This window comes from Pseudomonas sediminis (assembly GCF_002741105.1).
Taxonomy (GTDB): Bacteria; Pseudomonadota; Gammaproteobacteria; order Pseudomonadales; family Pseudomonadaceae; genus Aquipseudomonas; species Aquipseudomonas sediminis.
Window position 1 is genome coordinate 56,921 of sequence record NZ_NIQU01000006.1, and the last position, 56,162, is coordinate 113,082.

The window sequence follows — 56,162 nt, forward strand, 5'->3', positions numbered from 1 at the left end:
CAACGCCTACACCTCCGAAGACGGCAGCAAGATCATGGGCACCTGGATCTGCACGCCCGGCAAATGGCGCGTGGAGTACGTGAAGTGGGAGTACTGCCACTTCCAGGAAGGCTACTGCATCATCACCCCGGACGGGATGGAGCCGATTCACCTCAAGGCTGGCGATATCTTCGTGGTCGAGCCTGGCATGAAGGGCACCTGGGAAGTGGTCGAAACCGTGCGCAAATACTTCGTCTTCGCCTGATCGCGGCGGGCCTATCGGTGTGCGCCCGGCACGGCGCCCACCGACTCGTCCACTGTTGAGTGAGTACGAGCAACGCCGCCCACCCTCGGCATTCAGTCACGCCTACTCCCTCAAACATCGTGCCCACCGAGCCAAGCACGCTCGCCATCATGCAAACGACAGATTTTCCGGGCACCTGATGGCCGATTGCAGGTCTGTAAAGATCGGGGGACGCGACGCGAGAGAGCAGGATGAGGCGATCACTATGGGGCACGGCAATTTGCATCAGCCTATTGCTGTCAGGCTTGCCGCTGGCCTACAAGCTCTGGCCGGCTGCCGTACCGGCGGCCGCGCGGATCGGGGAAGTCGCCGGGTCATTCGAGTTGGTCGACCATCAGGGTCGACGCATAGACCAAAACAGTTTTGCCGAACGCTGGGTCCTGCTGTCCTTTGGCTTCACCCATTGCCCGGATGTATGCCCGACTACCCTGGCCACGGTCGCCAAGACGCTGGACAAACTCGGCCCACGTAGCCAGCACCTGCAACCCGTGTTCATTACCCTCGACCCGGAACGCGACAGCCCACAGCTTCTGCAGCGCTACACGGGCTTCTTCGACCCGCGCATTATCGGCCTCAGCGGTAATGTCCAGCAGGTCAGGCAGGCAGCCGACGCCTATGGAGTGTATGTCGCGCGGCGCGAGGCCAACGGCACCTACCTGCTCGACCACACCACCAGCCTCTACCTGGTAGCCCCGGGCGGACGTCTGGTTGAACTGTTCGCACAGAGCGTCACCCCCGAACACCTGGCAAGCAGTATCGGTGACTACCTCGATGCAAACTGAGCGCACCGAATCATCACGTAACTGGCCTCTGCACCTGGGCTTGCTGATACTGGCAGCCCTCTGGCTTGGCCCTTTGCCGGCCATGAGCCGCACGGCGTTCTCGCTGCACATGATCCTGCACCTGGGCGTCGTGGCGCTCGCAGCCCCGCTGCTGGCCATCGGCCTGGCGCGCTCCGGGCTCCGTCTCGACCGTTACGCAAGGGCAAGCTGGCTCAGCGCCGCCTTCATCGCCGAGCTGGTGGTGGTGTGGGGCTGGCACCTGCCTGCCGCGCACGAAGCCGCCGCCTTGCACGCCCCCCTGTTCGTTGCGCAGCAGGCCAGCTTCCTGGCCGTTGGCCTGGCCATCTGGCTACTGGGTTTCGCCAGGCAGACCCAGCAGGGGCTAGTGCTGACGCTGTGCGGTTTTTTCCTGACGTTCGCCCACATGACCATGCTGGGGCTCGTTCTGATCATGGCGCCACGGCTCATCTACCCTCCCGAACTGTGCCTGGGGGCTTTCGGTCTACAAGCCCTGGACGACCAACGCCTGGGGGGCATGCTGATGGCAGGCTGGAGTGCGCTGGTCTACCTCGGCGCCACACTGGCACTGGTAGTCCGCCTGCTCGGGGATGATGAGCGTCCAGGCATCGAGGCGGGGCCGCCCCGATAGCACACGTCCCGGCATGCCGTTCACGGCAAGCGCACGGTCAGGCTCACCAGTTTGAGCACGATCGGCCGCACCAGCATCACGCATACGAACGCGACCGGCATCGCCAGGCTGTAAGCACTCAGCACTGCCTGCAGATAACCCGCGCCGCGGTCGCCGACTTGCAGGACGAGCCACGCGGGCAGTTGCGCATCGCCACCAGTGCAGCGTTCGGTCGCCATGTATTGGCTCCACTGATCCCCGGTTTCATGGCTCAGTACCCGCGCATCCGCTGCGAACTGCTGACCACCGACGGCAGCGTCGATCACGTGCAGGAAGGCGTGGACATCAGTATCCACATTGAGCAGCAACTGCAGAGCGGCCTGGTGGCCAGACGCATCGCCACTGCGCAGACGCGCTTCTGCGCTGCACCCGCCTACCTGCAGCGCGCAGGGCAGCCCAGTGAACCCGAACAATTGCGCGACCACGACTGCCTGCTGTTTCGTGTCGCCACCGATGGGCGCTTCTTGCGTTGGGGCTTCGTTCGCGAAGGCATGCACTTTGATGCCCAGGTCAGAGTGAGCATGAGCAGCAACGATATCGATGCCTTGGCACAGTGCGCTGCGTCAGGCGGCGGCATCACCCGCCTGGCGTCCTTTGTCGCGGATCCCTACCTGGCCCGTGGTGACCTGGTCGAACTGTTCTCCTCGGCAACGCCTACAGACAGCCGTGCGACCGGCGCTCCACTGGACTTTTACCTGTGTGTGCGTGGCCGCTACGAGCTGACGCCCAAAGTTCGTCTGTTCATCGATTACCTGCAACACGCCCTGCCCGCCGACTTGAAACCCTCAGCCGAGGCACGCTGAGATAGCTTGAAAAACGCAGGAACCTGGCCTATTCACAACGGTCAGTGCTGCGCCGCCGACCTGGCGGTTCCCTCATCACGGACGGCCCCAAAGGCCTTTCAGCAAGGACTCATCATGAACCGACTCAAACTGCCGCTGCTCCCCCTCCTTTGCGCCCTGCCGCTGGCCGCCTGTGCTGCCACCCCGGAAGCACTCAAGCCCTACCCCGCCGCAGCCGATGGCTACAGCCGCCATGTGATCGAGTTGCCGGCGCAAGCCAACGAAGCCGAGCACAAGGTGGAGATCATCGCCGGCAAGACCCTGGAAGTGGATTGCAACCAGCAACGCCTGGGCGGCCAGTGGCAGGAAAAGACCGTGGAAGGCTGGGGCTACAGCTACTACGAACTGGACCAGGTCGGCCCGGCCATGAGCACCCTGATGGCCTGCCCGGACAACAGCCGCAAGCAGGCCTTCGTGCGCGTTGGCGGCGAGCCTCAACTGGTGCGTTACAACAGCAAGCTGCCGCTGGTGATCTACGCGCCCAAAGATGTCGAAGTGCGCTACCGCGTGTGGTCTGCCGCGGCCGAAACCAGCGTGGCGCCGCGTCAGTAAACCATCGTCGAAAAACCGCCCCTCGGGGCGGGCATTTCTGACCGGCAACGACCATGGAAAAGGCTCTAAATAGCAACTATGGGACTGGCTGATGCGTCAGGCACAGCTATGCTCAGAGAGCTATTCCTCATCGAACGCAACTGCAGCGTTCTTCCCTAACGGAGTTGCCATGGATATAGAAAGTCTGTTCGCTCAACTGCACACCCTGCCCAGCATTCCGAAGGTCGCGCAGGAGCTGATTCAACAGTTCGACAACCCGTCTTCGAGCCTGGAAAGCGTGGCGCGCAATATCGAGCGCGACCCAGTCATCGCTGCCAAGGTCCTGCGCCTGGCCAACTCGCCGCGTTTTCGCGGGGCCCGTGAAGCGGTAAGCGTCGAAGACGCCGCCATGCGCCTGGGCTTCAATACCCTGCGCACGCTGGTGCTGGCCTCGGCAATGACGGGCGCGTTTCAGGTCGATACCGGCTTCGACCTCAAAGGTTTCTGGATTCGCAGCTTTCGCGTCGCCAGTATCGCCCGCAGCCTGGCCAAGCAGCTGAAACTGGACACCGACGCCGCCTTCACCTGCGGCATGATGCACAACATCGGCGAGCTGCTGATCCAGACCGGCGCACCGGATTTCGCCCGCCGCATGAACCGCCATCCGAAACGCGAGGCCGCGGCCCACGCCGCCGAGGAAACCCTGCAACTGGGCTTCGGCTACCCGGAAGTAGGCGCCGAACTGGCGCTTCGTTGGCAGTTGCCAGCGCTTATCCAGCACGCCATTGCCTATCAGGCACGTCCGACTCAGGCGCCCAGTGACAGCAGTTACGCGCGCCTGGTCGCGCAGTCAGTGACCGTTGCGGAAACCATCGAGCTGGACGGCGTCAGCGAGGCGGCGCGGCAGAGCCTGGAAGGCCCGTTGTTCGAGGAAGTCGACCTGAACAAGCTGTTCGAAGCCTTGCCAGCGGTGCTGGAGGCGGACAAGGCGTTTGCCGAGTTGCTCGGCTAACACCGCCGCCAGACACGCGCACAAGCTGCAGGTGCCGACGGCCTGACGCGTCAATCGTCAGCGAGACGGCACCTGCAGAGGTGATATCAGCGCATGCAGCACTGCTTGTATTTCTTGCCGCTGCCGCAGGAGCAAGGATCGTTGCGCCCGACCTTGGCGTCATCACGGCGTACCGGCAACACGGGGTCCAGATTCTGTTGCCAGTACTCGTACAGTTCGACGGCGGCCGGCTCGAGCAGTGCCGTGCTCGCGTCGTACTCGGCGTCGGTCATGGCCTTTAGCGTAGCGCTGCCGCTCTCGTCGCCGTGCAGGGTGATCAGCGCCCGCGCCGCCGCAACCGACTCGGGTAGCGCCGCCTCCAGCCAACCGGCCACCGCCGCACCACGCAGATAGCCCGCGCACCATTCGGAGACGATCAGCTTCTCGCCCTTGCCGTTGTCGTCGGCGAGGAAGATCGCCTCATAGTCATCCGGCTCTTCACTGAGCATGTAGGCCGCCTCGCTCATCAGCTCGACAGCCAGCTTCATGAAGCGCTCGCCATCCTTGTCGCTCGGCCACTGCGGCGGCTGGTCAGCCCAGATCGCCGAGTACCAGACAGCAGGCGCAACCTGGCGTGGGGCGGAGACGACGGCGGCGAAGAAGCCGTCCAGTTCGCTGGCAGAGAGGATCGAGTCATCGTTGCCGTACTTGAGCAGCCACTGATCGAGCTTCTCCAACCCTCTGTTGTCCATCGCCACGCCTCCGCCTGAAAAAGGCCGCTACTGTACCTGCATCGGCGCGTATTGCCAGCCGTCCGGCATCTGGCGAGTGCCCAGCGGGCCGCAGCCCGGTACAATGCGCGCCTTGCCCGTGTGCCAGCCTGATAAAAGAAAACACCATGTCCTTGCCCAAGAACCACCTGGAACTGCTCAGCCCTGCGCGTGACGTCGAAATCGCCCGCGAGGCCATTCTGCATGGCGCCGACGCCATCTATATCGGCGGCCCGAGCTTCGGCGCGCGGCACAATGCCTGCAACGAGGTGAGCGATATCGCCAGGCTGGTGGAGTTCGCCCGCCGCTATCACGCACGGGTGTTCACCACTATCAACACTATCTTGCATGACGACGAGCTGGAGCCGGCGCGCGCGCTGATCTACCAGCTCTACGACGCAGGCGTGGATGCACTGATCGTGCAGGACATGGGGGTGATGGAGCTGGACATTCCGCCGATCGAGCTGCACGCCAGCACCCAGACCGACATTCGTACCCTGGCACGGGCCAAGTTTCTCGACCAGGCCGGTTTCTCCCAACTGGTACTGGCACGCGAACTGAACCTGCAGGAAATCCGCGCCATCGCCGACGAGACCGATGCCGCCATCGAGTTCTTCATCCACGGTGCGCTGTGCGTGGCCTTCTCCGGCCAATGCAACATTTCCCACGCGCAGACCGGGCGCAGCGCCAACCGTGGCGACTGCTCGCAAGCCTGCCGCCTGCCCTACACCCTCAAGGATGAAAAAGGCGGCGTGATCGCCTACGAGAAGCATCTGCTGTCGATGAAGGACAACAACCAGAGCGCCAACCTGCGCGCCCTGGTCGAGGCCGGCGTGCGCTCGTTCAAGATCGAGGGCCGCTACAAGGATATGGCCTATGTGAAGAACATCACCGCCCACTACCGCCGCGAGCTCGACGCCATTCTCGAAGACCGCCCGGACCTCGCCCGCGCCTCCAGCGGCCGCACCGCGCACTTCTTCGTGCCCGATCCGGACAAGACCTTCCACCGCGGCAGCACCGACTACTTCGTCACCGAGCGCAAGGTGGACATCGGCGCCTTCGACTCGCCGACCTTCACCGGCCTCTCCGTCGGTCACGTCGAGAAGGTCAACAAGCGCGACCTGATCGCCGTCACCCATGAACCGCTGTCCAACGGCGACGGCCTCAACGTGCTGGTCAAACGCGAGGTGGTGGGTTTCCGCGCCAACATCGCCGAGCTGAAAGGTGAGTTCGAGGAAGACGGTGAGAAGCGCTACCGCTACCGCGTCGAGCCCAACGAGATGCCCGAAGGCCTGTTCCGTCTGCGCCCGAATCATCCGCTCTCGCGCAACCTCGACCATAACTGGCAGCAGGCGCTGCAACGCACCAGCGCCGAGCGCCGTATTGGCGTGAGCTGGAAGGCCGTGCTGCGTGAAGATGCGCTCAAGCTCACCGCCACCAGTGAGGAAGGCATCAGCGTCGACGTTGCCCTGCCCGGCCCGTTCGGTGTGGCCAACAAGCCGGAACAGGCACTCGATGGCCTGCGTGACCTGCTCACCCAGCTTGGCACCACCATCTACCACGCCCAGAGCGTGACGCTGGATGCACCGCAAGCGTTCTTCGTGCCCAACTCGCAGCTCAAGGCACTGCGCCGCGACGCCATCGAAGCACTCACCGAAGCGCGCATCGCTGCCCACCCACGTGGGGGCCGCAAGGCCGAGACCGACCCAGCGCCGGTGTACCCGGAATCGCACCTGTCGTTCCTGGCCAACGTTTACAACCAGAAGGCCCGCGACTTCTACCACCGCCACGGCGTGCAACTGATCGACGCCGCCTACGAGGCGCACGAAGAAGAAGGCGAAGTGCCGGTGATGATCACCAAGCACTGCCTGCGCTTCTCCTTCAACCTGTGTCCGAAACAGGCCAAGGGTGTGACCGGCGTGAAGACCAAGGTCGCACCGATGCAGCTGGTGCATGGCGATGAAGTGCTGACCCTGAAGTTCGACTGCAAGCCGTGCGAGATGCACGTGATCGGCAAGATGAAGGGTCACATTCTCGACCTGCCGCAACCGGGCAGCGCGGCGACTCAGGTGGTCGGGCACATTTCACCCGACGACCTGCTCAAGACCATTCGCCAGAAGCCGGGATACAGCCACTGAGCCCAGCCTCGACTGCTGTGGTAGCCCGGATGCAACCCGGGCTACCACAACAAACGCCAGCAAGCTGGCTCCTACGGATCGCGAACTAGGCTCGCGCTGCACTCGCCGGGCTGAGCATTGCGATCTCGCGAATGTCGAAATCACGTCTCAGGTAGTCCATGCGCGTGTCGTGAAACGCGCGCATGTGCGGCAACGCCGTGTGCTCGGCCAGCGCCTCCCGTGACGCCCACACCTCGTAGAAGATGAATAGCGTTGGGTCCTGCGCGTCGCGCAGCATGTGATATTCGATGCAGCCGGGCTCGGCACGACTGGGTTCGACGTATGCGCGAAACAGTTGCTCGAAGGCCTCGGACTGTTCGGGTCTGGTGTGGGCGTGAAGGATGAAGCCGTACATGAAGCAGGTTCCTCGATGTGGGAAGATGCCTCACCTTAACGCAGCATTCAGCGAGCCTTTCATGATTTTCAGTCAACAATGATTTGACCGTTTCGGGGTGTTTCGCACGCGCAGGGCTGGATAACCTGCAAGCACATCTTTTGGAGAACCCCCATGAAAAAGATCCTCCTGCTCAACGGCGGCAAAGCGTTCGCCCATTCCCACGGCCAGTACAACACCACCCTGCATGATGCAGCAGTGGCCTTCCTCGACCGCGCCGGATTCGACGTCAAGACCACCTTTATCGACGGCGGCTACGACGTCGAAGAAGAAGTGCAAAAATTCCTCTGGGCCGATGTGGTGATCTACCAGATGCCCGGCTGGTGGATGGGCGCGCCCTGGACGGTGAAGAAGTACCTCGATGAGGTGTTCACCGCCGGTCACGGCAGCCTCTATGCCAACGACGGGCGTACTCGCTCCGACGCCTCGCAGAAGTACGGCAGCGGCGGGCTCATCCAGGGCAAGCAGTACATGCTATCGCTGACCTGGAACGCCCCGGTGCAGGCCTTCGAAGATCCGTCTGACTTCTTCGAAGGCAAAGGCGTGGACGCGGTGTACTTCCCCTTCCACAAGGCCAACGAATTCCTCGGCATGACTGGCCTGCCCACCTTCATCTGCAACGACGTGATGAAAGTGCCGAGTATCGAGCAGGACGTGGCGCGCTACGAGCAGCACCTGGCCGAAGTTTTCCAGGCCAAGCGGTAAATCAGAAGCCGAGCATCATTGCCCGGTGTGCGGCCACACCGGCCAGAGCACCATCCCCAACCGCCAGGGCAACGTTACCAGCTGCCCTGGCGGTATCGCCGCAGGCGAAAACACCCGGCACCGTGGTTGCCTTCATCGCATCGGTGCGAATAAATGAGCCTTGCGGCCCCTCCTCCAGCTCGCAGCCCAGTTGCTGTGCCAACGGTGACGCCTGCAACTGCGTGACGACGAACACGCCATCGAACGCCAGCATGCGTCCGTCCTTCATCACCACCTCAATGGTGTCGCCAGTCAGGCGCTCAACAAGACCACGCTCTACCCTAACGTCACGCGCCTGCAACTGCGCCAGCTGATCGGCATCAGGCTCGAAGCTGCCATTGAGCAGCAGAGTGGTCGGCCCCCAATCTGGCAGCATCAAGGCGTGATGCATCGATAGCACGGAGCTGGCCAGCACACCGATTCGTCCTTGCTGCAACTCATACCCGTGACAGTAAGGGCAATGGAATACCTGTCGCCCCCAGCGCTCTGCCAACCCGGGCACCTCTGGCAATACATCCACGACACCCGTGGCAAGAATCAGCACGCGAGATTTATACGTCTTGCCCTTGTCATCGACGACAGTGAACGCCTGGTCACCACGCTGAACCCGGTCGACTCTAGCCGGCAACCAGTCTACGGTTTCGTACTCCATCAATTGCGCGCGCCCTTCGGCAGCGATGTCAGTTGGCGAAGCACCGTCCTGAGTCAGGAAGCCATGGGATGTCTCGGCAAATCTGTTACGCCGCCGCCCTGCATCGATCACCAGCACCTTGCGCCGGGCGCGTGCCAGTTGCAGACCAGCCGACAAACCGGAATAGCTACCTCCGATGATGATCACGTCGTACTGCATGGAAAACCTCTTTTCAATCAATAATGTAATTTTTGAAGTTACACTAATGATCGAAGCATTAGAAGCCTGTGTCAGCGACCGTCAGTCAGGGAGAGCGGGGGCGGGAGAAGTCGTGAGTACCGCAGAGGGCGTTGAATTCACCAGAGAGATCGGCCAGGGTCACCGAGCCAAGGCGCTCAAGCAGCAGGCGCTCGGCCTGCTGCATGGCATCGTGCAGTGCTGCGTTTACGACCCGTTCAACCGCACACTCAGGGTTGTCATGGTCAGTACCTATAGCAAAAATCCTGGGCCCACCGACAGCGTGGTGAATGTCCAGCAGGCTGACCTCGTCTAGAGCGCAGGACAGCATCCAGCCACCGTTGTATCCCTTCTCGGCCCGCACGTAGCCAGCCTTGCGCAGCCCTGCCAGGGTACGGCGCACCACTACGGCATTGGTGCCCAGCATCGCGGCGATCTGCTCGGAGGTCACGGGCCCAGTATCGCGGGCCATATGCAGCAGCACATGAAGCATGCGCGAGAGGCGGCTATCAGTTCTCAAGGGTCATCCTGCTGTCGTGTTGCCGGGGCCGCACCATACCGCGCGCGCGCCACATTCGCCATGACGTGCGCGGCTCACTCGCCGCCAAACAGCGCCGTCCAATAGATGCCGGCATCGCTCTGCGGGTCATTGGCATAGGCGGCGCCTAGCTCGCTGAACTCCGGGTTCATGATGTTGGCGCAATGCCCGGAGCTGGCCAGCCAGCCCTCGACCACCTTGGCGGTGGTATCCAGCGCTGCGGCGATGTTCTCGCCGACCTTGGTACCGCTGTAACCCGCCAGCTCCGCGCGGTCACCCGGCGTGAGGCCGTCACGCCCCTGATGAGCGAAGAAATTGCCATTGGCCATGGCCCGGCTATGGCTCTCGGCGGCGCTGCCCAGTTCGGCGCTCCATACCAGCGGCGTAGTAGCGGCAAAGGCCTGGTCACCGCACTGGCGCGCCTCGGCGCGAGCGGAGTTGATCAGCAGGAGCAGACTTTCCCCCTCGGTCTGCCAGGTTTGCAGCCGGCCACTGAGCAGCGGCCGGGCCAGCACGATGCGCCAGTCGCGATCCTGCTGACTGACGCCGATATCGATGAACTGAGGGTCGAGCATCACGCGACAGAAGCTCTCGCTCAAGGCCTGCATGGCAGCCTGCGCATTGCGCGGGCCGGAGAGCGTGATGGCCTGTACGTTGACCAACGGGTAACCGGCCGCGCTCAGCGCATCCTGCAGGTCCGCAGTGCCGTTGGCAGGCAGGATCAGGCGTGGATCGTTGGTCAACGGTGGCAATGGCTCGGAGGCCTGCACGCCGCAGCGTTGCACCTCGCTGCGATAGCTGTTGATCGTCTCGATCAGCTCAAGGTCTTCAGCCGCCTGAGCCGTGCCCGCAATCCCCATCAACAGCAGTGCCAGCAGGCAGCCTTGCCTTGCCCATTTGCTCATTGTTGTTGTCATACAGCCTTCTCCCAACTAACGTCGTGATTCTGACGCAATTCCCGGCGCAGGGTCATGGCCGGTTTCCTGATCCCATCGAACGCCCGCGTACATTGGCATCGCGGCCGAACGGCAGGGTTCCTGCATGACGCCATCTATCGTCATCACACAACTTATGCACTCGCCTCTCCCGCCTGAGAACACTAATGCCCGGTTACTTCGCCAAGAACGAACAACATCGCCGCCTGGTCCTTAAAGCCTTGCTATGGATCACCTTGAGCGGCGGTTTGTTCTTCTCGGTCGTCAATCTGTTGCACGACAACTGGCTGCTGGCCGGTCTGGAGATCGGCTATGCCGCTGTGTCGCTGTATCTGCTGACCATCATCGATAAAACACGCAACCTGCAGCTATTGACCGCAATTTACCTGTTGCCGTTCTTCAGCATCATGATTGTGGCGCTGGCTCAGACCACCACGACCTTCGCGGTGTTCGCCTGGATACAGACAATTCCGATCATCTGCTATCTATTGCTGGGGTTGCGCCTGGGGATGTACGGCTCGATCGTGTTCGTCGGTGTCGGCCTGTTCGTCTTCAGTCAGCGGTTTTCGTCCGATGAATTGCTGCAAAACGTCGAGATCATCGCCAATCTCGGTCTCGCCAGTCTGGCGGTGATGATTTTCGCGCACATTTACGAGCGCAGCCGCCTGCTCAATGAGCAGCGCCTGACCGATCAGGCGACCACCGATTCTCTGACCGGCCTGCCAAACCGCCTGAAGCTGGCCGAGGTATTCGAGCGTGAGCGTGCCCATGCGCTGCGCAATGGCACACCGCTTTCGCTGGTATTCGTCGATATCGACCACTTCAAGCAGATCAACGACCGCTTTGGCCACGAGGTCGGTGACCGTGCCCTGGTTCACTTCGCCAAGGTTCTGGCGCAGCGTTTACGGGTCACTGATCTGTTCTGTCGCCTGGGCGGAGAGGAATTTGCCGTGCTGCTGCCCGGCAGCAAGGCAGCGCAAGCTCGGGAAATCGCCGAAAGCCTGCGCGAACGCCTGGTTGCGCAATCGCTGACGGTGGATGAAACCACGCTGCACATGACGCTGAGCGCCGGCGTAGCCTGTTTCGGGGTAGATGGGCAATCACTGGACGAACTGATGCTGGCGGCAGACAGGCGCACCTACGCGGCCAAGCGCGCCGGGCGCAATCGGGTGATCACCCGAGAGGACGCAGAGCCCATTCTGAGCTGAGCGAGTGCGGATCAGACGTAGATACTGACCCCGCCCTTTTCCTGCAGCCACTGGCGGTAGGTTTCCAGCGAGTCGGTCTGCTTGTCGCCGTTGTGCCCGGCGATGCGCACGCTGCCGTCCATGCCGGCATCCACCATCTTCTGCACCTGTGCCAGCAGCTTGGCGGCATCGTCGCGATCGAGTTGCATCACGTCCGGCAATTGAATCACCGACGGCACCGCAGGCTGACTGTCGCCACTGCGCTGAACGGTATTGCTGGGCTGCGCCGCGCCGCCATTCATCGCGCGCAGCAGTCCGCCCTCGCTGCGCGCCACCACCTGTTTGGCAAAACGCCGCAAGTCGGCAACTGGATCCTGACTGGCCTGACCGTCGGCTTCGCCGCTGGTCGCAGACGAACGATTATTGAGCTGGCTACCGTAGTAGCTGAGCATGGCAGGCGTGCTGTTGTTGATACTGGTCATGAGGCCTCCGCGAAATCCGTTCGCCTCATGCAAAGCAGATTCCGGGCCAGCCGCTACAGCCCAGTAAATACGGGGTATTCATACGACGTCGCGGCATGGACTTGCCACCCCGGGGCAAGGGTTTGCCCGTAGCGGTCAACCCAATAGATCGACCATTACCGCGTTGCTGTAGATCAGGCAGCCATCTTCGGCGCTGTAGCCGACCAGATGAAACTGGCCACGCCCTTCTTCGCCGCCGATGTAGACGCGCCATTTGCATTCGCTCAGCGGGCCGAAGCCGTCCGGCATGACCAGTTCCAGCGTCTGCATGTCTGCGTCGATCATCGCGTCCCTGACGCCGCTGCGCTGCAGTTGCTCCTCAGCCTGCTCCAGGCGCAAGTGCTCCGCCTCGCTGACATAGAACTGCAGCGTGCCGATAGGGATGGATTTGCTGTCATTGTCGGCCTTGCGCCAACCGTCGATGCTCAGGGTGTTCATCCGCAAGTCTCCTCAGTGAAGCCTGAGTTCAGGGCAAATGCCCACTTACAGAGGATGGGACAAGCCAGACGCCGAAACGGCTCCTCACAGATGGACGAACGGCCGACCGTTTGCTTGTCGAGGCGATTGCGCTAGGCTCTGCACCTTCATTGATAGGAGGTACTCCCATGGCCCGCGCCACTGCCCGCCACATCCTGGTTGCCAGCGAAGACAAGTGCAACGAACTGAAAGCCGCCATCGAAGGTGGTGCCGACTTCGCCCAACTGGCCAAAGACAACTCCTCTTGCCCGTCTGGCCGCAGCGGCGGCGATCTGGGCTCGTTCGGCCCCGGCCAGATGGTCAAGGAATTCGACACAGTGGTCTTCAGCGCACCGGTCGGCGTGGTGCAAGGCCCGGTGAAGACCCAGTTCGGCTATCACCTGCTGGAAGTCACCAGCCGCCAGGACTGACAACACGCAACGGAAGGGCCGCTACTGCGGCTCTTCTTTTTCCCAAGCCTTTTCAACACTTACGCAGTAGGGCTCTGGGTTTCGGACATGAAACGCGGTATTCGGCTCACCTCCATTCTGCTGGTATTCATTTGCCTGTCGCTGGCGTTGCTCACCGCCTGGCAGGTCTGGATTTCCCGTGAGCGCGCGCTGCATGAACTAAACGTCGCCAACCTCAACCTGGTTCAGGCGCTGGACAACTACACAGCCGGGGTCATTCGGCAGTCCGAACTGGTATTGATCGAACTCACCGATCGCCTGCAGAACGGCGCGGCCGAGCACGAACCACAGCGTCTCCAGACCTTGCTGCAAAAGCAGGCAGAAGTGCTTGGACTGGCCAATGCCATCGTCGCCTATGACTCGCGTGGCAATCGCCTGATTGCATCGGCATCATCGCCCACACCCAACCTCAATGCCGCTGATCGCGCCTTCTTCGTTCACCACCGCGACGATCCTTCCAGCGATATTTTCATCGGCCCCACCATCAAAAGCCGCATCACCGGTGACTGGGTCTTCAGCGTCAGCCGGCGGCTGAACGATGACCAGGGGCACTTCGCTGGCGTGGTCGCGGTAACCCTGGACGTTGAGCACTTTCTCAGCTTCTTCGGCAGCCTGGATCTCGGCGAGCACGGCTCGATGAGCCTCTCCACCGGCGACGCCAAGCTCCTGTTTCGCCAGCCCTTCCGTGAACAGGATGTCGGCATGGACTGGTCCGACTCGCCCATCCTGCAACTGCTGCGCGAGCACCGTGAGGGCACCATCGCACAAACCTCACGAATCGACGGTGTCGAACGTGTCTATGCCTTCCACCGCAATGATCGTCTACCACTGATTACCATCGTCGCCCTAGGCCGCGATGATGCCCTGGCCGCCTGGCGCCACAATGCCCAATTGTTCGCCAGCCTGATTCTGCTGTTGCTGGTAGCCGTCGGCGTCATCGGCCAACGCCTGATCCTCGACATCCGCCGCCGCTCACGCACCGAGCGCCAGTTGCTCAGCGCTCAGGAAGAATTGCTCGACGCCAACTCACGACTGGAAGTGCTCGCCTCACAGGACGGTTTGACCGGCCTGGCCAACCGCCGCAGTTTCGACCAGACCCTGGAAGTGGAGATTCGCCGAGCCCAGCGCCGCGGTTCTTCGCTGTCACTGCTGCTGTTCGATATCGATCTGTTCAAGCGCTACAACGATCGTTACGGCCATGTAGCCGGTGATGACTGCCTGCGTGCGGTGGCGGCGCTGCTCAAGCAGTGCATGCGTCGCCCCGGCGACCTGGCCGCACGTTACGGCGGCGAGGAGCTGGCGGTCATCCTGCCGAACACCACAAGCGAGGGTGCCGAGGCCGTGGCCCAGAGCTTCATGCAGGCTCTGCAGCAGCGCCACCTGCGTCATGAAGCCAGCCCGTTCGCGCGGGTCACCGTCAGTGCCGGCGTCGCCAACCTGACCCTGGATCAGCAGGACAGCTCGGTACTGGCGCTGGCGTTGATCCAAGCGGCTGATCAGGCGCTTTACAGAGCCAAGAGCAATGGCCGCAACCGCATGGAAAGCACCGAGGTCGATGGCGAACATCGGTGATGACAAGACGCCTGAAGCAGTTCAGCATCGCTTCGACGTCTTTGCCTCGGATGAATGGCCACGATGAGCAACAACACCCCGCACCCATTGCAACAACTCGCCCAGAATCTGCTCGGCAAGGCAATCCACGAACTCGAGCCGGAAGAAAGCCATGTGCTCGAACAGATTCGCCAGCGTCGCCCCATCAGCCGCGATGCTGCCGATGCGTCGGATGAACAATCATCTTTCGGCGAGAGGCTTTCCGACAGGGTCGCATCGGTAGGCGGCTCATGGACCTTCATCATCTGTTTTTCACTGACCATGCTCGGCTGGATGCTGCTCAACACTGACGTGCTGTCGCACTTCGGCATGGCCTTCGACCCCTACCCTTACATTTTCCTCAACCTGATGCTGTCGACCCTGGCTGCGATCCAGGCGCCGATCATCATGATGAGCCAGAACCGTCAGGCGGCTAAGGATCGTCTGGCCGCGAGCCTGGACTTCGAAGTGAACCTGCGCGCCGAACTGGAAATCATGCGCTTGCACGAGAAGATCGACCAACGCATCCAGCAACGTCTGGACCAGATACTCGAACGTCTGCCGGAGAAACGCCCGCAAGACTGAGCCGACACGGGCCGCATTTGCACCTTAGGGTGCGCCGTGCGCACCAGAGTTTCAGGCATTCCGGCCAGGTGCGCAGCGCACCCTAAGGCAGCGTCGGCTCGCGCTGCCGCCAGCTATCGAGCACGCGCCCGCCCCACACGTTGATCAGCAGCCCGGCCATCACCAGCGCCGCACCGACCATCTGCAAGCTGCCGAGGCGCTCGTCGAGCAACAACGCCGAGGAGCTGATACCCACCACCGGCACCAGCAGCGAGAACGGCGCCACCTGGCTGGCCGGATAGCGCGACAGCAGACGACTCCAAAGCCCGTAACCGAGAATGGTGGCACCGAATGCCAGGTAAGCCAGTACCAGCAGCGAGTCCAGACTGAGACTACGCAGCGAGTGGCTGACCAGCTCCGGTCCTTCCAGCCACAGCGACAACGCCAGAAACGGCAGCGGCGGGATCAGGCTACCCCAGACCACCAGGCCGACCAGATTGACCTTGCCCAGCCTGCGCGTGACCACGTTGCCCAGCGCCCACATCGAGGCAGCGGCGATGGTCAGGGCAAAGCCGGCCAGGGTCATCGCCTGCCCGCCCTGCAGACCGATCAATACCAGGCCGCTGGCCGCCACCAGCAAACCGAACAGGTTGCTGCCGCGCAGCCGCTCGCCGAGAAACAGCGCGGCGAAGAACAGGGTGAAGAACGCCTGCGACTGCAGCACCAGAGACGCCAGACCAGCCGGCATACCGACGTACATGGCATAGAAGAGAAAGGCGAACTGCCCCACGGAAATAGTCATGCCATAGGCCAGCATCCAGCGTAGCGACACCTGCGGCCGACGCACGAAGAGGATCGCCGGAAACGCCGCGAGCATGAAACGCAGGGCGCCCATCAGCATCGGCGGCATGCCGTGCAGGCCGATCTTGATGACCACGAAGTTCAGCCCCCAGACGACGATCACCAGCAGCGCCAGCAGCAGATCCTTGGGGGTCATGAGCAAAAACCTCGAGTTGAGTGAGCCGGCATTAGAACAGCCTCACCCCGCAGCAGACAGACACAGAGACCGAGGAAAAAAGCCACACAGCCACTGCCGGCTGCTAACCTGCGCGCTTCTGTAGTGGTACGCCAAACCCATGACTCTGCACGATTTCCTTCTGTTCGCCTTGCCCGCGGTGTTTCTCACCGGGCTGTCCAAGGGTGGCTTCGGTGGCGCCCTGGGCGGCATCGCCGTGCCGTTGCTGGCACTGGCCACGTCGCCGAAACAGGCGGTGGCAGTCATGCTGCCGATTCTCTGTCTGGCCGATGTAGTGGGCCTCAAGGCCTACTGGGGCAAATGGGATACGGCCAATCTCAAGGTCATGTTGCCGGGTGCGGTCATCGGCATCGCCATCGGCTCGATGACGTTCGGTTTGTTCGACGAACGCGCCATCGGCCTGCTGATCGGCGCCATCGCCATTATCTTCGTCGGGCTCGGCCTGGTAGTTGGCAACCAGGCACCCCGCCCACTGCATAAAGGGCGCGGCACACTGCTGTCGAGTCTGGCCGGCTTCACCAGCTTCGTCGCCCATGCCGGCGGCCCACCAGTGATGATGCACCTGCTGCCGCAGCAACTGGAGAAGGTCCGTTTCGTCGCCACCATCAACCTGTTCTTCCTGCTGACCAACGCGGCGAAGCTGTTTCCCTACGCAGCGCTGGGTCAGTTCACCCAGGAAAACCTGTTGCTCAGCCTGATGCTCGCCCCCATCGTGCCGTTGGGCGTATGGAGCGGCCTGTGGCTGCAGTCACGGGTCAACCACCTTTGGTTCTACCGCATCGCCCGGTTGGGCATTCTGCTGGCGGGCGTGCAGCTGATCTGGCGTTATCTCTGACACCTGCTAAGGCTGCAACCGCAGCAGCTCGCGCAGCTCACGAGCGGTAGGCATTCGCGCCGACACGCCGCTGTTGAAATCGAAGGACTTGGCGCTGGCCAGCGGCCCGACTATCACTGGGTCAAAGCCAGCATCAGTCACCAGACGTGCCGCCACTTCCAGCGCCGCCTCGTCATCCGCGGCCAGCGGGATAGCCAGTTTCTCGCCGCTGCGATGGGCCTGGCTGCGCAGGTTGTAGGCGGCGATGGCATTGAAGGCGCGTACCAGGCGCACGCCCGGCAAAAACTGCTGCGAGGCCAACCCGGCGCCCATTTCGACAGCTTCTTCGGCCATCGCCCCGTCACGCCCAGGGCGCGGATTACCGGCGTCCAGCACCACCTTGCCGGCCAGCTCCGTAGCGTAATCACGGCCGACCTGTGGCGTGGCCGCATAAGGCACCGCCAGCAGAATTACCTCACCAAAGGCCGCCGCCTCACGTGGCGTGCCCACTTTCGCCCGCTCACCCAGCTCGTCGGCCAACGGCTGCAGACGCTCTGGATGGCGCGAGGAGATCATCACCTCATGCCCCGCTTCGACCCACAGCCGTGCCAACGGACTGCCGATATTGCCGGTACCTATGATGCCGATACGCAAGGTGTCTGCCTGCACCGGGGCGCCACCCAGCAGCACAAGCAAGCCGAGCGCAGCGGCGAAACGGTGAAATAAACCAGACATGTTGAGCTCCTCGAGCGAGTGACGAAGAAGAGCAAGCATAGGAAAAACAGGCGCCCTGACGGCCAACGATTCGCAACAGGGTGTTGCCCACCAGCTATGCTTGAAAGGCAATCCCGCGTTGCAGCCGGCTACAGGAGCCGAGGAGGTGGTAGTGATTCGAAAGCATCCCCAGTCAATGACCTGCTTCCCGGAGCCACGACCATGAGCAAAAGCATGGATTCACACAAAGAAAGCAAGAAGAAGCCGCTGAAAACGGCGCACGAGAAACGCATGGCCAAGCGCGAGAAGAAACATGGCCAAACCCTGCTCGGCAGCCACTCGCCAACCACCTGAGCCCCTACTTGCCGGCGCAGCCCTGCTGCGTCGGCAATCCCCACCGCAAAAACACCATCCGGGAAATTGCGCGTGCCGCCAGCGCCGCAAGGCACTAGAATCCGCAGCCTAAGTGATCGTCCGGCCGCTCCTGCGCGCTGCGACGCCGTCTCACCTATCGGCCAGGAGACCCCAGATGGGCGCCCAGTGGAAAGCCAAACCCAAAGAAGCCGCCGCCAATGCCCGAGGCAAGATCTTCGGCAAGCTGGTGAAGGAAATCATGCTCGCCGCGCGTAACGGCGCCGACCCGGACATGAACCCCAAGCTGCGCCTGGCCGTGCACCAGGCCAAGAAAGCCTCGATGCCCAAGGACACTCTGGATCGCGCCATCAAGAAAGGCGCTGGCCTTTCCGGTGAAGTGGTCAACTACGAGCGCACCCAGTACGAGGGCTTCGCCCCCCATCAGGTGCCGGTGATCGTCGAGTGCCTGACCGACAACGTCAACCGCACCGTCGCCGAGATTCGCGTGCTGTTCCGCAAGGGCCAACTCGGTGCCTCTGGCTCGGTCAGCTGGGACTTCGACCACGTCGGCCTGATCGAAGCCAGCACTGAAGATGGCTCCGACCCGGAACTGGCGGCTATCGAAGCAGGTGCTCAGGATTTCGTGCCCGATGATGAGGGCTCGACCCTGTTCATCACCGACCCGACCGACCTCGACGCCGTGTGCAAGGCTCTGCCCGAGCAGGGCTTCACCGTCAACTCGGCCAAGCTCGGCTACCGCCCGAAAAACCCGGTCAGCAGCCTGACACCGGAGCAGATGGAAGAAGTCGAAGCCTTCCTCGAGGCCATCGACGGCCACGATGACGTGCAGAACGTTTACGTCGGCCTAGCCGGCTGAGAACCTGTTTACGATCTGCTGCGCGTCGGCCGGGCGTTGTTAATAACAGGCTCGGAATGCTCATGTACAAAAGTACATTCCGCTTCCTCGCCTGTTTTTGCCTAGCCCGGCTCTAGCTCGCTAGATCGTAAAAAGCCTCTAAGGCGCCACGGGCGCCCTGACCGGGCCTCTTTTCCATGCCAACCACCCTGCACATTGCCGCCGCCTGCCTGTTCGACGAACAAGGCCGCCTGCTGCTCGTGCGCAAGCGCAACACCCGATTCTTCATGCTGCCTGGCGGCAAACGTGAGCCGGGCGAAGATGCGCTGTCTGCGCTCCAGCGTGAGCTGCTCGAAGAGTTGGAGCTGCAACTGCAGGCCGGCGCACTGCAACCACTCGGCCAATTTCAGGCGCCCGCCGCCAACGAGGCCGATACCTGGGTGCAGGCAGACATCTTTCACGCCGCCCTCCCCCACGCCGTACAACCGGCTGCCGAGCTGGAGGAACTGCGCTGGCTCGATACTTCCCTGCCCCTTCCTGACGACCTGGCGCCACTGCTGCGCGATCAGGTGCTGCCGGCCCTGAAACGGCAGCCGTCTGTATAAGAGCGTCGCTCACGGCATCAAAACCGCTCGCGGCAATTTCTTGATCCACGACAACGCGGGTGAAAACACCAGCGATTAGGCTGCGCCGATAAACAAAACCATTCGCCTTGCCTGCAAACCCCACAGGAAACGAGGTTTGCCATGAGTATCACGTCCACCCAAATCTGCGAGGCCGCCGACCAGCTGCAGGGTTTCGTCGGCTTCAACGCCAAGACCGAGCAGTACCTGCTGCGATTCTCCGAAGACAGCTTCGGTCTCGACGTACCGGCCGAAACCATCACGCCTACCTGCGAATACGTCTGGCACGCTGACGAGGGCGAACTGATGCGCCTGGATCGCCAACGCCTAGCCTGGCTGCAGGAGCAACGCATCGATGATCGAGTGAATCTCGCTGAGCCGCTGCGCGTCTACCTGCGCCGCAGCGATTTGCCGGAAATACGCGCCGAGCGGCGGCGTCTGACACCGGCCTGAGATTCAGCGTATTTCGAAGCATTCGGTGCGCATGGCGCACCCTACGGGTGGTGCACCATCTGGCGACGCCCGGAATCGTAGAGTGTCCCGGGGCAGCCCAGGCGTGCGCACCAACCCACCGGTACCACAACGGCGGGGTACCCCCGCCCTACGACACGACCGCTACCCCGTAGGGCGGGTGCAACCCGCCATGCAGGTTCTATCGGGCGACACGCCCCGCCTCAGCCCAATAGCCGCACCGCGACGGCGCCAAGGCCCACGCCGATCAGCAGCAACACGATACCGCCCAGCCACAGTTTGCCCGCACTGGCCGCAGGTGGCGCGACAACAGGTACAGGCCGGGACTGAGCCGCACGCAGGGGGTTGGCCGCCGCCGGCGCAGCCTTGGCGCTGACGCGTGCCGCCTGTGGTACCGGGGCGATCTGCGTAGCGCCGCCAGCTGCCTTGGCAGCCAAAGCTGGCGGCAGGTCCGCCACTCGCATGAACTGGGTGGCATCCTCGTCGGGCGCATCACTCACGCTGACCTTCGGCCCGATCACCAGCAGCGTCACCGTGCCCATCTTCAACTGATCGCCCGGTTGCAGCACGGCGGTCCTGACCTTCTGCTGGTTGACCAGCACGCCGTTGGCCGAGGCGAGGTCCTTGACCTCCAGCACGTCGTCCTTGAGAAAGAACTCGCAATGCCGGCGCGACAGCTCCAGATCGCTGAAGCACAGCTCGCACTTGCTCGAACGGCCGAAGGTCATCGAGCCATGGACATGAAATTTACGCCCCTGGTGTTCGCCCTGAATCACCTGCAGAAACCAACGCGGCGCTGCGGCCTCGGGCCTGGCCGCACTTTTCGCCGGGTCGAGCAGTTGCAGCTCGACGGCGCCCAGGCGTAAACGATCACCATCGCGTAGCTGAAAGCGTGTACCGACGCGTTGATCGTTGACCCAGGTAGCGCCCTGACCCGCATCGCTCAGGTAGTAATAGCCGTGGTCCTGGCGGATCTCGGCGTGGAAACTGGCGATTCCGGCATCGCCGAGCACCAGTTGGTTGCGGCTGTCCTGGCCGATGGTCAGGCGTTCGTCGGTCAGCCAGATGGGTGCTTGGCGGTTATCCAGGAACTGCAGTCTAAGCATCGTGGTCGCCTCGGGTCAGTCGAATAGGTTGTTCAGCAGACGTTTGATCGGGTTTTGCTGGGCTGGCTGAGCGCTGCGTGGGCGGCTCGCGGCCTGACGCACGCGCTGCTCGTGGCTGTCATAAAGGGCCAGCAGCCGTTCGTTGTCAGGTTCGGCCTCGAGACCCTGCTTGATCTGCTCCAGCGCCAGGTTGTATTCGCGCCGCGCATAGGCCGCCTCACTCTGCTCGATAAAACGCTGCGCCACGCGATTGATGCCTGCCAGGGCCAGCAGGTTGTCGGGCTCCCAGCCAAGCACCTGGCGAAAGTAATACACCGCACTGTCGTCCTCGGGCAAAACCAGCAAGCCTTCGCCAAGGCGCTGCTCGGCCAGCTCGAGATACTGCTGGATACGGGCCTGCTGCACACGCTGCAGACCATCGCTGGCCTGGGCGTTGTCTTCGTCCAGGGCCAGCGCCTGACGAAAGTAATAGTCCGCGTTGTCCTGCGCCGGGGTCAGCAGACTCCCCTCGCTCAGGCGCGTTTCAGCGAGCACGAGCAACCCGGCGATGCGCTGCTGCAGTTGCCAGTAGTAGCCGCCTGCGCTACCCACTCCGAGCAGCAGAAGGCCAAGCACGGCCCAGGGCAGCCAGCGCCGCCGGGATGGACGAGGCGGCAGGCTGACGGCCGGGCTCAGACGGGTCTGGTCCTGGTCGGCATCCTGCAGTTCATTGAGGCTGGCCAGCAGCACGTGGCAGTCGGCGAAACGATCTTCCGGGTCCTTGGCCAGCATGCGGTCGAGCAGCCACTGCAGCTCGCTCAGCGACTCCGGCAGCGGCGGCGCCTCCAGCTGCAACTGGTTCATCAGGGTCTGGGTGTAGCTGCCGCCGCGAAAGGGGTTATGCCCGCTGAGCATCTCCAGCAGGATCACGCCCAGGCTGTAGATGTCGCTGCGTGCGTCCAGCGTCTGACACTGCGCCTGCTCGGGGCTGCTGTAGGCCGGGCTGCCGACGGCGATGCCCGACTGGGTCAGTTCGCTGTCGAGCTGCAGCTCCTTGGCCACGCCAAAATCGCTGAGCACCGCAGTGCCATCGTCGCGAAAGAGGATGTTGCCGGGTTTGATGTCGCGGTGCACCAGGCCCTTGTCGTGCACCAGCGCCAGGGCGCTGGCGATCTGCCGGACGATGCGCAGCGCACGCGCCGGCTCCAGAGTCTGGCCCTTGTACTGAGCCAGATCGCCGCCTGCCAGGTACTCCATGGCGAGGAAATGGCGGCCATCGTCGAGTTGGTCGATGCGGTAGATGGTAATGATCGACGGATGCTGCAGGGAGGCGACGGTATGGCCTTCCTTGATGAAGCGCTGGGTGAAGGCTGCGTCCTCGCGATGCAACAGCACCTTGAGCGCCACCTGGCGCTGCAGCGCCTGCTCGGTAGCCAGATAGACCTCGGCCATGCCGCCTTTGCCGAGGCGGTGGTGAATGCTGTAACCGGGTACGCTGATGGAGGGCTGGCTCATGCGGCTCGACTGGCGCTCAGGGTTTAAGGGATTTGAACAACTTGCGCAGCAGGCCGAGGGGCGACGCTTCACGGGGTTCGGCAGCCGGGCCAAGGCCCAGGACGATACAGCTGATATTGTCTCTGCCGCCATGGCTATTGGCCAGCCCCACCAGCTGCTCGACCATCATTTCGAGCGTGGCCGCTTCAGCGCAACAGCGCTGGATAGCGGCGTCGTCCAGCTCACCAGTCAGCCCGTCGCTGCACAACAGCAGCAGTTCGTCCGGCGCCAGTCGGACACGCAGCAGGCCAACATCAGGTGCATCTCCAACCTGCCCCAGGCACTGCACGATCACGTTACGTCGTGGGTGCTCACGCGCTTCCTCGGTGCTCATCTGGCCAGCATCGACCATGACCTGGACCCAGCTGTGGTCGTGACTGAGCTGCTCGATATGTTCGCTGCCGATGCGATAGGCGCGGCTGTCACCAACCCAGGCCAGCTCGAACTCATCCCCGTCCAGGCGCACGGCAACCAGCGTACTGCCCATGCCAGCCTCGCCCGCAACAGGTCGCGCCGCCGCGGCGATAGCCAGGTGGGCTGCATGCACCGCTGCAAATAGCTCCTCGCCCTGTTGCACGGCGCCCACCAGCTCCTCCAGCGCCAAGGCACTGGCCACCTCGCCACGCTCATGCCCACCCATGCCATCGGCCAGCGCCCACAGGCCCAGATCGGGACGGCAGACCAGAGCATCCTCGTTATGCGTGCGTACCTGGCCGGCAACGCTTTGCGCAGCGAACACCACGGATACAGGAGAGGACTGAGACACGCGGCGAATCCTTGAGCAAAATGCGATTTCCCATGATGCGGCGACGCGAACGGGCTGTCACCGCCCGCCACGCCGTAAATGCGCAACCGTTAACCAAAATGCGATGGTTAAATAAGCCGCCAGATCCGCCACCTGAGCCCATGACCTCACCGCGCTTTCGCCGCTTGCCCCTCCAGTTGCGACCTCTGGTCGACAAGTTCTACCGCGACCACCGCTCGCCGATGCGCAGCCAGGCGGGGGATGAACTGTGGGTGGCGGAAAACGCCAGCGAGATCGTCGCAACCCTGAGCCTTCGTCCTGTAGCGGGAGGACAGTGGCTGACTGGCCTGTTCGTCGCCCCCGCGCTGCGGCGCCAAGGCGTGGCAGCGGCGTTGCTCAGTCACAGCCTGGCGCTACATCCCGAGCCAGTCTGGCTGTTCTGTCACCCCGAGCTGCGCACCTTCTATCAGCGTCTGGGCTTCGAGAGCTGTCAGAGCCTGCCGACCGAGTTAGCCCAACGGCTGGCCCGCTACCAACGCGGAAAATCGCTTATCGCGCTGCGTATCCACTGAACAACCTGTCGCCAAGGGCAAAAATACTGGCACTTTGCTCAGGAATGCCCCTTGCCATTAGCGGTCAAAGCTCTGCATGCTTGTTCCATAACAACGAAAAGAAACGCTATGGCTACCCAGACCGCTCGCTTGCTGAAGCGCCTGCGCAACGATTTCCAGCTATCGATCATCACCCTGATGGGGCTGTTCGGCGTCATCGGCATCTCTCCTTACGCCGTCTACCGCTTGCTACACGGCAACTACCTGGTCGGTATCGCCGACACCGTCATCGTTTTTTCCACCTTGTTCGCCGTGCTCTACGCCTGGTTCACTCGCGACACGGTCAAACCCGGTATCTACCTGGCCGCCGTGTTCTCGGTCGGCGCCACGCTGATCGCCATCAACCTGGGCGTGAACGGCCTGTTCTGGATCTATCCGCTTATTCTCTTCAACTTCTTCATGGTCACGCCTGGCAAGGCGCTGTTGGCGACCTCCGTGGTGCTGATCAGCCTGGTCAGCCACGCCCTGCTGGTGCCCGGCAGCGTGTTCGAAAGTCATTACCAGATGGTGTCGTTCCTGGTCACCTGCATGATGGCCAGTGTGCTCAGCTTCATCTTCGCCTTCCGCACCCGCACCCAGCGCGACCAGCTGCAATCGCTGGCCATTCATGACCCGTTGACCGGGGCACGCAACCGCCGAGCGATGAACGAAGAACTGAAGATCGCCATGGCCAGCCATCGCCGCCACAGCGACAGCTACGGCCTGCTGGTGATGGACTTGGACCATTTCAAGCAGATCAACGACCGCTTCGGCCACCACGTCGGCGACCAGGTGCTGGTGGCCTTCGTCGAGCTGATCATGCGCTGCTCACGCAAGGAAGACCGGTTGTTCCGCTTCGGCGGCGAGGAGTTTCTGCTGCTGCTGCCCAATACCGAAGCCGAGGGCCTGCGCGCCGCTGCGCAAAACCTGCTGAGCCGGGTCGCCAATGAGCTGGAGAGCCCAGGCGGCGCGGTGACCGTCTCCATCGGCGGCGCCATTCTGCACAGTGGTGAACACTGGGAAGGCTGGTTGCAGCGCGCCGATGAATGCCTGTATCGAGCCAAGAGCGAGGGGCGCAATCGCGCGGTGATCGCCGATGCGCCGGGCGATCAGAACAAGGCTGCCGCCAACCCCTGATAGATCAGCGACTGCGCTGTTGCTGATAACTGCCACTGCCCGGTTGACGCTCGATGATCAGCCCGCCCGGATATTCGGTGCTCTGGCGAATACCACCACGGGTTTCGCTGGAATAGCTGCCATAGCTGCTTTCCTGACGCACGCTGCCCTGCGGCAGACGCTGCCCGCCATAGAGGTTGTGCTGCTCATAACTCGACGAGCCCGAGACGCTGCCGCTGGCACCGGGGCTGACGTAGCTCTTGGGAATGACGCGAATGGTCTGCGGCTGATCAGCAAACGCAGCACCGGCCAACATCGTAGTCAGGATCAACACAAGCGAACGAATGAACATGAGTACCTCCCATCTGAGTCGGGGCCAGGCATCGCCCGCCTGAACCCCGAAAACCATCATCACACCGGCTTTGACAACAACACGAGGGAATTTTCATACCTAAACGACAAAGGGTCAGCCGAAGCTGACCCTTTGCTGGAAATGGTGCCGGAGATAGGAATCGAACCTACGACCTTCGCGTTACGAGTGCGCTGCTCTACCGACTGAGCTACACCGGCGGGAAAACGTCGGCATTATGCGAGTTGCCACGCTCGCGCTCAAGTCGCTGGAGCATCAGCTGTCGAGTAGTTCGATGCGGTCGTCGTGGATGCGGATCAGGCCCTGCTTGTAGAGACCGCCGATGGCCTTCTTGAAGTTGCCCTTGCTGACCCGAAAATGCTCGGAGATCAGCTCTGGCGGGCTCTTGTCACCCAGCGCCAACACGCCACCCTGCGCACGCAGGCGTTCGATGATCTGCTCGGCCAGGCCGCTGGCGGCTTCATGACCGATGGGCTGCAGGCTCAGGCTGATCTTGCCGTCGGCGCGCAGCTCTTTGATGTAGCCCTTCTCGCGCATGCCGCTGCGGATGAACTTGAACAGCTCGTTCTTGTGGATCAGGCCCCAGTGCTTGCCGTCGATGATGGCCTTGAAGCCGAGATCAGTACGCTCGACCACCAGTAGGTCGACCTCCTGACCGACCTGGTAGTTGGCCGGCACCTTGTCCAGGTGGCGATCCAGGCGCGCGGTGGCGGTGAGGCGGCGGGTGCGTTTGTCCAGATAGAGGTAGATCACGCAGTAGTCGCCGATCTGCAGCGGGCGCTTCTCTTCGGAATGCGGCAGCAGCAGGTCCTTGGGCAGGCCCCAGTCGAAGAACAGGCCGACGCGGTTGATATCCACCACCTTGAGGCTGGCGAACTCACCGAGCTGGATCTTCGGTTTCAGGGTGGTGGCGATCAGCTTGTCTTCGCTGTCGAGGTAGAGGAACACGTTGAGCCAGTCCTCGACTTCGCTCGGCGTGTCCTTGGGGATGTAGCGCTTGGGCAGGAGGATTTCGCCGTCCGCACCACCGTCCAGGTACAGACCGAAGTCGGTGTGCTTGACCACCTGCAAAGAATTCATCCGCCCAATCAAGGCCATCGCGTTTCACCTCACCAAAACAGCCGGCCATTCTACCCGAGTTAATCCGCGACCGGGCTGACGGTGTGGCGAATCGACGGCCGGTCGACTGGAGGCGTAAGTAACTGGGAAACAAGCCATAAATTGTCGCGAAAAGCCGCCCATGCGCGGCGTTATGGTATTCATCATGGCGATTAACCAAGCAGAAATAGGCTGCTTGAGGCATAATGGCCGGCCGCCCATCTGAAAGAGATCAAGGTCATGGCCACCCTGCGCGTGAAGTCCTCCTCCAGCAAAGTCAGCAAGCCCGCCCCTGCCGTGGAAACCCGCGAGTCCATCGAGGCGCAGATTGCTGCCTTCCTGCAGGGCGGCGGCGAGATCCAGCAGATCGCCAAGGGCGTCAGCGGCCAGACTTACGGCGGCACTCGCCAGATCACCATCAGCAAGAAGTGATCGCCTCGGGTGCGCGATGCGCACCCAGCCTCTCCCCCTCCTGCTTTACTCGCTCGCCAGCCCCAGGCGCAGCAACTGCCCTTTCGGCGCATCCGTCAGCACATAGATATAGCCGTCCGGCCCCTGCCGTACGTCGCGTACCCGTGCGTTCAGCGATTCCAGCAACCGCTCCTCATGGGTGATCTTGTCGCCGTCGAGTTGCAGGCGAATCAGCGCCTGACCGGAGAGCGCACCAATGAACAGGTTGTGCTGCCAGGCCGGGAAACGCTCGGCATCGTAGAAGGCCATGCCGCTGATGGCCGGTGACTTTTCCCAGACATGATGCGGCGGTTCGGTGCCCTCAACGGTTTTACCCTTGGCCTCGGGAATCGCCAGCATCGAATAGTTGATGCCATGGGTCGCCAGCGGCCAGCCGTAGTTCTTGCCGGCCTCGGGAATGTTGATTTCGTCGCCACCACGCGGGCCGTGTTCATGCGTCCACAAGCGGCCACTCCAGGGATTGAGCGCTGCGCCCTGCTGATTACGATGGCCGTAAGACCAGATTTCCTCGCGCGCGCCGTCACGGCTGGTGAAGGGGTTGTCCTCAGGAATGCGCCCGTCCGGGAAGATCCGCACCAGCTTGCCCTGCAGCTTGTCGAGGTCCTGCGCGGTGGGGCGATTGTTGTTGTCGCCCAGAGCGATGAACAGATGGCCGTCACGGTCGAACACCAGGCGCGAGCCGAAGTGCGTGCCACTGGACAGCTTGGGTTGCTGGCGGAAGATCACCTCGAAGCCTTCCAGCGCCGAGGCATCGGCCGACAGCTTGCCGCGCCCTACGGCCGTACCTGCAGCGCCGTCGCCCTCCTCGGCGTAGGACAGATAGACCTGGCGATCCTTGGCGAAGTCCGGCGACAACACCACGTCGAGCAAGCCACCCTGGCCAACGGCGAACACCTTGGGCACGCCGCGCAGTGGTTCGGACACTTCGCCCTCGGCGCTTACCCGGCGCAAAGCACCTGGCCGCTCGCTCACCAGATAACCCTGTCCCTCCGGTAGAAAGGCGACGGCCCAGGGGTTGGCCAGACCTTCAGCGACGGTGTGAACGTTCAGTGGCCCAAGCTCAGTGCTCAGTTGGCGATCTTCGGCGAAGCTGTACTGGTAACCGAACAGGGCGACCAAACCGAGGGCTGCGAGGGGTTTCAGGCGCGGCATCATGGCGTCTCCAGGCGTCAGACAAGCGGCCATAGTGCAACAGCCCCCGAGCCGTGGCAGCCCCGTAAAAGTTTCCTCAGGTTTCAGTCCGTCAGGTAACGCTGCTCGATACGCTGGTATTCGCCGGACTCACGCAGCAGGCGTAGCCCCTCGTCGAAGCGCCGACGTTGTTCGTCCCGGCGAAAGCCGACGCGGTATGGCGTGGGCGGGAATATCTCGAACCAGGCCAGTGGCTGGGTGACGTCGACCTGGTCATTCACCTCGCGATCCAGGTAGCGGATGATGCGCTTGTCGCCCACCACCACATCGGTGCGGCCGCTATAGAGCAGGCGGTTGCGATTGATCTGCAGCGCCTCTTCGCGGTAGCGCGGGTTGTTCATGGCCATGCGCTCGAACTCGGGGCCCATCAGCAGTCGCGCACGCTGGAAGGCGCTGACCGCGTACTGGCTGAGGTCGGAGATATGCTCGATGTGATAACCGCGCTTGGCCAGCGCCACTGCCACGTTCTGGTAATGGATGTAGACGTCCGAATAGAAGGCCTGCACGCCACTGCGCTCGTGGGTAGTGGTGATGGCATCGATCTCACCGCGGCGCAGCATCAGGTGCAGGCGCTCTATCGGCGCGTAATAGGCGGTCACTTCAAAACCGGCGTTACGCGCGGCACGCTCCACCAATTCATACTCCAGGCCACGCGGCTCGCCTTCGTAGACATAAGGCGGCTTGTGCGTACCAAAGCCGACATGCAGCACCTCGGCCGCAACCGTCGCGCTCAGGCACGCCAGCATCAATCCCAGCCACCATCTGACCATCGTCTACCTCGTTATCGGACCCGCCAGAGCATAGACGCCTGACCATCGTCATAACCAGAGTGGATGCCGGCTGATTCATTCCGCTTTGCCCTATCGCGGCTAGACTGGCTGCACGCATTTTGCGCCTGCCTTCAGGAGACCAAGACCATGCTCAAAGCCGAATACCAACAGCGCGGCCCGGTACCGCAAGACGTGATCAGCGCAGTGCCACTGCAACTGCCGGAGCCCGCTGCCGGGCAGGTGCGGGTCAAGGTATTGGCTGCACCGATCAACCCGTCCGACGTACTGACCCTGACCGGCGCCTACGGCATGCTGCCGCCACTGCCGGCCGTGGGCGGTAACGAAGGCGTCGGCAAGGTCGAGGCGCTCGGTGAAGGCGTCAGCAACTTCAAGGTCGGCCAGACCGTGCTGCTGCCGGTCGGCTGCGGTACCTGGGTCACGGCCCTGAACGCCCCGGCAGAGAAACTCATTCCGCTGCCGGATGCCGACCCGCTGCAACTGGCCATGCTTACCGTCAACCCGCCAACCGCCTCGCTGCTGCTCAGCGAGTTCGTCGACCTCAAGCCGGGCGATTGGGTGATCCAGAACGCCGCCAACTCGGGCGTCGGCAGCTACCTGATTCAGTTGGCCAAGCTGCGCGGTTTCAAGACCATCAACGTGGTGCGCCGTGATTCGGCCATTGCCGGTGTCGAGGCCGAGGGCGGTGACCTGGTGCTGGTCGATGGCCCGGACCTGGCCAAGCGCGTGCGCGCAGCCACTGGCGGCGCTGAAGTCCGCCTGGGTATCGACGCGGTCGGCGGCGTCAGCACCGACAACCTGGCAGCGGCCCTGGCCAACGGCGGCGTGCTGGTGAACTACGGCATGATGAGTGGCCAGGCCTGCCAGGTATCGCCGGCCTCGTTCGTGTTCCGCGACGTGACCCTGCGCGGTTTCTGGCTGGCCAAGTGGTTCCAGCAGGCCAGCCCGGCGCAACAGATGAAGGTGTTCGGCGAGCTGGTGCAACTGATCGCTAGCGGCAAACTGAAGACCCGCGTCGCGGCGACTTATGACCTGGAGCACATCAAGGACGCCGTAGCCGCTGCCGCCAGCGGCGAGCGTGATGGCAAGATTCTGCTGGTGCCCTGAAGTCTGCAGCAATTGGTGCGCATGGCGCACCCTACCTCCGCAGCACCGTTGGGTGGATCACGCCTTACCGATCCACCGCTCTGGCGGAGGTAAAAAGCGACATCCACCCTATGGGCTCACGCCGAAACCGTAGGGTGTGCCTTGCGCACCGCCTAACCATCACGCCACAGCAGCAGCCAGTCCCTCCCGCATGCGCAGAGCATCACGCTGGAAGCAACGCGCCGCCTGCAGCAACGCCAGCAGTGTCAGAAACAGCGCCACCGGAATCAGGATCATGGCGTCATGAAGCCCGACGGCCTTGAACGCCTCGCTCATCTCGCTGGCACCCGCCGCCTGCATCGCCGCTTGCGCGTAATGGTCCGACAGCCAACCCACTGCCAGTGGGCCAAGGCCGCCACCCAGCAGATACAAACCGGCGAAGAACAACGCCATGGCAGTCGCCCGCAGGCGCGGCTCGATCACGTCCTGAATCGCCGTATAGACGCAGGTATAGAAGTTGTAGGAGAACAGCCAGCCCAGGCTGAACACCCCGACGAACACAGCCGACTCGATTCGCCCGGCGCTTAGTGCCCAACCGGTGCACAGGCAGGCCACCAGCATGCTGAAAGCAGCGAACAGCAGTCGGCCATTACCCCAGCGTTGATGCACCTTGTCGGCGATCCAGCCCCCAGCCGTCAGGCCGACCAGGCCGGTAAGCCCGACGATCACCCCGGTGGCCATGGCTGCATTCTGCAGGCCCAGGCCGAAATAGCGCTGCAACATCGGCACCATGAAGGAGTTGCAGGCATAAGAGGCAAAATTGAACGCCAACCCCGCCAGCACCAGCCACCAGAAGGTGCGGATCGCCAGCACCTTGCGCAGTGGCTTGTCCACCGGTGCGCTGCTGACGCGTACGGCCTCCGCAGCACCACGCGCCGGCTCACGGATGAAGAACAGGAACAGCGCCAGAATCAACCCCGGCAACGCGGCGATCAGAAACGGCGCACGCCAGCTGCCGAAGGCCTGAACCATGGCGCCGATGGTGAAGAATGCCAGCAGCAGGCCCAGCGGCAGGCCAAGCATGAAGATACCCATGGCCCGTGAGCGCTTGTGTGCCGGGAACAGGTCGCCGATCAACGAATTGGCCGCTGGTGCGTAGCTGGCCTCGCCGATACCGACGCCCATGCGAATCAGCAGGAAGCTCCAGAAATTCCAGGCCATGCCGTTGAGCGCGGTCAGGCCGCTCCAGGCCGCCAGGCCCCAACCCATGATCTTGTGCCGCGCTCCGGTGTCGGCCATGCGCCCGAGCGGAATGCCGGCCAGGGCATAAACGATGGTGAAGGCGGTGCCGATCAGGCCGAGCTGCAGGTCGCTCAGGCTCCACTCCAGGCGGATCGGCTCGATGATGATGGCAGGGATGGTGCGATCGAAGAAGTTGAACAGGTTGGCCAGGAAAAGCAGGAAAAGAATGCGCCAGGCATTCGAGGCTTGCTGATGGGGCTGCACGACAAGGTTTCCTTTTTGTTGTCCGCGTGCGGCCTACTGCGGTGGCACCTACCTTGGCACCACCCACCGAACGCTGGGTGATGCGCAATCTAGAGGCTCTGCCCGGTTTTGTCTGCGACCATTTGCTTGGTTTATGCAAATCGATGGCATTGGATGCCAATCTGCCTAATATCCGGCGGTAATAAGGCAAAGTGCTTTTTTCCGTGCTAGAACCAATGGGGTTGGTCATTTTATAGCCAATAGCCAACACCCCACTGACTCGCCCGGACTGTCACTGATGAAAACAAAAAAAGACGCCGTAGCCCCCGCCAAGGAAGCCACCCTGGCCGATATCGCCGATAACCTGCTGGCGCCGCCCGCGCTGCCGGTATTGAGCGAAACCGGCGAGCAGTATCTGTATTTCACCGAACGCGATATCGAGCGCATCCTCGATAACCTCGACGGCCTGCGCAACATGGTCTTCCCGCTGGCTGAACCCCTCGACGAGGGCGAGTCGAGCCGTATCCAGCAATTTCCTTCGGTGTGCCTGATCGGCCTTGGCCGCTGCGGCTCGAACATCGCCCTGGACGTCGCCTCGCTGGTCTACAACGCCCGGCAGTTCTACCTGGAAGAGTTTCACAGCGAAGCCACCGCCGCCATCGAGCAGGCCTCACGCCCCAGTCGCTGGATTCGCAGCAACCTGCTGCGCACCCCGAGCAAGCGCAGCAAGCCGGTATTCCTGATCGAGCCGCTGGTGATGCTCGGCGACCTGGACAAGGACATCGCCGGGCGCATCCGCTTCTCGCGCAAGGGCGAGATGAGCGGTTTTCTCGACGACTACAGCAAGATGAAGATCATGGACCTGTCCGAGGTGCATGCCGGTGGCGCCGGCAACGCACCGATCCTCGGCCAGTACCTGGCCAAGATCATCCTCAACAAGGACACCCAGCGCTTCTCCAACGAAGACTGGAAGTTCATCCACAGCTACCTGATCGACTCCTGCGGTATCAAGGCCAACCAGTCGCGACTGTACTTCTACATTTTCAGTGCTGGCGGCGGCACCGGCTCGGGCATGGCCTCGGAGTTCGGCCTGGCGCAGCAGTTCGCCTACATGAGCAAGACCTTCGACAGCAAGACACCGGACGATGGCGAAGCTGAACGCGGAGGCTTCGTCTTCGAACCGATCTTCACCAGCGGCATCTGCATCCTGCCGAATATCTCCGACCAGCGCAGCGAGATGTCAGAGGCGCTGCACATCAACGCCGGGCGCCTGCTGTGCAAGTACCTGGCCGAGGAATGGGACTTTTCCTACAACTTCGACAACGAGCAGAGCAGCGCCGAAAGCGTGATGCGCCGCATCCGCCCGTGGAACGCCATGATGCTGATCTCCAACGACATCATGCGCTACGCCGAAGAAAGCGGTGACGGCAGCATCCACAACATCGACGTGACCGCCATGGAGCGCCACGCCAACCAGTACATCTCGCAGCAGATCTTCAACATTCTCACCGCCCAGGCAGTGACCAGCGACTACGACCAGAATTACTTCCGCCGCGCCGGCATCGACATCGGCGAGACCATCCGCCTCGACGCCAACGACCTGTTCATGAGCCTGGCCGGTCCGGTTGCCGTCGCCTATGCCGAATCCGTGGTGCCCGAACAGCATGTCCAGCTCTCGGAAAAATTCCGCGTACTGGACAAGGAACAAAGCCCGCCACGGCTGAACATCGACGACCTGTTCTTCCGCTCCATCGACCTGCCGCATTTCAACAAGGTCACCCAGGCCATCGAGGGCATCAGCCTGCTGCCGATCGAATCCAAGCGCTATCGCCAGGCGCTGGAGCAATACAAGTCCAGCGGCTACGACGCCACCCAACTGAGCGACCTGCACTTCTTCAAGAATTGCTCCTCGGTGGTGTCGATCGTCTCGTTGCCCAAGGACTACAAGCTGTCCTACATGGACCTGAACCGCCTCAAGACCCACCTCAACAACCTCTTCCCCAACACCACGCTCAAGCGCTATGCGCTGGTGATCGGCGCCTCGGCGAACCTCTCGCTGACCACCCTGATCGTCAAGAGCCCGTGCCTGTCGGACGACTTTTTGACCCTGATCGTCGCCTACATCAAGCGCTGCTTCGCCCGCGACCAGTACCGCTTCGACGACAGCCTGGACGATGCCATGCTCGATTTCATCGTCTCCGAGCGCTTCAACGAGGCGCAGCTCGACGCCATGCTCAACGAGCACGAAGACCCGGCGAAGATCCTCGATACCAACTGGTACGCGATCAAACCGATGTACGAGAAGAAGTACCGCGAGCTGATCCACGACGCCGAGAAGTTCGTCTCGATCAACGACATCCGCCTGTCGCGCGAAAGCGTCAAACACGCGATCAAGTACCTGCGCGAGATCTACCGTCATCGCATCGGCAAGACGCGGGTGATCTCGCTCAACGACTATGGAAAATAGGCGGTACGGGCGTGCCTGTGCTTCACTGAACAGGGCACGCTAGCCGCCGCCAAGCGGGGTGACTATGGACGGACTCTCGATCCGCTTTCTTGCAGATCTACCTGAGCAGGGCCAACTCCTGCTCAATTGTGAACACGATCCCTGGCTCGTGGCACTGTCCTACGTCATCGCCAGCGTTGGCAGCCTCAGCACGCTGACCATCACCAAACACCTCGATCAGGTGCAACGGCGCAGCATGCGCCAGGTCTGGGGCCTGCTCGGCGGGCTGTGCCTGGCGGGTGCCATCTGGTCCATGCACTTCATCGGCATGCTGGCATTCCAGGCGCCTGTCGCCATTCGCTACGACCTTGCCACCACGGTGCTATCGCTGTTGGTGGCCCTGGCCGCTGCCCTTCTCGCCGTTTATTACATGGTCATGCCGCGCCCCGGCCTGAGCCGGCAGCTGCTGGCCGCCAGCATCATCGGCCTGGGTATCAGCGCCATGCACTACAGCGGTATGGCGGCGATCCGCTCGAATGCTCAGGCCTACTACCACGGCGGCCTGTTCACCCTGTCCATCGTGATCGCCATCAGCGCCAGCTTCGCCGCGCTGCTGCTCAACCGTTACGTACGCCACGGCTCGCCGCGTCGACAGCGCTGGATGAAATATTCGGCAGCGCTGGTGATGGGCGCCGCCATCGCCTCGATGCATTACACCGGCATGGCTGCGCTCAACCTGGTGGTGCCAGACGGTACTGCACTGCAATTGCGCAGCGCCGACAACAGCGTGCAACTGGTGCTGATCGTCGCCTCCATTACCCTGCTGATTCTCAGCCTGAGCCTGGCCGCAGCCTGGATCGGGCGCAAGCTCGACGACAAGGAGCGCGACCTGCAGCGGGTCAACACCTTGCTGGTGCAGCTCGATCAGGCCAAGGCCTCGCTGGAGCAGGTGGCGCATTTCGACCCACTGACCGAGCTGCTCAATCGCCGCGGCTTCAACCGGGTATTCGCTGCCACCCTGGAGGAGCACGCGGTGACCGGCCGCAGCCTGGCGGTGATGTTTCTCGACGTCGATCACTTCAAGCGCATCAACGACAGCCTTGGCCACGATGCCGGCGACGAACTGCTGCGCGTGGTGGCGCAGCGCATTCGCAGCGCGTTGCGTGAGCGCGACATCATTGCGCGCTTCGGCGGTGACGAGTTCTGCGTAGTCGCCAGCCTCGACAGTACCGCCGACCCACGCGCCCTGGCCGCGCGCATGCTGGAGCACATGAAAGAGCCAATTGGCCTGGCCGGGCGCAAGATCGTGATGACCACCAGCGTTGGCATCAGCCTGTTCCCACAGGACGGCAGCAGCGCCGACGAACTGCTCAAACATGCCGATCTGGCGCTGTATCAATCCAAAGGCAGCGGCCGCAACGTGGTGCACTTCTTCAACCCGCACCTGAAGCAGAAAGCCTCGTACGAGCTTCAGCTCGAAGAAGACCTGCGCCAGGCGTTGCAACAGGATGACGGGCTTATTCTCTACTACCAGCCGATCATCGATCTGCGCAGCGGCGAGCTGAGCAAGCTCGAAGCCCTGGTGCGCTGGCATCACCCGCAGCATGGCCTGCTCAGCCCTGAACGCTTCATTGGCATCGCCGAGGCCAACGGTTTCATCGACGTGCTCGACAACTGGGTGCTGCGCCGCGCCTGCCTGGACCTCAACAGCCTCGATCACATGGGCTATCCCGGGCTGAAGATCGCGGTCAACTGCTCGGCCCTGAACCTGGCCAACGATCAACTACCCGGGCGCATCGAGCAATTGTTGAATGCAACCCGTTGCCCCGCTCACTGCCTGGAACTGGAGGTGACCGAAAGCGCACTGCTGAGCAACATCAACCGCGCCATCGGCCTGCTGGAAAACATTCGCGCGCTGGGCGTCAGCCTGTCCATCGACGACTTCGGCACCGGCTATTCCTCGCTCGCCTACCTGCGCCGCTTACCGCTGGATACGCTGAAGGTCGACCGCTCCTTCATCCAGGACGTCGCCCACTCCAGTCAGGACCGCGAGATCGTCCACGCCATCATCGCCATGGCCCACGCCCTGCACCTGAAGGTCGTCGCCGAAGGCGTGGAAACCGCCGAACAGCTGGCGTTCCTGCAGGAGCGCGACTGCGATCAGGTGCAGGGCTATCTGTTCAGCAAACCGGTGCCGCTCGAGGAAATCGTCGCCCTTTTCCCACCGCATTACCGGCCGCTGGAGCGCGTCGGCACGCGGTTCTAGGATCTGGAGGCAAACATCTGGTGCGCGCGGCGCACCCTACCCAAACGCCGATACGTCGATACGTCGATACGCCGTAGGGTGCGCCATGCGCACCGAGCCAAACACCGATTACCGATCCAGCCGACAACCATGCGAATCGCGGTGCGCACAGCGTACACTACGTACGCTGCTGCCACTGCGCCAACCAGCCGAGGCTGGCCTGCGTGCCCACCTCACCCGGCTTGTATTCGGCGCCCAGCCAGCCGCTGTAACCGCTGTCACGCAATGCACCGAGCAGCGCTGGAAAGACCAATTCACCCGTACCCGGCGCACCGCGTCCCGGCACATCGGCGAACTGCACATGGCCGATGCGCCCAGCCAGCAGGCGCATGCCTGCCGCCACATCGATTCCCTGGCGCGCCATGTGGTAGAGGTCGTACTGCGCCGCCAGATTCGGGTGATCCACCGCGCGCAGCAGCGCATCCAGATCCTCCGGGGTATTGATCAGGAAACCCGGCATATCGATAGGGTTGATCGCCTCCACCAGCACGCGAATACCCAACGCCGCGAAGGCCTCGGCGCTCTTGCGCAGGTTGGCGGCCAGGCAATCCAGCGCCTGCTCGCGGCTAACGTCTTCAGCCAGACGGCCAGGCAGTACATTGATGCAGGCCGGGCGGGCCATGGCGGCGTAGGTCAGCGCCTCCTGCAGCGCGGTGTCGAACTCCACCTGTCGCGCCGGCACGCTGGCCAGACCGGGGCCACCGGTCATCAGATCGCCCGCTGGCACGTTGATCAGCACCAACGGCAGCGCGGTCAACTCCAGCACCTCTTTCAGAGCGACCGCTGGCAATTCGTAGGGGAACTGAATTTCCACACCCTCGAAACCCGCCGTCATCGCCGCCAGTACACGCTCGCGCAGTGGCAGCTCGGTGAACAGCATGGACAGGTTGGCAGCGATCTTCATGGGCATTGCTCCCGCAACATCTCCACCAGAGTGGCCGGGTCGCGCTCCAGATTGCCCTGGCTGCCGTGCAGGCGCATCAACTGTGCCGCCAGGCCGCTCATGGGCGTGGCGCTGCCCTGCTCGCGGGATAGTTTGACCGCCGTATCGAGGTCCTTGAGCAGCGTGCGCACGTGCCACTTGATCGGTTCGAACTGGCTGGCCGCCATCTGCGGCGCCAGAATCTGCAGCGGCTTGGAGTCGGCGAAACCACCGGCCAGTGCCGGAGCGATCAGGCTGGCATCGACGCCGGAGCGCTCGGCCAACGCCACCACTTCGGCGATCACCAGGGCGTTACAGGCGACGATCATCTGATTGCACACCTTGGTCACCTGCCCCGCGCCGACCTCGCCCATGCGCGTCAGGCGCTGGCCCAGGTGCGCGAGAATCGGGCGCACGCGCTCCACGTCCTCTTCGCGACCACCGGCCATGATCGCCAAGGTGCCGGCCTCGGCCCCTGGCGTACCGCCGGAAACCGGCGCATCCACCCAGCGCATACCGGTGCGCGCTTCCAGCTCAGCGGCCATCTCACGCGTCGCAGCCGGCTCCAGGCTGGAGAAATCCACCAGCAGCTGCCCCGGCCTTGCCCCTTCGACGATCCCACCCGGGCCGAACACCACCTCGCGTACCACCTCGGTATTGGCCAGGCAGAGCATCACCACATTGGCATCGCGGCACAGATCGGCAGGGTTCTCCACGCGGTTCGCACCCTGCTCCAGCAGCGACGTGCATTTGTCCGGCGTGCGGTTCCAGAGGGTCAGCGGGTAGCCGGCAGCGAGCAGGCGGCGGGTCATCGGCAGACCCATCAGGCCAATACCAGCGAAGGCGATGGCGGGCAGGGAGGTGCTCATCTAAAACTCCATTCTTGAAATGCGGTTAGACATATTCGGCAAGCCGCGTCAGCGATTCATTGAACGCTCGGCCAGATAATCGACGAGCGCATCGGCATCGCCACTGAATTCCACCCGCGAGGCCTTGCTGTCGCGCTGATAGGCATACATGGGGTCGTAGTACTCCCTTAACAGGCTGTCTATCCAGCCCCGATGCAGATCGACCGACCCCGTGCTGCGCTGAGCGTCCAGCGCCTCCTTCATCAGGCCGCGCAGACGTGCATGACGCTCGCCACCCAGGCGCCGCTGGATGTTATCCAGGCTCTGCAACAGGCGTTCGGCGAAGCGCTCGAAGCCCTGCTCCTGGCCATGTACGGCGAGAAACTCGGCCGCCAGATCGATCACATAATCACCAAGAATACGCTCGACACGTTTCTCGAAACTGTCCTCGAGCCAGACCATCGGGTATTGCTGCATCCCCAGATGCAGTGGCCGGGGCAACGAGCAGGTGCCAATCAGACGGCTCTCGTCCTCCAGCACGAACTGCTGCTGGCCGCGGGCACGGCGCTTGAGCAGATCTACCGCCAGGCGGTTTTCGAAATCGATCTGCGAGGGCTGACAGGTGGCGCGCTTGCCAAAGCTGGAGCCCCGATGGTTGGCGTGCCCTTCAAGATCGATACTATTGGCCAGGCGCGCCACCACTTCGGTCTTGCCGGTGCCGGTCATGCCACCGACGATGACGAAATCGCACTCGGCCACGGCCTGTTCCAGCGTTTCGATCAGGAACGTACGCATCGCCTTGTAGCCACCGATCACCCTCGGATAATCGATGCCTGCATCCTTCAGCCACTGCTGGACGATCTGCGAGCGCAAACCACCGCGAAAACAGTACAGGTAGCCATCAGGATGGGCATTCGCGAAGGCGGCCCACGCCTCGACCCGTTGCGCTTTGATCTTGCCGGAAACCAGCTGGTGGCCCAACTCGATGGCGGCCTGCTGACCCTTCTGCTTGTAGCAGGTGCCGACCTTTTGCCGCTCGATATCGGTCATCAGCGGCAGACTGATGCTATTGAGGAAGGCGCCCTTGGTGTACTCCACCGGAGCACGCATATCCATCATCGGCGCGTCATTGAGAAAAAGCTCGCGATAGTCGGCGGTGTTGTCGCGCATCAGGCCACCTCTACCGCGTAACGCTGTCGCTCGATCATCCGGCCAATGGGCGCAAGATCCAGGCCATGCTCGGCCGCCACGGACAAAAACTGCGCCTCGCCCTCAGGGGCCACTGCCACCAGCAAACCGCCACTGGTCTGTGGATCACACAGCAGGTTGCGTTGCACTTCGCTGATCGGCGCGATCTTCTCACCATAGCTGTCGAAGTTGCGCAGCGTACCGCCCGGTACGCAGCCCTCGGCCAGGTAATGCTCGACGCCTGGCAGGCATGGCACGCTCGCATAGTCCAACTGGGCAGTCAGCCCGGCGCCTTCGGCCATCTCCACCAAGTGGCCGAGCAGGCCAAAACCGGTTACGTCGGTCATCGCCTGCACCCCGGCGAGCTTGCCGAAACGACTACCCGGCTTGTTCAGGGTGCACATCCAGTCTCGCGCCAGCCCCACATCCTGCTCGCGCAGCTTGGCCTTCTTCTCGGCGGTAGTCAGGATACCGATGCCCAGCGGCTTGGTCAGATACAGCTTGCAGCCAGCCGAGGCCGTGTCATTGCGTTTCATGTGTCGTTTATCCACTACGCCAGTCACCGCCAGGCCGAAGATTGGCTCTGGCGCATCGATCGAGTGGCCACCTGCCAGCGGTATGCCAGCCGCATCGCAGACCGCGCGGCCGCCGCGGATCACCTCGCGGGCGACCTCCGGAGCAAGAACGTTGACCGGCCAGCCGAGAATGGCGATGGCCATCAGCGGCTCGCCGCCCATGGCGTAGATGTCGCTGATGGCGTTAGTGGCGGCGATGCGGCCGAAGTCGAAGGGGTCATCGACGATGGGCATGAAGAAATCAGTCGTGGAAACTACGCCGCGCTCTTCATCGAGCGCATAGACCGCAGCGTCGTCGCGCGAGGCATTGCCGACCCACAGCCGTGGATCGAGGTTCTGGGCGCCGCTGCCCGCCAGGATCACGTCCAGCACCTTGGGAGAAATCTTGCAGCCGCAACCTGCACCGTGGCTGTACTGGGTCAATCGGATCGGCTCGCTCATGGCATCGCTCTCGGCAAATCGGAAACAAGGCGCGGATTCTAGCAAAGCTGTTCTTTAACCAGCTCGCCCCTATAATCGCCCGCGTCTCGACTACCCTCAGCAGGCGCACCTGCGCCACTGCGAACCTTTTCCGCCATTGAACCGGAGAATCTTCATGTTCAAACATATCCTGGCCCTGGCCGCCGGCTTGACCCTGTCCTTTTCCGTTGTCGCCGCCGACGTTCTCAAGGTTTCGGCCATCCCTGACGAGGCGCCCACCGAGCTGCTGCGCAAGTTCAAACCGTTGGGTGCCTACCTGGAACAGGAACTGGGCATGAAGGTTGAATTCGTGCCGGTGGCTGACTACGCCGCGGTGGTCGAAGCACTGGCCGCCGACCGTATCGACATGGCCTGGCTGGGCGGTTTCACTTTCGTGCAGGCGCGCCTGAAAACGGGCAACGCTGTGCCGCTGGTGCAGCGCGAGCAGGATGCCGAGTTCACCAGCAAGTTCATCACTGCCGATCCGGCGGTCAAATCCCTGCAGGATCTCAAGGGCAAGACCTTCGCCTTCGGCTCCGTGTCCTCCACCTCCGGCAGCCTGATGCCGCGCTACTTCATGCTGCAGGACGGCATCAAGCCGGAAGACTTCTTCAGCCGCGTGGCCTACTCCGGTGCTCACGACGCTACTGCAGCCTGGGTCCAGGCCGGCAAGGCCGACGCCGGCGTGCTCAACGCCTCGGTGTGGCAGAAGCTGGTGGACGCCAAGAAGATCGATACCGACAAGGTCAAGGTCTTCGCCACCACCCCCACCTACTACGACTACAACTGGACGGTGCGCGGCAACCTCGACCCGGCGCTGCAGGAGAAGATCAAGACCGCCTTCCTCGCCCTCGACCCGGCCAAGCCGGAGCAGAAGGCGATTCTCGACCTGCAGGCCGCCAGCCGCTTCATCGAAACCAAGCCTGAGAACTATGCAGGCATCGAGGAAGCCGCTCGTGCCGCCGGCCTGTTGAAGTGAGCATCGCCCTGCGTGGCGTGGGCCTGGCCCACGCCAACGGCAAGGTCGCGCTGGAAAATATCGATCTAGAGGTCAGCCCCGGCGAACGGGTGGCCATCATCGGCCCCTCGGGCGCCGGCAAGACCACCCTGCTGCGCCTGCTGGCCACCAGCTTGCAACCCACGCGCGGCGAGTTCGACCTGCTGCAGCACAACCCCTGGCGCCTGGCTGCAAGCCAGCGCCAACGCCTGCGCGCACGCATCGGCCTGATCCACCAGGCACCGCCACTGCCGCCGCGCCAGCGCGTGGTCACTGCCGTGCTGGCCGGCAAGCTTGGCCAGTGGTCAGTGGCCAAGGGCCTGCTCAACCTGCTGCATCCGCTGGATGCCAGCGCTGCCCAGGCCGCCCTGGCGCGGCTGGACATCGCCGACAAGCTCTACCAGCGTTGCGATCAGCTTTCCGGCGGTCAGTTGCAGCGCGTCGGCATCGCCCGCGTGCTGTATCAGGCGCCGGAACTGATCCTCGCTGATGAACCCGTCTCAGCCATGGACCCGGTGCTAGCCGGACATACCCTGGCCGTGCTCAACCGCGAAGCTGCCGAGCGCGGCATGACCCTGTTGGCCAGCCTGCATGCCGTCGACCTGGCGCTGGCGCACTTCCCTCGGGTGATAGGTATTCGCGACGGGCGCATCGCCTTCGACCTGCCCACCGAGCAGGTGCAACCTGCCCAGCTGCAAGCCCTGTACGCCAATGAACAGCTGCAGGCCACGCCCAGCTCACCCGTACAGCCGCAACCGACGCATATCCCGCGATGCTGACCACCGCCCCACGCGACCCCGCCGCACTGCCGCGTCTGCTGATCACCCTGCTGGCGCTGCTGTTGCTGTGGCCGGGCCTGAGCCTGAGCGAGCTGGACCTGGTCGTGCTGGTCGATGGCGATAACACCCGCGCCATGGGCAACTTCCTCGACGGTTTCTGGCCGCCCGCACATGATGGCGATTTCCTCGCCCTGCTAGGCCGCGCCACGCTGGAAACCCTGGCCATCGCCACCGCCGGCATGAGCCTGGCGCTGCTGATCGCCATTCCCGCCGCGCTGCTGGCCAGCCGCGCGCTGTCGCTGTCAGCCGTGCACCGTGGTGGTCGCCCGGCCTGGTGGGCGAACCTGGCGCGCTGGCCGGTGCGCGGCCTGCTGATCTTCCTGCGCAGCGTGCCGGAGATCGTCTGGGCGCTGCTGTTCGTGCGCGCCGTCGGCCTCGGCCCGACTGCCGGGGTGCTGGCCATCGCCATCACCTACGCCGGTATGCTCGGTAAGGTGTATGCGGAAATCTTCGAGTCGGTCGACGCTCGTCCCGCCCGCGCGCTGCTGGGTGCCGGCAGCAGCCGCCTGGCCGCTTTCGCCTACGGCGTGCTCCCCAATGCCGCCGGGGAAATGCTGTCCTACACCGTGTACCGCTGGGAGTGCGCCATCCGCGCCTCGGTGGTGATGGGCTTCGTCGGCGCCGGTGGCCTGGGCCAGCAGATCGACCTGTCACTGCGCATGTTCTCTGGCGGCGAAGTAGCCAGCATGCTGCTCACCTTCCTGCTGCTGGTGCTACTGGCCGACCAATTCAGCCGCCTGCTGCGCGCGAGGCTGACATGAGAGCCGGCAACCTGATCCCGCTCGCTGCCCTCCTCGCCGCGGTGGTTGCCTCGTTCCTCTATCTGGGCATCGACCTCGCCTCCCTGGTCGCCGGCGACAGCTTGGCGCAGATGGGCCAGTACGCCAGCGGCTTCCTGCAACCGGACTTTTCCACCGCGCACCTGCAGGCCATTGGCCGTGGCGCGCTGGAAACCCTGGCCATGTCCGCCATCGGCACCCTGCTCGCCGCCCTGCTCGGCCTGGCCCTGGCCTTGCCGGCCGCCGGGCGTTTCGGCGGCGTCGCCCTGCATGCCACACGGCTACTGCTCAATGCCCTGCGCGCCATCCCTGAGCTGGTGTGGGCGGCGCTGATGGTGCTGGCCGCCGGCCTCGGCCCCAACGCCGGCACCCTGGCCCTAGCCCTGCACACCGCAGGCGTGCTCGGCCGCCTGTTCGCCGAAGCGCTGGAAAACACACCACGCGAACCGGCCGACGCCATCCGCGAAAGCGGCGGCGGACGCATGGTCGCCTTCTGCTACGGCACCCTGCCGGGCGTCTGGCCACAACTGGTGGCGTACACCCTGTACCGCTGGGAGAACAACATCCGCATGGCCAGCGTGCTCGGCTTCGTCGGTGCCGGCGGCCTGGGGCAGATGCTCTACCTGTCGCTCAGCCTATTCCAGGAAGCGCAGGCGGCAACGGTAATCCTGGCCATGCTCCTGCTGGTGTTGGCGGTGGATGCACTCAGTGGCTGGACGCGGCAGCGCTGGGTGAGTTGAGTTGTTCACCATCAGCGCCTACACGATCTATCGCATGCCAGACACCGCAACCACCATCGACAGCTGACCCATCCGCTACGAGACTCTCCCGCAGTTGTAAACGCAACCGTCGATCCATCGGCAACGGACTCTCGACGGAGAGGTCTGGCGATGACGTGTAATGGCGCACGTGCACTAGCCAAAAGATGCCCAAAGCCCGACGTCGCAACTCATGACGCCCGACCTGGCTTCATCACCTCCCCCACGCCTTTCGGCAAAACCTTCACGCGCATGATTGATTTATACATTTAGTAATAATTATCATTAATAAATTCTAAAACGATAAGAGCCATCATGCACAACAGGAATAAGAACGCTCTGCTGGGTCTTCTGCTTGCCAGCTGCAGCGCACCGCTTGCCGCCCAGGTCATCAGCCTGGAATCCATGGAAATCTCCAGCGCCCCCATCGAGGACGCCGTACAGCGCGCCCACGCGGAAAGACGCAATGCGAGCCATTCGAAAACGGTGATCGAGGCCGAGCAACTCAACCAGTTTGGCGACCAGCCGCTGGGCGATGCCCTGCGCCGTCTGGTCGGCGTCTCCTTCGCCGGCGCCAACCGCGCCCGTGAAGTGCAGTTGCGCGGCATCGGCCCTGAGTATGCGCAGGTGTTGGTCAATGGCCGACGCATCCTCGATGCCAACTCCAAGCGCAGCGTGCAGCTGGATCGCATCCCCAGTTCGCTGGTCGAGCGCGTGGAAATCATCCGCTCGCCGCTGGCCAGTCAGGAGGGCCAAGGCGCTGCAGGCACCGTCAATATCATTCTCAAGCAGCGCGCCAAGAGCGGTAACGGCGAGATCGGTATCGGTGCCGGGCATATGGAAAGCAACGGTGGCCTGGGAGATGCCACCGTCTTCTACAGCCTGGGCAACGACAACGTCACGCTGAACCTGGCCGGCGGCGTGCAATTGCAGCGCCGCAACGAAAGCAAGGACTCGCTGGTGTTCAACAATAGCGGCGCCAATGGCGGTGAACTGGGCACCAACGAGCGTCGCTTCGAGCAAGGCAACTTCCTGCCGTCGCTGGAGCTGCGCCTGAACGACGACAACCGCCTGAACTTCCAGCTCGATTACCTGAAGACCACCGAATACCGCGACGACATCGCCGCCGAGCTGGAAACTGCGCAGAACGCGGTGCGTCGTACCGAGTTCGAGGACCGCGAGCGCAAGCGTACCAACCTCGGCCTGCTCAGCGACTGGACGCACCAGTGGAGCGACGACACCGAGCTGCTGCTGAGCCTCGACTTGCAGAAGGCCGACGAGGACACCACCCGCGACGCCAAACGCTACAGGGCCAACGGCACCCTGGATCGCACGCGCCTGCGTGACGAGAACATCCACATGACCTCGGTCTCGCCCACCCTCAAGGTCAAGACGCTGCTCGACGCCCACAGCCTCGAATGGGGCGCCGGGGCGCGCCGCGAAACCCGCGAGGAAGACAACAGCAACATCGAGAATGGCGTGGTCCGCCCCATCAATGCCGCGCGCACCTACCAGATCCGTGAAGACATCACCCACCTGTTCGCCCAGGACACCTGGCTGCTGCCCTGGGGCGACAGCCTGACCTACGGCCTGCGCCTGGAAGACGCCCACACCCGCACCCGCGACTTCAACGGTGCCAAGCAGCAGACCAGCAAGCTCAGCCCGTTGCCGTCGATCAGCTACCTCGGCCATCTCAGTGCCAACACCGACTGGCGCCTGGGTATCGCCCGCACGCTGCGCCGGCCCGATCTGCGCGAGCTGAGCCCGACCGTCACCACTGACTCCGGCACCCTGGCCCGGCCCGATACCGGTGGCAACCCGGGGATGACACCGGAATCCATCTGGGGCGTCGACCTGGGGCTGGATCACTTCTTCAACGACCAGCGCGGCCTGCTCTCGGCCAACCTGTTCCACCGCCAGTTCAGTGACAAGATCGAAAACGTGCTCAGCGAGCAGAGCAACGGCCGCTGGCTGAGCCGCCCGGAGAACGCCGGCGACGGCCAGGCCAGCGGCCTGGAACTGGAAGCGCGCGCGCCACTGGACGTGCTCGGCTTGCCGCAACTGACGCTATGGTCCAACGCCACCGCCGTGCACACCCGCCTGAAGAGCGAAGCCACCGGCGAAACCCGACGCTTCCTCGATCAGCCGGACTACCTGTTCAACGCCGGCGCCGACTACTACCTGGCCAGCCTGCGCACCACCTTCGGCGTCAACTACAACTGGAACAGCGGCTACAACCAGAAGTATCGACTGACTTCGGGCCAGACGGCAGAAGCGGATCAGGACGCAGTTGGCCGTGTCGATATCTCCGCGCGCACCCAACTCAGCGAGAACACCAGCCTCAACCTGTCGGTGCTCAACCTGTTCGCCCAGAACGAGGACAGCCGCGCCACAACCTACGGCGCCAATGGCCTGTTGGAAAGCAACAGCCTGACCGAGGAAGGCACCTACCGCACCTTCTACGTGCGTGTGCAAACCGCGTTCTGATTGTTCGCGCTGCACCCAGAGGCCCCCGATGCGCCAGCGTCGGGGGCCTTTTTCGTTCTGGTAACGTCGGCATCAAGACCCTACAGATTCCACAGCCCCAGTCCTGAACGGAAGCAACGCCATCAGCCTCTGGGCGACCAAAACAAGCTGGAAGTTGCGACCGTCTGTGCCGAGGCGCGCCCCCAACAGCGCCGCGCTGGTCACAAAGAGTTTTGACCATGCTTTTGATGGTGCTGGCCGTGGATGATGGGCAGAGTATGGGAATCCGGATGACAGACAGCTATCGGCAAAAAATAGTCGGCAACCCAATAAATAGATCTGTCCCCCTTTTCGCTGCGGAGTCCCCTTTTCGCTGATGCTCGGTAATAGAAATACGTGGTCTATCCACCGATTACTCAGTGACTGGGCGCGGCAGCGGTGGGTGTAAGCGCGGTAGCGCAATATCGATGTTCTGCTTGCAGCCTGAGCGCGCAGCGGGCACTTGCTCAGACCTACCAAGGCAGACATTGAAAACGCCCGACGCTTGAGCCAGCATGCGTAGCCCATGGCCATCATGCGTCGCCGGCTCGCGCAGATGCCTGGCCATGAGCCAACAGACCTTTTCCCGACAACAGGATGTCGTATGCGCGCTCTCAAATACCTTCTCGTCGCCGCCCCACTGATCATTGCAGGCTGCGCCAGTCAGCCTTCGCTGCCACCACCGGAATTCCCCGGCATCGAGCAATCCGACAAGATCGTCATCCACGATCAACGCCCCAGCAGTGAAAGCGAGAAGGAGATCTTCAGCTTGCTGGTCACCAGCAGCGCCTATGCCATCTACCGTATGCCGGACACCGCCACCAAGCCCACAGGCCCGCGACTGCTGGCTCATCGGGCTTATGAGGCCTTTCCGGAGCTGGGCAGCCAACCCGCCATCAACGTTCATCACTTCGTGACCTACGCCAACCTGCAATCGCAGTTGCGCAAAAGCTCGCTGGTCTTAGGGCTGACCGGCCCGATTGGCGTCGCCATCCTCAGCCGTCAGGAGCTACCTGTCGGCGAAGTCCTGACAACCCGGATCGACAGCAGCATCTTCGACAAAACTGCAGGAGGCGAGGAATACACCCGCGCCTTCTTCAGCGCAGAAGAAAACCCAGAGAAGTCGCCGGTCAACCTCATCTACATCGACGCGGAAATGCTCGGCCAACGAGTTGCCAGCCGCTGCCTGGTGCCACCGATAGAGGGTAAGCCCAACCTGTTCCTGGTCGAGGCAATCGACATGTGCATCGCCAATCACCTCGCGCTGTACAGCACCGAGGCCGCTAAGGAGACGACCGCCAAGTAGGTCAGAGCCAGACAGCAGCCTGTCGATGGATGGGTTTCTGTTACGGCACGCGGCCCACAGGCAGCGCGCTTGGCTTCATCGGTTGCTATGGCTTGGGGCAGATGCTTGATGTGTCGCTCAACCCGTTTCAGGACCTGACGGGCACGGTGAATGCCGGCCATGTTACTGGTGCTGGCAGTAGACGGGTTGAGTGGGTGAACTTGGGGTGACAGGCAGCAATCGGCCAGAAGCAGCCGTTCGTTTTAGGAATCAGGAGCCCGTCGCCTGGACGCAGCTGGACGTTCAGCAAATTTCCTGACGTTAAGCTCACAGCCCCAAATCTCCGCTCAACGTATGAACTTATGGACGTCAGTATTCCCGAAGGTCTTTGAATCTCTCAGACGAGCGATCTCAAGAAGTGATGTGCCGTTGGTAATTAAGATAGATATCAGCCGAGACCGAATTGACGAAGAATGGTGAGCCAGGATCACTGGAACAGATTTCTCGCGGAGTCAGTTTGATTTCGCTGTGGCTGCCTGCCTCTCCGCTGTAGGTGTTACGTTTCCTTGGCGCGGATAGTCGCCCAGTGAGGGAAATGCTCCCTCGCTTCACGCGCGGCAGCCCATATCGAGTGAAGATTCCTAGTCTACGTTTTTAGGTCAAACTTTAAGGACCAATCGAGCGAATGCTCAATGCTACTAGACAGAGTGATAGCAAATAAATATTGTGTGAAAAAATGTAAATACTTGCTGCTTTTATGGGCAATAAAAATTTTAAGCATAGAGGATTGACGACTCAATGAGTGCTGGCCGCCAAAAGTACAAGATAAATACATCCAAGCAGTTTGTCAGGGCAATCCACAGCCATTCAAAGTCAGGAAAAAAACAGGCTCCTTCGCTCCGACATGGCCTGAGCATTGCTCGGACCCTTACAGACAGCTCTCTCTTTCCAAAAATTATAGAGGAAATTAAAGGAACACCTCTTTATTTAAAGTTAATAGCACCAACCCAGTTCCCTCAAGCCATATCCGAAATGAAAAAAGGCATATATGCGATGTATATGCTTGAAGATTTGGACGAACTGATATGGACATCAGCTGTGCTTTCAATTTTTAAAGAAAAACTCTGCGAATTCATGGCAGCAAAGAAAGAGTTCGAGGAGCTGTTTTTAAAAAGCGCGTTTGAAGGCGCACTAGAAAGCTTGGTAAAAATAGAAGAAGCCTTTGGACAGTCCATTTGGCTGTTAAAGAACAAAATTTGCGTACTACAGTTACTTTACGGATTGAAGGAGCAAAAAGACTATCTTGAAAATCTATTGAGCACAGATTTCTTCACTGTGCACGGGGCTCTCATTTCTTATCATGTGAGTCTAAGAAGCGAGGAGAGTGTAACTTCCGCTGAGATAGATAGTGAACTAGAGGAATTTCCTGGAGAAGTTGCCAGTTACTTTAGATATCACCTTATGCCTGCAAGCTTAGATAAAATAGAAAGTACCGCAGTGGTTCAATGCGTTGAAGAGACTCAACCGCTAGTCGATAGATTGATGGCGCATATTGCCATGTTGCAAACTTATGTCGCCATACATGGGTTAAACAATCGTAAAATTGGAGAGGTACTCGAGCTCTCGTCTTGGATACCAGATACAGCCATTCAAAATTTAGTCGAAATCAGCTCTGACACTCCTATTAAACCTGAGACTACAGAGCTAAAAGCCTATGAGCATTATGCTCTAGGGGAGTATGGCTTATACTTCAACCACAAACCAGAAATGATAGAGTTGATTGCTTACAATAAGACATATGAAAATAGAGCCGATAACTCTGAAGCCCTGAGCTTCTTCGGAGAAGCCGCTGAGCTGATGGCAAAAATGATTTCTTATTCCAGTGATGTGATAAAAACTCGAAGTCGGCTTGGCAAAATCGCAATGTTATCCCCTTCATTACCTCTATCCCTTAATATTTCAAATTTTCTATCTGAAGCTCATAGCTCAAAATTTGACGGTGTCGCAAGTGTTAAATCCCGCCTAGCGCTAATAAACGCGTCCCTAGCAAACCCAAGAAACTGGAGCATGTATAAAGAGCTAAACAATAATTTTAGCGTAGATCTTACTGACATTCAGAAAGAGTACAACTGTGTAAAGTTATTCGGATGCATGGATTTGAACCTTGAAGACGGCTCATCCGCCATTTCGAGTTTAGATATACCGAGATACAGGCGTGACGTTTATATTGGACACTTGGCTTTTAGACAAGAAATATATTCTGAGGCGGAGCGTAACTATCGTAAAGCGCTAGAGTCTGCCATGTCTTTCCCTAAAGACCGAGTGAAGTCATATCTCTTCGGCTCTGTGTTTTCTCAGGCTAAAATAGAAGAAGCCGTTAAGTTGGTGGTTAGCCACTGTGTTGAAAATAAAAATGTAGCGCATTTGTATCCTCTTGCCGAGCTTTCAAGTGCAGCATTGCAAATTAAAACGCTTCGCTCGAATATCCATACCGCAATACTGATACACCTTACTGCCAGGAACGTTCACTCCAAGTGGGAAAGAAAACTTTCAGACATATGTGAGAATGTGCTTTTTCAGGCCGATGTAAATAAGCCCTCCGAGTTAGCGGGAAAGCACTTTCAATACGAACCAAGAATGCTTATCTACTTTCTTAGACATGTCTGTGTTTCTAGGATATTAGATGACAGCAGTGCTTATAACTCCGTAGAAGAGATTGAAGAGGAGCGTATTGCTATTTGCCAGTGGCTGACGGAACTAGAGCCATCCAACAAATCGATTTATGCCTCCGAAATCAAAGACATCACCAGAAACGAAAACATTGCAACTATTTGGCATCAATTTCAATCAAGTAAAGTGTATGTTGATGAGGATGGTCTACGTAACTATTTAGCCCCTTCTTTCAAGGAAACATTTCGGCGCTATTTGATTTTGAGGGACTCTCCATCTCTCAACACGCAGGCGGAAAAACTTGCGAAAGCCCTGGAAAAAATGCTGAAGGATGTTAATTCAGGATTTAAAAATATTAAATTACCTGCATCAGAAGCTGAATCACTTTTTAATACAATGATCTATCAGTTTCTGAATGCTTTCGCTGCGCACCCGGCTTATGGTTTAGATACTCATCTATCAACCGCAGTAAGGCATGGGGTATTTGAAGGTCATATACGAACTGCATTGACTAATGTGATCAGTCCAAAAATTGAATCTGGATACACTCTATCACCGTCACTTCGTCATAAAATGTCATGCCATAGCGAATCTGTAGACCTTGTGCAAGTGGCATTCACGAGATTCACTCGAAAAGTTGAGTCACTAATAGAAAAGTATTTAGCTGATTATTTTCGTATTGATTCAGACATAACACCTTCCGGCCTTTTCAGCTTCATGTTACCGGACAATATTAGATCCGAAGCCATGGAGAGAATGAACAACATCTCAGATTATGACGACTTTATAAGCGAGTTCTTTTCAATCGCATGGCTACTGACAGATAGTTCAACAAAAGTTCTCAAACAGCACCTCGCTGATGTATTAGCCAAGCAGATATACCAGGGATTTGATGCAATATTAGAGGGCTTAAGACCAGCACTCGGTGACAATGCATTTGCTGTCGTTGAAAAAGAAGTGGTTGATGCGCGCTTGCGCTTTCAGAAGACTCTAGAAGATATTTCAGGTTGGTTCAACAGGCCGCAAACATCACATCCAGATGAGATAGACATGGATATGGTGGTAGCTGTAGCTCTTAAGCAAATAGCGAACTGCTATACAAATGACAAGCTAATTCCCTCTGTCGACTATCTGGAAAACAAAAAAGTATGTGGGAGCTTATTGTCGGGCTTGGTTGAGACGCTATTTATACTTCTTCAGAATATTATTATTCATGGTGGCGTTGAGAAAGATTTGAAAGGGGTGAAATTGGCTTTCGGGTTTACAAATAACACCCTTTCCATCACCGTGGAAAACCCTGTTGGTCTCTCCGTAGATTTGGAAAATCTCAAAGTCAATATCGCTGAATCCTTGGAACGCTACCGAACAGGTGCTGGTTTGACTAAGGCAGGTACTGAGGGCGGTTCTGGCTTGTCAAAGATCTGGCGAATTATGGAGTTCGACATAAAGAAGCCAAATACTTTAAAAATCCAAGAGCAAGACCGTGTTTTTACCGCGCAAATTATCATTGAGAATATTGACTTTATATGAATATTTATATTGTCGAAGATGATCTGCTAAAGCTAGGGAAAATTGAAAGCTATCTATCAATTATTCTTCCTCAAGCCAAACTGAGAAATTTTGGAAGTTTCAATAGCGGTTTAAGAGCTTGCGAATTAAAGGTGCCCGACTTAGTTATACTTGACATGGCCTTGCCAACATTTGACCGCCAACCTAATAGAAGAGAAGGTCGGCTGCGGCCATTGGGTGGATATGACCTTCTTAGAAAGTTAGCCTTGAAAGAGCTAGCAACGAAAGTGATCGTAATCACACAACTGACCGAGTTCGGGGACGGCATTGAAGAGATGTCTTTTGGTGAAATATCTCAAACATGCCTAAGCGAGTTCCCAAATATATTTTTAGGAAGTGTTTATTTTGGTCAAGCCAGTCTCGACTGGCAAAGCAAACTGCACGATTTAATTAAGAGATTACAAGGGGAATTTGCGTGAAAGTTCTTATTGTTGAAGATGAGCAGGAAAAGCGGCGACTTATCAGTCAAGCAGTTAATAGCGCAGAGGGCATGATTGAGTCAAATATTGATTTTGCTCATGACTTGAATGCTGCAAAAAGATATTTGCAAGCCAACAAGTACCAATTAGTAATATTAGACGTAAACATCCCTATAAACTCTATATCAGGGCCAACTGTTGGCATGGGTTTGGAGCTACTCGATCATATAAAGAACAATGAAAGAGTGATCAAACCAACCTATATAATTGGAATGAGTGCTTACAGTGATGGTGTGCGAGCTGCTGCAGAAGAGTTCAATTTCCCGCTTTGGCGTTTTCTTGACTTTTCTTATGATGAGCTGGGATGGCAGGCCACCATCAAAGGTGCTGTTGAGTATCTAAATGAAAATAACAAGCCTCCGTTTACTGCGGATGGTAAAAACTATCATGTCGATCTATGTATTTACGTGGCACTCGAGGAAGAATTAAACAGCCTTAGAAATTTGCCTGTGACGTGGGAAGAAATAAAAGTTGCGCATGACGACGCAAGGTATTATCGAAGTAAATTTCAGCGCGGCGATAAGGAATTAGATGTTGTAATTACAGCCTCACCTGAAATGGGAATGCCTGTAGCTGCTGTTTTTGCAGCCAAGCTAATTCATACTTTTCGTCCAAAATATCTGGGCATTACTGGGATATGCGCGGGTGTCCACAGTAAAACCAAGATGGGTGATATTTTGGTAGCAGATCCGTGTTTCGATCTTGGAAGCGGGAAATGGACCGCGGACAAGGAGTCTGGGGAGCTGAAGTTCCTACCAGCACTCTACCAGAGACGGCTGGATGATACTCTTAGGGCGCAAATTAGAGCCTTAGCTGACAAAACCGAAGTTCTTGATAAACTTTGGAAAGGTTTCCATTACTCCAAGCCCGTTGAGCCCCCCTCTGTCTTGGTTGGTGCGATGGGAAGTGGTAGCTCTGTTCTGCAGGCACTTCAAATGATGGAACAGGCTAAAGAGCGTCATAAAAATCTTATCGGAATCGAAATGGAGAGCTACTCGGTATTTACCGCGTGTGAGTTTTCTAATGCCCCCAAACCTCGCTGCTTTTCTATGAAATCCGTATGCGATTTTGGTGACTCTAAAAAAGCAGACGACTTCCATGACTACGCAGCATATGTAAGTGCAAATTTTCTTTATGAGTTTGCTCTTGAATGTCTCGTTTCTAGGCATGAGCCTGCATAGGCTAGGCATAAGTTAGTGGAGGGGCAAGGTTGCCTCGTGTGCGGGGGCTAAACCGCGCGCACGCGAAGCAGCTGCCGTATGCCCCTGCTGCTAATTTGCGTTGGATGTATAAGGGCGCTTCAGGGTGTTGCCTCAAGATCCTGCATGAGAGCTGTAGGCAGCTGTTCAATAACGCCCCTGCTTAGAAGTAACCCACAGCAATAATAAGGCTACGACTCTCCATCATCGCATCCCTGACCTCCTTGATTTTAGGTGCCGGAAGAATCGCATAAGAGTCTCTTCAATAGTACGTCAGGCACACGACAGGAGTAATGGGAGGATCTATTTAGTGGCAGACTGACCTCTCTAAGTCATAGCAGCTCCCAAATATTCCGGCCACGCCCCCTCCTTTCAGCGTAAAATCGCCACACCCCACACCTGAGGTTTCCGCTCAGACGAATGGGGTCGAACAAGGACTCACCAACATGGACCGTTTACCCAGCATCCTCCCCGCCTTGGCGCTCTGCCTGTTGCCTCTCGCGCATGCCGATACGCGCCAGCCACAGCCTTGCGACGCAGCATTGCTGGACTCACTGGCCACCCAGTTGGGACAGCGCGGGTGGACGCCCCCTGGCGGGCGCGGCGACGGGAAATTGGTGGCAGCTGCCTGCAAGCCCTGGCCGGATGATCCGGCGTTATCCGTGGTGACCCTGGCTTACCGTGACGCCGAGGACGCGACACCAGCGGGCGAGCGCAATCTCAACTGGCTGGTGGCGAAGGTGGACACGCAGAGCGGGCAATTGCGCGAACGCCATGACGACTACCTTGGCGAAGATGCCGTGCTGGAAATCGATGCAAACAGTCTTTGGCTGGATACCGCGCGCTATCACCTTGCACCAGGCGTTCGCGCCTTCGGCGTGGTGGTGCGCAGTGTCGCGCGCGGGGCGAGCTGTCCGGATGCCGGCGCCAATGACCTGCTGACGCTGCTGGTGCCGGACGGGCCTCAGCTGAGGCCGGTGTTTGCCACCTATCTGTATTCGTGGACGACGGTAAAGGGCGTGGCCTGCGCACTGGATGGTGATTTCGAGTCGGAGCAGGCTGACCTGACGCTGGGCCTTGGGCCGAAGCAAGCCCATGGCTACGCCGACCTGGTGGTAACCGCTCAAGTTCGTGCAGGCTGGCAGGAGCCGGTGCTACGCAGGGTCAGCACCACCGTTCGCTATGACGGCAAGCGCTATCCGTTCGATCAGTTCTCGATGTTCTGGACAAGAGAGCCGCAGCAGTAACGACGAACAGGCAAGAACAAGTCAGCGCCCCACTGCCGTCTAGACTCCTGAGTCTCAACCCACAGTGGGAGACTCAGGATGACCAGCAAGAACACCATCTGCCTCTGGTACGACCGTGACGCGCTGGAGGCTGCGACCTTCTATGCCAAGACCTTTCCCGATAGCGCCGTGCTGGCCGTCCACCATGCTCCCGGCGATTATCCCTCTGGCCAGCAGGGCGATGTGCTGACGGTGGAGTTCAGTGTGATGGGCATTCCCTGCCTGGGCCTCAACGGCGGCCCGGTGTTCCAGCACAACGAGGCTTTCTCGTTTCAGGTCGCCACCGACGATCAGGCCGAGACGGATCGCCTGTGGCACGCAATCATCAACAACGGCGGCCAGGCCAGTGAATGCGGCTGGTGCAAGGACAAATGGGGCATCTCCTGGCAGATCACTCCGCGCATCCTCAGCGCAGCCATCGCCAACCCCGACCGCGCGGCGGCCAAGCGCGCCTTCGAGGCGATGATGACCATGAGCAAGATCGACATCGCCAGGATCGAGGCGGCGCTCAAGGGCTGATGCCGGAACACGAGGCGTGCCGTCAAAGCGCAGCGAAAGCAGCGACGATGGCATCGATCACTGCCCGAACCCGCGCGGTGTGGCGCACGTCCCGATGGGTGACCAGCCAGATGTCATAGGGCGCGTGTTCACGATCCGCCCATAGCCGCACCAGACCGTCGCGCAGGCCCAGAGGCAGCGGCACCTCGCCAATGCCGATGCCGGCAGCCAGGGCTCGGCGCACCATCAAACTCGAGGTGCAGGTCATGGCGATACGCCCGTGGGTGATCGGCTCGGCGCCAAGCGTGACCTCGCGCCCACTGTCCAGGTAGGGCTGATAGAGCACCAGGTCATGACCGGCGAAGGCGGCGCCCGGCTCGGGTATGCCGCGCGCGGCGACATAGTCCGCCGAGGCAAAGGCGGCGCTGCTCCAACGAGCGAGCCGACGCACGATCAGCTCGGGGTTGTCCGGTTTGAGGTTGCGCACGGCGATGTCCGCCTCGCGCTTGTTGAGGTTGAGCAATTGCGTTGAAGCATGCAGCTTGACCTCGATGCCAGGGTGTTCGAGGCGCAGCGCAGCAATGGCCGGCATGATGAAGTCGACGGCGAAGGAGTCGGTGGTGGTGATGCGCACTTCACCGCTCATGCGCTCGTCCATGCCGAGAATGCGGCGCTGTAGATCGGCTGCCGCCGCCTCCATGTCCTGCGCCGCCTTCATCGCCTGCTCTCCCGCACTGGTCAGGCTGTAGCCGGCTGACGTGCGCAGGAACAGAGTGG

Annotated in this window: 55 protein-coding genes, 1 tRNA gene and 1 pseudogene (2 of these 57 running past the window's edge); 33 read left to right on the forward strand and 24 right to left on the reverse strand. The window is 60.8% G+C overall.

Annotated features, from left to right (window positions below; translation table 11 throughout):
• From CDO35_RS15355 to CDO35_RS15365, 3 genes are all read left to right on the forward strand, one after another.
• Positions 1–244: the 3' portion of a cupin domain-containing protein gene (locus CDO35_RS15355; RefSeq protein ID WP_003241790.1), read on the forward strand. 104 nt of this gene lie to the left of the window's left edge; 244 of the gene's 348 nt are visible here — the last part of the coding sequence; the start codon falls outside the window, past its left edge; its stop codon occupies positions 242–244.
• Between the two features lie 230 nt (positions 245–474).
• On the forward strand, positions 475–1,065 hold the full coding sequence (locus CDO35_RS15360) for an SCO family protein (RefSeq protein ID WP_099525567.1): 591 nt from the start codon (positions 475–477) through the stop codon (positions 1,063–1,065).
• Positions 1,055–1,714 (forward strand): cytochrome c oxidase assembly protein, encoded by a 660-nt coding sequence (locus tag CDO35_RS15365; protein ID WP_099525568.1) that lies wholly within the window; start codon positions 1,055–1,057, stop codon positions 1,712–1,714. Before CDO35_RS15360 ends, CDO35_RS15365 begins: the two co-directional genes overlap by 11 nt.
• Before the next feature lie 20 nt (positions 1,715–1,734).
• Here CDO35_RS15365 and CDO35_RS23035 read toward each other — a convergent pair.
• Positions 1,735–1,863, reverse strand: a pseudogene (locus tag CDO35_RS23035) (DUF2798 domain-containing protein); the annotation flags it as partial.
• Between the two features lie 72 nt (positions 1,864–1,935).
• On the opposite strand from CDO35_RS23035, the gene CDO35_RS15375 reads away from it, so the two are divergent.
• The 3 genes from CDO35_RS15375 (at position 1,936) to CDO35_RS15385 (ending at position 4,138) form a co-directional block, all read left to right on the forward strand.
• Entirely contained in the window at positions 1,936–2,556 is a 621-nt protein-coding gene (locus tag CDO35_RS15375; RefSeq protein WP_243699094.1) for a substrate binding domain-containing protein, read from the forward strand.
• A 114-nt stretch (positions 2,557–2,670) separates the two neighbouring features.
• Complete coding sequence (gene eco / locus CDO35_RS15380) at positions 2,671–3,147, forward strand: serine protease inhibitor ecotin (protein WP_099525570.1); 477 nt, start codon at positions 2,671–2,673, stop codon at positions 3,145–3,147.
• A gap of 169 nt (positions 3,148–3,316) precedes the next feature.
• Entirely contained in the window at positions 3,317–4,138 is an 822-nt protein-coding gene (locus tag CDO35_RS15385) for an HDOD domain-containing protein (protein ID WP_099525571.1), read from the forward strand.
• Positions 4,139–4,224: 86 nt separating this feature from the next.
• Here the strand turns inward: CDO35_RS15385 and CDO35_RS15390 are convergent, their stop codons facing one another.
• A complete protein-coding gene (locus tag CDO35_RS15390; protein ID WP_099525572.1) occupies positions 4,225–4,869 on the reverse strand; it encodes a YecA/YgfB family protein in 645 nt (214 codons plus the stop codon).
• Between the two features lie 146 nt (positions 4,870–5,015).
• On the opposite strand from CDO35_RS15390, the gene CDO35_RS15395 reads away from it, so the two are divergent.
• Positions 5,016–7,025 carry a peptidase U32 family protein gene (locus CDO35_RS15395; protein WP_099525573.1) on the forward strand — a complete coding sequence of 670 codons (2,010 nt, stop codon included), beginning with the start codon at positions 5,016–5,018 and terminating at the stop codon, positions 7,023–7,025.
• A gap of 85 nt (positions 7,026–7,110) precedes the next feature.
• On the opposite strand, the gene CDO35_RS15400 is transcribed toward CDO35_RS15395, so the two are convergent.
• Positions 7,111–7,419: a putative quinol monooxygenase gene (locus CDO35_RS15400; RefSeq protein ID WP_099525574.1), complete on the reverse strand. Its 309-nt coding sequence runs from the start codon at positions 7,417–7,419 to the stop codon at positions 7,111–7,113.
• A gap of 153 nt (positions 7,420–7,572) precedes the next feature.
• On the opposite strand from CDO35_RS15400, the gene mdaB reads away from it, so the two are divergent.
• On the forward strand, positions 7,573–8,163 hold the full coding sequence (mdaB, locus tag CDO35_RS15405; RefSeq protein ID WP_099525575.1) for an NADPH:quinone oxidoreductase MdaB: 591 nt from the start codon (positions 7,573–7,575) through the stop codon (positions 8,161–8,163).
• Position 8,164: 1 nt separating this feature from the next.
• Here mdaB and CDO35_RS15410 read toward each other — a convergent pair whose 3' ends face one another.
• From CDO35_RS15410 to CDO35_RS15420, 3 genes are all read right to left on the reverse strand, one after another.
• Positions 8,165–9,052, reverse strand: coding sequence for an NAD(P)/FAD-dependent oxidoreductase (locus CDO35_RS15410; protein WP_099525576.1), 888 nt, complete (start codon positions 9,050–9,052; stop codon positions 8,165–8,167).
• A gap of 85 nt (positions 9,053–9,137) precedes the next feature.
• Positions 9,138–9,590 carry an Rrf2 family transcriptional regulator gene (locus tag CDO35_RS15415; protein WP_099525577.1) on the reverse strand — a complete coding sequence of 151 codons (453 nt, stop codon included), beginning with the start codon at positions 9,588–9,590 and terminating at the stop codon, positions 9,138–9,140.
• Between the two features lie 74 nt (positions 9,591–9,664).
• Positions 9,665–10,525 (reverse strand): CAP domain-containing protein, encoded by an 861-nt coding sequence (locus CDO35_RS15420; RefSeq protein ID WP_099525578.1) that lies wholly within the window; start codon positions 10,523–10,525, stop codon positions 9,665–9,667.
• Positions 10,526–10,710: 185 nt separating this feature from the next.
• Between CDO35_RS15420 and CDO35_RS15425 the strand changes: the two genes are divergently transcribed.
• Positions 10,711–11,751, forward strand: coding sequence for a GGDEF domain-containing protein (locus tag CDO35_RS15425; protein ID WP_099525579.1), 1,041 nt, complete (start codon positions 10,711–10,713; stop codon positions 11,749–11,751).
• 11 nt (positions 11,752–11,762) lie between these two features.
• Here the strand turns inward: CDO35_RS15425 and CDO35_RS15430 are convergent, their stop codons facing one another.
• Together CDO35_RS15430 and CDO35_RS15435 are read right to left on the reverse strand one after the other, a co-directional pair.
• Positions 11,763–12,212, reverse strand: coding sequence for a hypothetical protein (locus CDO35_RS15430; RefSeq protein WP_099525580.1), 450 nt, complete (start codon positions 12,210–12,212; stop codon positions 11,763–11,765).
• 135 nt (positions 12,213–12,347) lie between these two features.
• On the reverse strand, positions 12,348–12,689 hold the full coding sequence (locus CDO35_RS15435) for a hypothetical protein (protein WP_099525581.1): 342 nt from the start codon (positions 12,687–12,689) through the stop codon (positions 12,348–12,350).
• A 167-nt stretch (positions 12,690–12,856) separates the two neighbouring features.
• Between CDO35_RS15435 and CDO35_RS15440 the strand changes: the two genes are divergently transcribed.
• From CDO35_RS15440 to CDO35_RS15450, 3 genes are all read left to right on the forward strand, one after another.
• Complete coding sequence (locus CDO35_RS15440; protein WP_003462270.1) at positions 12,857–13,138, forward strand: peptidylprolyl isomerase; 282 nt, start codon at positions 12,857–12,859, stop codon at positions 13,136–13,138.
• Between the two features lie 87 nt (positions 13,139–13,225).
• On the forward strand, positions 13,226–14,749 hold the full coding sequence (locus CDO35_RS15445; protein WP_099525582.1) for a sensor domain-containing diguanylate cyclase: 1,524 nt from the start codon (positions 13,226–13,228) through the stop codon (positions 14,747–14,749).
• Positions 14,750–14,812: 63 nt separating this feature from the next.
• Positions 14,813–15,352 (forward strand): DUF1003 domain-containing protein, encoded by a 540-nt coding sequence (locus CDO35_RS15450; RefSeq protein ID WP_099525583.1) that lies wholly within the window; start codon positions 14,813–14,815, stop codon positions 15,350–15,352.
• Between the two features lie 82 nt (positions 15,353–15,434).
• Here CDO35_RS15450 and CDO35_RS15455 read toward each other — a convergent pair whose 3' ends face one another.
• The gene (locus CDO35_RS15455) at positions 15,435–16,328 is read right to left on the reverse strand and encodes an EamA family transporter (RefSeq protein ID WP_099525584.1); all 894 of its coding nucleotides are present in this window, start codon (positions 16,326–16,328) and stop codon (positions 15,435–15,437) included.
• Between the two features lie 139 nt (positions 16,329–16,467).
• Between CDO35_RS15455 and CDO35_RS15460 the strand changes: the two genes are divergently transcribed.
• Positions 16,468–17,202 carry a sulfite exporter TauE/SafE family protein gene (locus CDO35_RS15460; RefSeq protein WP_084342019.1) on the forward strand — a complete coding sequence of 245 codons (735 nt, stop codon included), beginning with the start codon at positions 16,468–16,470 and terminating at the stop codon, positions 17,200–17,202.
• 6 nt (positions 17,203–17,208) lie between these two features.
• Here the strand turns inward: CDO35_RS15460 and CDO35_RS15465 are convergent, their stop codons facing one another.
• Positions 17,209–17,916: an NADPH-dependent F420 reductase gene (locus CDO35_RS15465; protein WP_099525585.1), complete on the reverse strand. Its 708-nt coding sequence runs from the start codon at positions 17,914–17,916 to the stop codon at positions 17,209–17,211.
• Between the two features lie 508 nt (positions 17,917–18,424).
• Here CDO35_RS15465 and CDO35_RS15470 point away from each other — a divergent pair.
• From CDO35_RS15470 to CDO35_RS15480, 3 genes are all read left to right on the forward strand, one after another.
• The gene (locus CDO35_RS15470; protein WP_099525586.1) at positions 18,425–19,126 is read left to right on the forward strand and encodes a YebC/PmpR family DNA-binding transcriptional regulator; all 702 of its coding nucleotides are present in this window, start codon (positions 18,425–18,427) and stop codon (positions 19,124–19,126) included.
• A 176-nt stretch (positions 19,127–19,302) separates the two neighbouring features.
• Positions 19,303–19,710, forward strand: a complete 408-nt coding sequence (locus CDO35_RS15475; protein WP_099525587.1) for an NUDIX hydrolase — start codon at positions 19,303–19,305, stop codon at positions 19,708–19,710.
• A 141-nt stretch (positions 19,711–19,851) separates the two neighbouring features.
• Positions 19,852–20,181 (forward strand): DUF2025 family protein, encoded by a 330-nt coding sequence (locus CDO35_RS15480; RefSeq protein ID WP_099525588.1) that lies wholly within the window; start codon positions 19,852–19,854, stop codon positions 20,179–20,181.
• Positions 20,182–20,402: 221 nt separating this feature from the next.
• Here CDO35_RS15480 and CDO35_RS15485 read toward each other — a convergent pair whose 3' ends face one another.
• The 3 genes from CDO35_RS15485 to CDO35_RS15495 are packed head-to-tail and all read right to left on the reverse strand — an operon-like array spanning position 20,403 to position 23,604.
• Positions 20,403–21,305 carry an FHA domain-containing protein gene (locus CDO35_RS15485; RefSeq protein ID WP_099525589.1) on the reverse strand — a complete coding sequence of 301 codons (903 nt, stop codon included), beginning with the start codon at positions 21,303–21,305 and terminating at the stop codon, positions 20,403–20,405.
• 15 nt (positions 21,306–21,320) lie between these two features.
• A complete protein-coding gene (locus CDO35_RS15490; RefSeq protein ID WP_099525590.1) occupies positions 21,321–22,799 on the reverse strand; it encodes a serine/threonine-protein kinase in 1,479 nt (492 codons plus the stop codon).
• A 16-nt stretch (positions 22,800–22,815) separates the two neighbouring features.
• Positions 22,816–23,604, reverse strand: a complete 789-nt coding sequence (locus tag CDO35_RS15495; protein WP_099525591.1) for a PP2C family protein-serine/threonine phosphatase — start codon at positions 23,602–23,604, stop codon at positions 22,816–22,818.
• Between the two features lie 140 nt (positions 23,605–23,744).
• On the opposite strand from CDO35_RS15495, the gene CDO35_RS15500 reads away from it, so the two are divergent.
• Both CDO35_RS15500 and CDO35_RS15505 read left to right on the forward strand, forming a co-directional pair.
• On the forward strand, positions 23,745–24,155 hold the full coding sequence (locus CDO35_RS15500) for a GNAT family N-acetyltransferase (RefSeq protein ID WP_099525592.1): 411 nt from the start codon (positions 23,745–23,747) through the stop codon (positions 24,153–24,155).
• A 108-nt stretch (positions 24,156–24,263) separates the two neighbouring features.
• A complete protein-coding gene (locus CDO35_RS15505) occupies positions 24,264–25,310 on the forward strand; it encodes a GGDEF domain-containing protein (protein WP_099525593.1) in 1,047 nt (348 codons plus the stop codon).
• 4 nt (positions 25,311–25,314) lie between these two features.
• Here the strand turns inward: CDO35_RS15505 and CDO35_RS15510 are convergent, their stop codons facing one another.
• From CDO35_RS15510 to CDO35_RS15520, 3 genes are all read right to left on the reverse strand, one after another.
• Entirely contained in the window at positions 25,315–25,641 is a 327-nt protein-coding gene (locus tag CDO35_RS15510; RefSeq protein ID WP_099525594.1) for a hypothetical protein, read from the reverse strand.
• 142 nt (positions 25,642–25,783) lie between these two features.
• Positions 25,784–25,859: transfer RNA gene (locus CDO35_RS15515), tRNA-Thr, on the reverse strand.
• A gap of 55 nt (positions 25,860–25,914) precedes the next feature.
• Positions 25,915–26,757 carry a CvfB family protein gene (locus CDO35_RS15520; RefSeq protein ID WP_084342003.1) on the reverse strand — a complete coding sequence of 281 codons (843 nt, stop codon included), beginning with the start codon at positions 26,755–26,757 and terminating at the stop codon, positions 25,915–25,917.
• Between the two features lie 240 nt (positions 26,758–26,997).
• Here CDO35_RS15520 and CDO35_RS15525 point away from each other — a divergent pair, with 240 nt between their 5' ends.
• The gene (locus CDO35_RS15525; protein ID WP_003462311.1) at positions 26,998–27,189 is read left to right on the forward strand and encodes a hypothetical protein; all 192 of its coding nucleotides are present in this window, start codon (positions 26,998–27,000) and stop codon (positions 27,187–27,189) included.
• Between the two features lie 45 nt (positions 27,190–27,234).
• Here CDO35_RS15525 and CDO35_RS15530 read toward each other — a convergent pair whose 3' ends face one another.
• Together CDO35_RS15530 and CDO35_RS15535 are read right to left on the reverse strand one after the other, a co-directional pair.
• Positions 27,235–28,380, reverse strand: coding sequence for a PQQ-dependent sugar dehydrogenase (locus tag CDO35_RS15530; protein WP_099525795.1), 1,146 nt, complete (start codon positions 28,378–28,380; stop codon positions 27,235–27,237).
• 83 nt (positions 28,381–28,463) lie between these two features.
• Entirely contained in the window at positions 28,464–29,165 is a 702-nt protein-coding gene (locus tag CDO35_RS15535; protein WP_099525595.1) for a substrate-binding periplasmic protein, read from the reverse strand.
• 171 nt (positions 29,166–29,336) lie between these two features.
• On the opposite strand from CDO35_RS15535, the gene CDO35_RS15540 reads away from it, so the two are divergent.
• Complete coding sequence (locus tag CDO35_RS15540) at positions 29,337–30,314, forward strand: zinc-dependent alcohol dehydrogenase family protein (protein WP_099525596.1); 978 nt, start codon at positions 29,337–29,339, stop codon at positions 30,312–30,314.
• A gap of 159 nt (positions 30,315–30,473) precedes the next feature.
• Here CDO35_RS15540 and CDO35_RS15545 read toward each other — a convergent pair whose 3' ends face one another.
• Positions 30,474–31,799 (reverse strand): spinster family MFS transporter, encoded by a 1,326-nt coding sequence (locus CDO35_RS15545; RefSeq protein WP_099525597.1) that lies wholly within the window; start codon positions 31,797–31,799, stop codon positions 30,474–30,476.
• 277 nt (positions 31,800–32,076) lie between these two features.
• On the opposite strand from CDO35_RS15545, the gene CDO35_RS15550 reads away from it, so the two are divergent.
• A complete protein-coding gene (locus CDO35_RS15550) occupies positions 32,077–34,245 on the forward strand; it encodes a hypothetical protein (RefSeq protein ID WP_099525598.1) in 2,169 nt (722 codons plus the stop codon).
• Between the two features lie 148 nt (positions 34,246–34,393).
• Positions 34,394–36,490: a putative bifunctional diguanylate cyclase/phosphodiesterase gene (locus CDO35_RS15555; protein WP_243699096.1), complete on the forward strand. Its 2,097-nt coding sequence runs from the start codon at positions 34,394–34,396 to the stop codon at positions 36,488–36,490.
• Positions 36,491–36,647: 157 nt separating this feature from the next.
• Here the strand turns inward: CDO35_RS15555 and CDO35_RS15560 are convergent, their stop codons facing one another.
• The 4 genes from CDO35_RS15560 to selD are packed head-to-tail and all read right to left on the reverse strand — an operon-like array spanning position 36,648 to position 40,503.
• A complete protein-coding gene (locus CDO35_RS15560; RefSeq protein ID WP_099525600.1) occupies positions 36,648–37,433 on the reverse strand; it encodes a hydroxypyruvate isomerase family protein in 786 nt (261 codons plus the stop codon).
• Positions 37,430–38,320, reverse strand: a complete 891-nt coding sequence (locus tag CDO35_RS15565; protein ID WP_099525601.1) for an NAD(P)-dependent oxidoreductase — start codon at positions 38,318–38,320, stop codon at positions 37,430–37,432. Before CDO35_RS15565 ends, CDO35_RS15560 begins: the two co-directional genes overlap by 4 nt.
• Before the next feature lie 48 nt (positions 38,321–38,368).
• Positions 38,369–39,469 carry a tRNA 2-selenouridine(34) synthase MnmH gene (mnmH, locus tag CDO35_RS15570; protein ID WP_099525602.1) on the reverse strand — a complete coding sequence of 367 codons (1,101 nt, stop codon included), beginning with the start codon at positions 39,467–39,469 and terminating at the stop codon, positions 38,369–38,371.
• Positions 39,469–40,503 carry a selenide, water dikinase SelD gene (selD, locus tag CDO35_RS15575; RefSeq protein ID WP_099525603.1) on the reverse strand — a complete coding sequence of 345 codons (1,035 nt, stop codon included), beginning with the start codon at positions 40,501–40,503 and terminating at the stop codon, positions 39,469–39,471. The genes mnmH and selD overlap by 1 nt, the downstream gene beginning before the upstream one ends.
• 154 nt (positions 40,504–40,657) lie before the next feature.
• On the opposite strand from selD, the gene CDO35_RS15580 reads away from it, so the two are divergent.
• From CDO35_RS15580 to CDO35_RS15630, 11 genes are all read left to right on the forward strand, one after another.
• Complete coding sequence (locus CDO35_RS15580) at positions 40,658–41,500, forward strand: putative selenate ABC transporter substrate-binding protein (protein ID WP_099525604.1); 843 nt, start codon at positions 40,658–40,660, stop codon at positions 41,498–41,500.
• On the forward strand, positions 41,497–42,297 hold the full coding sequence (locus CDO35_RS15585; RefSeq protein WP_099525605.1) for a phosphonate ABC transporter ATP-binding protein: 801 nt from the start codon (positions 41,497–41,499) through the stop codon (positions 42,295–42,297). Before CDO35_RS15580 ends, CDO35_RS15585 begins: the two co-directional genes overlap by 4 nt.
• On the forward strand, positions 42,291–43,118 hold the full coding sequence (locus CDO35_RS15590) for a PhnE/PtxC family ABC transporter permease (RefSeq protein WP_099525606.1): 828 nt from the start codon (positions 42,291–42,293) through the stop codon (positions 43,116–43,118). Before CDO35_RS15585 ends, CDO35_RS15590 begins: the two co-directional genes overlap by 7 nt.
• Positions 43,115–43,876, forward strand: coding sequence for a phosphonate ABC transporter, permease protein PhnE (gene phnE, locus CDO35_RS15595; protein ID WP_099525607.1), 762 nt, complete (start codon positions 43,115–43,117; stop codon positions 43,874–43,876). Before CDO35_RS15590 ends, phnE begins: the two co-directional genes overlap by 4 nt.
• A gap of 333 nt (positions 43,877–44,209) precedes the next feature.
• Positions 44,210–46,381: a TonB-dependent receptor plug domain-containing protein gene (locus CDO35_RS15600; protein ID WP_099525608.1), complete on the forward strand. Its 2,172-nt coding sequence runs from the start codon at positions 44,210–44,212 to the stop codon at positions 46,379–46,381.
• Positions 46,382–46,925: 544 nt separating this feature from the next.
• On the forward strand, positions 46,926–47,705 hold the full coding sequence (locus tag CDO35_RS15605; protein WP_243699097.1) for a hypothetical protein: 780 nt from the start codon (positions 46,926–46,928) through the stop codon (positions 47,703–47,705).
• A 777-nt stretch (positions 47,706–48,482) separates the two neighbouring features.
• Positions 48,483–51,884 carry a hypothetical protein gene (locus tag CDO35_RS22815; RefSeq protein WP_143507342.1) on the forward strand — a complete coding sequence of 1,134 codons (3,402 nt, stop codon included), beginning with the start codon at positions 48,483–48,485 and terminating at the stop codon, positions 51,882–51,884.
• On the forward strand, positions 51,881–52,342 hold the full coding sequence (locus tag CDO35_RS15615; RefSeq protein WP_099525611.1) for a response regulator: 462 nt from the start codon (positions 51,881–51,883) through the stop codon (positions 52,340–52,342). The genes CDO35_RS22815 and CDO35_RS15615 overlap by 4 nt, the downstream gene beginning before the upstream one ends.
• The gene (locus CDO35_RS15620) at positions 52,339–53,583 is read left to right on the forward strand and encodes a phosphorylase family protein (protein ID WP_099525612.1); all 1,245 of its coding nucleotides are present in this window, start codon (positions 52,339–52,341) and stop codon (positions 53,581–53,583) included. The genes CDO35_RS15615 and CDO35_RS15620 overlap by 4 nt, the downstream gene beginning before the upstream one ends.
• 464 nt (positions 53,584–54,047) lie before the next feature.
• A complete protein-coding gene (locus CDO35_RS15625; RefSeq protein WP_099525613.1) occupies positions 54,048–54,848 on the forward strand; it encodes a PA3715 family protein in 801 nt (266 codons plus the stop codon).
• Between the two features lie 78 nt (positions 54,849–54,926).
• Entirely contained in the window at positions 54,927–55,406 is a 480-nt protein-coding gene (locus CDO35_RS15630; RefSeq protein ID WP_099525614.1) for a VOC family protein, read from the forward strand.
• Between the two features lie 22 nt (positions 55,407–55,428).
• On the opposite strand, the gene CDO35_RS15635 is transcribed toward CDO35_RS15630, so the two are convergent.
• Positions 55,429–56,162, reverse strand: partial view of a LysR family transcriptional regulator gene (locus CDO35_RS15635; RefSeq protein ID WP_099525615.1) — the 3' portion only. Its footprint extends 133 nt past the window's final position; 734 of the gene's 867 nt are visible here — the last part of the coding sequence; its start codon lies off the right edge, out of view; the stop codon is at positions 55,429–55,431.

Coding starts and splice junctions, on each gene's coding strand:
- CDO35_RS15360 (WP_099525567.1), top strand. CDS start 475: ATGAGGCGATCACTATGGGGCACGGCAATTTGCATCAGCCTATTGCTG.
- CDO35_RS15365 (WP_099525568.1), top strand. CDS start 1,055: ATGCAAACTGAGCGCACCGAATCATCACGTAACTGGCCTCTGCACCTG.
- eco (WP_099525570.1), top strand. CDS start 2,671: ATGAACCGACTCAAACTGCCGCTGCTCCCCCTCCTTTGCGCCCTGCCG.
- CDO35_RS15385 (WP_099525571.1), top strand. CDS start 3,317: ATGGATATAGAAAGTCTGTTCGCTCAACTGCACACCCTGCCCAGCATT.
- CDO35_RS15390 (WP_099525572.1), bottom strand. CDS start 4,869: ATGGACAACAGAGGGTTGGAGAAGCTCGATCAGTGGCTGCTCAAGTAC.
- CDO35_RS15395 (WP_099525573.1), top strand. CDS start 5,016: ATGTCCTTGCCCAAGAACCACCTGGAACTGCTCAGCCCTGCGCGTGAC.
- CDO35_RS15400 (WP_099525574.1), bottom strand. CDS start 7,419: ATGTACGGCTTCATCCTTCACGCCCACACCAGACCCGAACAGTCCGAG.
- mdaB (WP_099525575.1), top strand. CDS start 7,573: ATGAAAAAGATCCTCCTGCTCAACGGCGGCAAAGCGTTCGCCCATTCC.
- CDO35_RS15410 (WP_099525576.1), bottom strand. CDS start 9,052: ATGCAGTACGACGTGATCATCATCGGAGGTAGCTATTCCGGTTTGTCG.
- CDO35_RS15420 (WP_099525578.1), bottom strand. CDS start 10,525: ATGACAACAACAATGAGCAAATGGGCAAGGCAAGGCTGCCTGCTGGCA.
- CDO35_RS15425 (WP_099525579.1), top strand. CDS start 10,711: ATGCCCGGTTACTTCGCCAAGAACGAACAACATCGCCGCCTGGTCCTT.
- CDO35_RS15430 (WP_099525580.1), bottom strand. CDS start 12,212: ATGACCAGTATCAACAACAGCACGCCTGCCATGCTCAGCTACTACGGT.
- CDO35_RS15435 (WP_099525581.1), bottom strand. CDS start 12,689: ATGAACACCCTGAGCATCGACGGTTGGCGCAAGGCCGACAATGACAGC.
- CDO35_RS15440 (WP_003462270.1), top strand. CDS start 12,857: ATGGCCCGCGCCACTGCCCGCCACATCCTGGTTGCCAGCGAAGACAAG.
- CDO35_RS15445 (WP_099525582.1), top strand. CDS start 13,226: ATGAAACGCGGTATTCGGCTCACCTCCATTCTGCTGGTATTCATTTGC.
- CDO35_RS15450 (WP_099525583.1), top strand. CDS start 14,813: ATGAGCAACAACACCCCGCACCCATTGCAACAACTCGCCCAGAATCTG.
- CDO35_RS15455 (WP_099525584.1), bottom strand. CDS start 16,328: ATGACCCCCAAGGATCTGCTGCTGGCGCTGCTGGTGATCGTCGTCTGG.
- CDO35_RS15460 (WP_084342019.1), top strand. CDS start 16,468: ATGACTCTGCACGATTTCCTTCTGTTCGCCTTGCCCGCGGTGTTTCTC.
- CDO35_RS15465 (WP_099525585.1), bottom strand. CDS start 17,916: ATGTCTGGTTTATTTCACCGTTTCGCCGCTGCGCTCGGCTTGCTTGTG.
- CDO35_RS15470 (WP_099525586.1), top strand. CDS start 18,425: ATGGGCGCCCAGTGGAAAGCCAAACCCAAAGAAGCCGCCGCCAATGCC.
- CDO35_RS15475 (WP_099525587.1), top strand. CDS start 19,303: ATGCCAACCACCCTGCACATTGCCGCCGCCTGCCTGTTCGACGAACAA.
- CDO35_RS15480 (WP_099525588.1), top strand. CDS start 19,852: ATGAGTATCACGTCCACCCAAATCTGCGAGGCCGCCGACCAGCTGCAG.
- CDO35_RS15485 (WP_099525589.1), bottom strand. CDS start 21,305: ATGCTTAGACTGCAGTTCCTGGATAACCGCCAAGCACCCATCTGGCTG.
- CDO35_RS15490 (WP_099525590.1), bottom strand. CDS start 22,799: ATGAGCCAGCCCTCCATCAGCGTACCCGGTTACAGCATTCACCACCGC.
- CDO35_RS15500 (WP_099525592.1), top strand. CDS start 23,745: ATGACCTCACCGCGCTTTCGCCGCTTGCCCCTCCAGTTGCGACCTCTG.
- CDO35_RS15505 (WP_099525593.1), top strand. CDS start 24,264: ATGGCTACCCAGACCGCTCGCTTGCTGAAGCGCCTGCGCAACGATTTC.
- CDO35_RS15510 (WP_099525594.1), bottom strand. CDS start 25,641: ATGTTCATTCGTTCGCTTGTGTTGATCCTGACTACGATGTTGGCCGGT.
- CDO35_RS15520 (WP_084342003.1), bottom strand. CDS start 26,757: ATGGCCTTGATTGGGCGGATGAATTCTTTGCAGGTGGTCAAGCACACC.
- CDO35_RS15525 (WP_003462311.1), top strand. CDS start 26,998: ATGGCCACCCTGCGCGTGAAGTCCTCCTCCAGCAAAGTCAGCAAGCCC.
- CDO35_RS15530 (WP_099525795.1), bottom strand. CDS start 28,380: ATGCCGCGCCTGAAACCCCTCGCAGCCCTCGGTTTGGTCGCCCTGTTC.
- CDO35_RS15535 (WP_099525595.1), bottom strand. CDS start 29,165: ATGCTGGCGTGCCTGAGCGCGACGGTTGCGGCCGAGGTGCTGCATGTC.
- CDO35_RS15540 (WP_099525596.1), top strand. CDS start 29,337: ATGCTCAAAGCCGAATACCAACAGCGCGGCCCGGTACCGCAAGACGTG.
- CDO35_RS15550 (WP_099525598.1), top strand. CDS start 32,077: ATGAAAACAAAAAAAGACGCCGTAGCCCCCGCCAAGGAAGCCACCCTG.
- CDO35_RS15560 (WP_099525600.1), bottom strand. CDS start 37,433: ATGAAGATCGCTGCCAACCTGTCCATGCTGTTCACCGAGCTGCCACTG.
- CDO35_RS15565 (WP_099525601.1), bottom strand. CDS start 38,320: ATGAGCACCTCCCTGCCCGCCATCGCCTTCGCTGGTATTGGCCTGATG.
- mnmH (WP_099525602.1), bottom strand. CDS start 39,469: ATGCGCGACAACACCGCCGACTATCGCGAGCTTTTTCTCAATGACGCG.
- selD (WP_099525603.1), bottom strand. CDS start 40,503: ATGAGCGAGCCGATCCGATTGACCCAGTACAGCCACGGTGCAGGTTGC.
- CDO35_RS15580 (WP_099525604.1), top strand. CDS start 40,658: ATGTTCAAACATATCCTGGCCCTGGCCGCCGGCTTGACCCTGTCCTTT.
- CDO35_RS15590 (WP_099525606.1), top strand. CDS start 42,291: ATGCTGACCACCGCCCCACGCGACCCCGCCGCACTGCCGCGTCTGCTG.
- phnE (WP_099525607.1), top strand. CDS start 43,115: ATGAGAGCCGGCAACCTGATCCCGCTCGCTGCCCTCCTCGCCGCGGTG.
- CDO35_RS15600 (WP_099525608.1), top strand. CDS start 44,210: ATGCACAACAGGAATAAGAACGCTCTGCTGGGTCTTCTGCTTGCCAGC.
- CDO35_RS15605 (WP_243699097.1), top strand. CDS start 46,926: ATGGCCATCATGCGTCGCCGGCTCGCGCAGATGCCTGGCCATGAGCCA.
- CDO35_RS22815 (WP_143507342.1), top strand. CDS start 48,483: ATGAGTGCTGGCCGCCAAAAGTACAAGATAAATACATCCAAGCAGTTT.
- CDO35_RS15615 (WP_099525611.1), top strand. CDS start 51,881: ATGAATATTTATATTGTCGAAGATGATCTGCTAAAGCTAGGGAAAATT.
- CDO35_RS15625 (WP_099525613.1), top strand. CDS start 54,048: ATGGACCGTTTACCCAGCATCCTCCCCGCCTTGGCGCTCTGCCTGTTG.
- CDO35_RS15630 (WP_099525614.1), top strand. CDS start 54,927: ATGACCAGCAAGAACACCATCTGCCTCTGGTACGACCGTGACGCGCTG.